Origin of the sequence: Bradyrhizobium sp. TM239 (assembly GCF_036247985.1) — a bacterium.
GTDB classification, from domain to species: Bacteria; Pseudomonadota; Alphaproteobacteria; order Rhizobiales; family Xanthobacteraceae; genus Bradyrhizobium; species Bradyrhizobium ottawaense.
The window spans coordinates 1-54911 of the sequence record NZ_BTIR01000027.1 but is presented as its reverse complement, the minus strand read 5'-3'; the positions used below and the strand labels follow the sequence as shown (position 1 = coordinate 54911).

Sequence of the window (54911 nt, the reverse complement as noted above, 5' to 3'; positions counted from 1 at the left end):
GGCACCACGGGCGTCAAGCTGCGCGAAGCGCTGGAGGCCTTGACGCGCACCAGCAAGTGGCTGCTTGAGCGCGTGACGTCCGCGCCGAACGAGGCGCTTGCCGGCGCGACGCCGTATCTGCAGCAGTTCGGCTCGACGCTCGGCGGCTGCCTGCTCGCCTCCGAGGCGCTCGCCGCCAAGGCCGACGGCAACACGGACGCCGCGCGCTACGTCTCGCTGGCACGCTTCTTCGCCGAGAACATCAGTGTGCAGGCCGGCGCGCTCGAGCGCACCGTGACGGAAAGCGCGGAATCGGTCGCGGCGGCGGATGCGGTGCTGCTGGGGTAAGTGGCCGCTCGTGTCCCGGACGCGCTGCAACGCGTAGAGTTGCTGCGCAGAGCCGGGACCCAACCCAAGAAAGCGATCGCGGTGACATGGGCCCCGGCTCTGCAGCGCACCGCTGAAGGAGCGCTGCGCTGCGTCCGGGGCACGAGAGTGCAAACCTGCGCTGCCTACGAAGCTGCGAGCTTTGCCGTTCTCCCCGGCCGCCACAACACGACGCCGGCCGCCACGAGATCGAGCGCGACACACATCGCAAAAGCCGCCGTGTAGTTGCCGGTGAAGCTGCGCACCAGGCCGACGATGCCGGGACCGAAGGCGCTGACGACGCCGCTGATCGAGGTGCCCAATCCCATTGCGGCGGCGAAGGCGCCGGCGCCGATCTCGCGCTGGATGATCAGGGGCGGAAACGTGATCATGTTGCCGATCGAGAAGCCGTAGACGGCGCAGCACACCAGCAGCACCGTCGGGCTCGTGCTCTGCACGAGAACGAACAGCGCCGCCGCCTGGCTCGTCATCGACGCCGCGCAGGCGAGGCGCGGATCGAGCCGGTCGACGAACAGGCCGAGCGACAGGCGGCCGACCACCGCCATCGCCGCCATGATGGTGACCGCGCCGCCTGCGGCCGAGCGGCCGATCAGCGGCTCGAGAAAACTCACCTGGTGGATGATGAATCCCATCTGCGCCAGCAGCGCGATCGCGATCGGCAGCACCATGGTCCAGAACGCCGCGTTGGCGAGCAGTGCTTTGCGGGAATGGCTTGGCGCGGCCGCGCTCCCGCCGGAAGGGCGTCCGCCCGAAGCCGCCGAGGTCCCGGCAGGCCAGCCGACGAAGGTCACGACCACCGGCAACACCAGCACCATCATCGCGGTGGTGGCCGTCAGCATGGCGGACCGAAAGCCGATGCTGCCGGTCAGCGACAGCAGCAGTGGAACGAGGATGATGCCGCCGCAGGTCGCGCCGTTGAACGCGAGGCTGAGCGCGAGCCCGCGCCGGCGTTCGAACCAGGAGTTCAGCACGGTTGCGATCACCACGGTGCCCATGCCGGTCCAGCCGACCGACATCAGCGCATAGGCGAGATACAGCTGCCAGGGCGTCTGCATCAGCGCCAGCAGCACCGTCGAGGCGCCGAGCGCCGCCAGGCCGCACAGGATCAGCGACCGCAAGCCGATGCGGGCGAGCAGATCGTCGGTGAAGATGACGAGGACGGAGGTCAGGAGAAACGAGAAGGTGCTGGCCGCGGAGACCAGCGTGCCCGGCCAGCCATGGGCGCGCTGCAGCTCGGCGAGATAGACGCCCTGGCCGTACAGGCCGAAGCCGAACATGAAGAAGGCCATCAGGAAGCAGGCCAGCACGACGCGCCAGCCGCGGTAGTGCAACGAGGATTCGTCGACGCGGGTTGCGGCAATCATCAATCGGGCAATCAAGCCAAATGGAACCGCGCGGGATCGTGCACCACAACCACCGGTTTTTCAAATGAAACATTGTAGCCAATTGTTGCGGCGCGGGGCCACGCGCCGGCCTTACCGGAATTCGACGCCGAAAAGGTTGAGCGAGCGCATTGGCACGCCTGCGGGATGATGTAGGCTGATGCTTGCAAGTCTCGCGAGCGGCGAGCGCAGGGGGTTCTCATGCCGAACGGCAACATCGTCCTCACCGAGGAGCGCGGAACGCGCGTGATTACCCTGCGCCGCCCGGGCAAGAAGAACGCGATCACCCAGGACATGTATCGGGAGATGAGCCGCGCGATCGACACCGCGCAGAACAACCCTGATATCCGCTGCATGATCATCACCGGCGGCTCCGGCGTGTTCACCGCCGGCGACGACATCGACGATTTCATGCACGCCGACACCTCGCGCCCCGAGACGCTGTCGGAGGGTGCCAAGTTTCTCTATTCGCTCGCCCTCAACGTCAAGCCGATCATCGCCGCCGTCGACGGCGCCTCGATCGGCATGGGCACCGTGATGCTGTTTCACTGCGACTACGTGCTGGCCTCGAACGCTGCGACCTTTTCCGCGCCCTACATCCATCTCGGGCTGGTGCCGGTCGGCGCCGCCAGCCTCTTGATGCCGAACACGATGGGATATCAGCGCGCCTTCGCGATGCTGGTGATGGGGCGGACTTTTTCCGCCGCGGAGGCGCACGCGGCAGGCTTCGTCAACACCGTGGTATCGCCGGGACATACCGAGGTCGAGGCGCGCAAGGTGGCGCGCGAGATCTGCCGGCTGCCGGCCGAGGCGGTCGCGACCTCCCGCAAATTGCTGCGCGCGCCGGCCGAAGATCTCACCCGCCGCATCGACCAGGAAGGCCATTTGTTCGGCGAGCGGCTCAAGTCGGATGAAGCGGTGGCGGCGTTCGATGCTTTTGCGAACCGGAAGAAGCGGTAGGGTGCGATCAGCTCAATGGTCGTCATTCCGGGGCGCGACAAAGTCGCGAGCCCGGAATCCATTCATCCACCAGCTCTGCCGCACAATGGATTCCGGGCTCGCGCCTCGCGCGCCCCGGAATGACAGCGAGAACTTTCGTGAAATCTTCGCGCGGAACGACTAATCTTGTTCCATGCGATACCGATCCATCTTCGCCGCCCTCACTCTCGCCTCCGCCCTCCCCGCCTCGGCCCAAACCGCCGCGCCGGTCGAGCTGCGCATCCTTGCGATCAACGATTTCCACGGCAATCTGCGCCCGCCGCCCGGCGGCATCCGCATCGCCGATCCCGAGGACGGAGCCAGGAAGGTGATGGTGGCGGCCGGCGGCGCCGAATACATGGCGACGCTGGTGAAGCAGCTGCGCGAAGGGCACAAGAACACGATCTTCGTCGCCGCCGGCGACCTGATCGGCGCGAGCCCGTTCCTGTCGGCGATGTTTCACGACGAGCCTTCGGTGGAGGCGCTTTCGCTGATGGGCCTTGCGATCAGTTCGGTCGGCAATCACGAGTTCGACGAGGGCATGACCGAGCTGCTCAGGATGCAGAACGGCGGCTGCCATCCGGTCGACGGCTGCCAGGGGCCGCATCCGTTCACGGGTGCCAAATTCCGTTATCTCGCCGCGTCCACCATCGATACCGCGACGGGCAACAGCGTGCTGCCTCCCACCGAGATCCGGGAATTCGAGGGCATCCCCGTCGCCTTCATCGGGCTCACCTTGAAGGAGACCGCGGGCATCGTCTCACCGTCCGGCATTGCCGGACTCGAATTCCGCGACGAAGCCGCGACGGTGAACGCGCTGGTGCCGCAGCTGAAGGCGCGCGGCGTCGAGGCGATCGTGGTGCTGATCCACCAGGGCGGCGAGCCCGCCGGCGACTACAATGAATGCCCTGCCATCACGGGGCCGATCGTCGATATCGTCAAAAAATTTGACCGCGCCGTCGACGTCGTCGTCAGCGGCCACACCCACCGCGCCTATGTCTGCGACATCGACGGGCGGCTCGTCACCAGCGGCGACAAATACGGCACGCTGGTCACCGCGATCGATCTCAAGCTCGATCCTGTAACCCGCGACATCGTCAGCGCCAAAGCCGAGAACGTCATCGTCGCCAATGCCTCGCTGGCGAAGGACGCCGAGCAGACCGCGCTGATCGAGGCCTATGACAGGCTCTCGGCGCCGATCGCCAACCGGCCGGCCGGATCGGTGACGCAGACGCTGTCGCGCGTGCCGAACGAGGCCGGCGAAAGCGCGCTCGGCGACGTCATCGCGGACGCGCAGCTCGCCGCGACCCGGGCGGCCCAGGATGGCAGCGCTGTCATCGCGCTCACCAATCCGGGCGGCATCCGGACCGACATCGTCCCGAGGGAGAACGGCGCGATATCCTTCGGCGATGTTTTCGCCAGCCAGCCATTCCGCAACCGCCTCGTTACGATGACGCTGACGGGCAGTCAGCTCAAGGACATGCTCGAGCAGCAATGGCTAGACCCGAAGCGGCCGCGGATTCTCCAGGTGTCGAACGGGTTCAGCTATGCCTGGGATGCGTCGAAGCCATTCGGCGAGCGCGTGATCGCCGACAGGATGACGCTGGGCGGCAGGCCGATCGAGCAGGCCAGCGGCTACCGCGTCACCCTCAACGATTACCTCGCGGTCGGCGGCGATGGTTTTACCGTCGCCAAACAAGGCACGGCGCCGCAATATGGCGGCTACGACGCGGACGCGCTGTTCGCGTTCTTCCGGGCACACGGACCGATCGGCCCGCTGCCGCTGAGCCGCATCCTGCGCGTGAATTGATCCGGATCAAACGGGCCAGAACGGGACAACCCTTTGCCATTCCCGTTCAAGCGCATAGATTGGGTTTTGCATTGCGTTTTGGCGCCGGATGCGCCAAGCGACGTCGAAAGCCCGCATCCATGAGGCCGACCTGATGAGCACGCTTCTCCTTTCCCACAAGGCCTGCCTCGACCATGTCACCCCGCCGGGACATCCTGAAAGGCCGGATCGCCTGCGTGCGGTGGAGGAAGCGCTGTCGCATGAGCGCTTCCAGTTCCTGGTGCGCGGCCAGGCGCCGGAGGGCGATCTCGATCTCGTCACGCTGTGCCACAACGAGCACTACGTCACCGAGCTGCGCCACATCGCACCGAGCAGCGGGCAGGTCTATATCGACGGCGACACCTCGATGTCGCCGGGCACGTGGGAAGCGGTGATGCGCGGCGTCGGCGGCGCGGTGGCGGCGACCGAAGCGGTGATGGCGGGCGAGCATCGCAACGCCTTCGTCGCGGTGCGCCCGCCCGGCCATCACGCCGAGATCGGCAAGCCGATGGGCTTCTGCTTCTTCGACAACGTCGCCATCGCCGCCCGCCACGCCCAGCGCAAATACGGCATCAAGCGCGCTGCCATCGTCGATTTCGACGTGCATCACGGCAACGGCACGCAGGACATCTTCTGGTCGGACCCGACCGTGATGTATTGCTCGACGCACCAGATGCCGCTGTTTCCCGGCACCGGCGCCACGGGCGAGCGCGGCGACCACGACACCATCGTCAACGCGCCGCTCGCCTCCGAGGACGGCGGGCCGGAATTCCGCTCCGCGTTCGAGAATTTGATCCTGCCGCAGCTCGAGAAATTCAGCCCCGAGCTTGTCGTCATCTCCGCCGGCTTCGATGCGCATTATCGCGATCCGCTGGCCTCGCTGAATTTGCGCGCGGAGGATTATGCCTGGGTGACGCGCAAGCTGATGGATCTCGCCGAGAAGTCCGCGGGGGGGCGCGTTGTTTCGGTGCTCGAGGGCGGCTATGACCTGCAAGGACTGAAAGAATCTGTTACGGCGCATGTCGGCGCCCTGATGGGCGCCTGACAAGCCCGCCACATTAAGCCCGCAAAACCCGCCTTCACTGCAAGGAAAGCGAATCGGGCAATCGGAAACGGATATGGCCGAAAATACTCAAGTCGACGTCTCCAGGCTCACCTTCGAGCGCGCGATCGAGGAACTCGAAACGATCGTGAAGCGGCTCGAGGACGGCAAGGTGCCGCTCGAGGAATCCGTGACGATCTACGAGCGTGGCGAGGCGCTGAAGCGCCGCTGCGAGGAATTGCTGCGCCAGGCCGAGGCGCGCGTCGACAAGATCACCACTGATGCCAGCGGCCAGGCCACCGGCACCGCGCCGCTGGACGTGCAGTAAGGAAGGCCGAGCTTCCCCCTCAGTTTCCCCTGATGGCAGGCCCCGCGAAACTCATCACAGGAGCGTGGCCGCCCGCATCGATTTCATGATTGCACGGCGCTGTCCCGCCAGGCAGCGGGGTCCGTGCAGGCGCATCGATGCCATCCGCTCCGGAAATTCGTCCCTCAGGACCAAAAAAGATCTCATTCAGGCGAAAAAAGCCTGCCATGGAACCCGCCAAGGCTGGAACCCCTTGTCCTGAGCCACAGTTAACCACTCTGGCCCGCCGGTTGCATCTGCATACCCCTAATCGGTCCGGCGGGTTGGCTTTGGCCCAAGCTTTGGTGTAAAGCTGCGCGGAGTGTGGCTTTTTGCAAGCCTTGCGTGGGCAGAGAATTCCGACGACAAGCGCTTCAAACTGCTAATGAAATTGGCTGGGACGGACGAAGCCGATCTAAGTGACAGGGATCACAGAGACTGAACCGGAGCGCACTTAAGCTTACCTAAGCTTGAAGACGGGGCTTGGCCCCATGCAGGTGGCTCCGACGGTTTGAGGACTCGCGCTGCGCCGATATTGTGCAAACCCATCGCGCACCGGAATGACCTTCCGGCGCTGACAAATTGGAAATCGCCGTGAACGCATACAGTAAAACGCCGCTTCTCGACACCATCCGGACACCGGACGACCTGCGCAAGCTCAAGATCGAGCAGGTTCGCCAGGTCGCCGACGAGCTGCGGCAGGAGACCATCGATGCCGTCTCGGTGACCGGCGGTCACTTCGGCGCGGGCCTCGGCGTGGTCGAGCTCACCACCGCGATCCATTACGTCTTCGACACGCCGCGCGACCGGCTGATCTGGGACGTCGGCCATCAGGCCTATCCGCACAAGATCCTCACCGGCCGGCGCGACCGCATCCGCACCTTGCGCACCGGCGGCGGCCTGTCCGGCTTCACCAAGCGCAGCGAGAGCGATTACGATCCGTTCGGCGCGGCGCATTCCTCGACCTCGATCTCCGCCGGCCTCGGCATGGCGGTGGCGCGCGACCTCTCCGGCGGCAAGAACAACGTTATCGCGGTGATCGGTGACGGCGCGATGTCGGCCGGCATGGCCTATGAGGCCATGAACAATGCGGGTGCGATGAACTCGCGCCTGATCGTGATCCTCAACGACAACGACATGTCGATCGCGCCGCCGGTCGGCGCCATGAGCGCCTATCTGTCGCGGCTGTACTCCGGCAAGACCTATCGCACGCTGCGCGATGCGGCCAAGCAGATCAACAAGCGCCTGCCCAAGATCATCGCCAACCGCGCCAACCGCGTCGAGGAATATTCCCGCGGCTTCATGATGGACGGCGGCACGCTGTTCGAGGAGCTCGGCTTCTACTATGTCGGCCCGATCGACGGCCACAATCTCGACCACCTCCTGCCCGTGCTGAAGAACGTGCGCGACATGGAGACCGGACCGATCCTGGTCCACGTCGTGACGCAGAAGGGCAAGGGCTACGGCCCGGCGGAAGCGTCCGCCGACAAGTACCACGCCGTCGTCAAGTTCGACGTCGCGACCGGCACCCAGGCCAAGGCCAAGCCGAATGCACCGGCCTACCAGAACGTGTTCGGCCAGAGCCTCGTCAAGGAAGCACAGAAGGACGACAAGATCGTCGCCATCACCGCGGCGATGCCGTCCGGCACCGGTGTCGACATCTTCAACAAGGCCTTCCCCGACCGCACCTTCGACGTCGGCATCGCCGAGCAGCACGCGGTGACCTTCGCCGCCGGTCTTGCCAGCGAAGGCTACAAGCCGTTCTGCGCGATCTACTCGACCTTCCTGCAGCGCGGCTATGACCAGATCGTCCATGACGTCGCGATCCAGAACCTGCCCGTCCGCTTCGCCATCGACCGTGCCGGCCTCGTCGGCGCCGACGGCGCCACGCATGCCGGCTCGTTCGACAACGCCTATCTCGGCTGCCTGCCCAACATGGTGATCATGGCGGCGGCCGACGAAGCCGAGCTCGTGCACATGGTGGCGACCCAGGTCGCGATCGACGACCGTCCGAGTTCGCTGCGCTATCCGCGCGGCGAAGGCCGCGGCATCGAGATGCCCGAGGTCGGCATTCCGCTCGAGGTCGGCAAGGGCCGCGTGATCCGCCAGGGCAGCAAGATCGCCCTGCTCTCCTTCGGCACGCGCCTCGCCGAGTGCGAGAAGGCGGCCGATGAGCTCGCAGCCCATGGCCTGTCGACCACGATCGCCGATGCGCGCTTCATGAAGCCGCTGGATACCGAGCTGGTGCTCAAGCTTGCCCGCGACCACGAGATCCTGATCACGATCGAGGAAGGCTCGGTCGGCGGTTTCGGCTCGCATGTCGCGCAGTACCTGACCGATCAGGGCGTGCTCGACACCGGCATGGTCAAGTTCCGCTCGATGGTGCTGCCCGACGTGTTCCAGGACCACGACACGCCGGCCGCGATGTACGGCCGCGCCGGTCTCGACGCCAAGGGCATCGTCGCCAAGGTGTTCGAGGCGCTCGGCAAGGACGTCAAGGCCGAGACGGTCAAGCTGGCCTAACGGCCGTTGTCTTCACCTCTCCCGCTTGCGGGAGAGGTCGGATCGCCTCGGCGATGCGAAGCATCGTCCGGCGCGATCCGGGTGAGGGTTCTGGCCTCTCGGGGGTTCTCGGTTGCGGACACCCTCGCCCCACCCCCCCGCAGGCGGGGAGGGAGCAGAGCATGCGCTGCAGCTCGCATCTCGGTTCAAATTCTTCGGCTCGGCTCCCATGAAAATCTATCTGGCAGGCCCCGACGTGTTCCTGCCGGATGCGGTTGAGATCGGCCGGCAGAAGGTCGCGATCTGTGGTCGCTACGGGCTCACCGGCCTCTATCCCCTCGACAACGCCATCGACCTCGCCGCGCCCGACGCCGCGCGGCAGATCTTTTGCGGCAACGAGGCGATGATGGACGCGGCTGACGCCATCATCGCCAATCTCACCCCGTTCCGCGGCGCAGGCGCCGATCCCGGCACCGTCTACGAGCTCGGCTACATGGCCGGCCGCCGCAAATTGTGCCTGGCCTATTCCAACGACGGCGCCGCCTATGCCGACCGTGTCGGCCGCTTCATGGAGGTCACCTCCGAGGACGGGCGGCTGGTCGACGCGCAGGGACTGACGGTCGAGGATTTCGGCCTCGTCGACAACCTCATGATGATCCATGCCCTGGAGCTGCACGGCTGTCCGCTGGTGACGCCGGCCGCGATGCCGATCGACGTCTGGCACGATCTGGCTGCGTTCGAGGCTTGCGTCCGGATGGCGGCCGCGCGATTGATCGCTACATAAGCACGTCAGTCGTCCCAAAGAATCGTCGCATGAGAGCGTGATGTCCCCTGCCCGCAAGCGCGCAGATGTATTGCTGGTCGAGCGCGGCCTGTTCGAGAGCCGGGCGCGGGCGCGCGCGGCGATCGAGGCCGGCCTCGTCACGGCCGACGACAAGCCGGTCGCCAAACCGTCGGAGACGATCGCCGAGGATGCGGTGATCCAGGCCGAGCCCGCGCACCCCTACGTCTCCCGCGGCGGCGTCAAGCTCGCCGGCGCACTGGAGCGGTATCCCATCGAGATCGAGGACCATGTCTGCCTCGACGTCGGCGCCTCCACCGGCGGCTTCACCGAGGTACTGCTGACGAACGGCGCGAGCCTGGTGTTCGCCATCGACGTCGGCACCAGCCAGCTGCATGCCTCGCTGCGCGACCATCCCAAGATCGTGTCGATGGAGGAGACCGACATTCGCAGCTATGAGGGCAAACGGCTGCCGGCACGGCCCGATGTCGTCGTCATCGACGTCAGCTTCATCTCGCTCAAGACGGTGCTGCCGGTGGCGCTGTCGCTGGCCGCAGCACCAATGAGCCTGCTGGCGCTGATCAAGCCGCAATTCGAGGCTGACAGGAAGCACAACAAGAAGGGCATCGTCCGCGACGCCGCCGTGCACCGGGAGATCTGCGACGACATTGCCGCCTTTGCCGCTTCGCTCGGCTGCACCGACATCGAAATATTCCCCTCGCCGATCACGGGCGGCGACGGCAATATCGAATTCTTCCTGGGCGCGCGCCGTGGTTGAGCGTCTCACCATCGACCATGTCGGCCATCGCGGCGACGGCGTCTGCCTCGACGCCGGCGGAGCGATCTACGTGCCCTACACGCTGGGCGGTGAGACCGTCGAGGTCGATCACGTCGTGGGCAACCATCCCGACCGTCGCAAGCTGCTCGCGGTCGACGTCGCAAGCCTGGAGCGTATCGACCCGTTCTGTCCGCATTTCGGCGTTTGCGGCGGCTGCGCCATCCAGCACTGGTCGGCCGAGCCGTACCACGCCTGGAAGCGCGGCATCGTGGTGGAGACGCTGGCGCAGGCCGGCATCGATTGCGAAGTCGCGCCGCTGGTCGATGCTCATGGCGCCGGCCGCCGGCGCGTCACGCTGCACGGCCGCTTCGGCACGCATGATATCCTCAAGGTCGGTTTCTCCGCGACGAGCTCACACGACGTCATCCCGATCCATCGCTGCCCGATCCTCGATCCTGCACTCGACGGCGCGCTCGATGCCGCCTGGGCGCTGGCGGAGCCGCTGACGTCCAAAATGCCGGTGACCAAGCCGCTGGACATCCAGGTCACCGCCACCGCCAACGGCCTCGATGTCGACGTGCGCGGCTCCGGCCCGCTGCCGACGCCGCTCGTCACCGCGCTCTCGCGCGTCGCCGAGCAGCACCGCCTGGCGCGGCTGACGCGGCATGGCGAATTGGTGCTGCAACGCCTGGCGCCGACAATAAAGATGGGCCGCGCAGAGGTGACGCTGCCGCCGGGCTCGTTCCTGCAGGCAACCGTCGCGGGCGAAGAGACGCTGGCAGCGCTCGTCGCGGAACGCATTGGCAAGGCCAAGGAGGTTCTCGACCTCTTCTGCGGCGTCGGGCCGTTCGCCTTGCGGCTCGCCGAAAAAGCGCGCGTCACCGCCTATGACAACGACGCCGGCGCTGTCGCAGCGCTGGCAAAAGCCGCGCGCACGCCGGGCCTGAAGCCGATCAAGGCCGAGCCGCGCGATCTGTTTCGCCGCCCCCTGGTGCCGCCGGAGCTGCGCGACTTCGACGCTGTGGTATTCGACCCGCCGCGCCAGGGCGCGCAGGCGCAGGCGCTGAAGCTCGCCGCGAGCAAAGTGCCCGTCGTGGTCGCGGTGTCCTGCAACGTCGCAACCTTTGCCCGCGACGCGCGGCTGCTGATCGACGGCGGCTATCGATTGGAGGCGGTGGTGCCGGTTGATCAGTTCCGGCACACGCCGCATGTCGAGCTGGTGGCGCGGTTCAGCCGGTGACGTTGCACGCGCCCGCTCACCCTCGTCCGGGCCGCTATGCTGACTGCTCGAATTGCGGCTGCCATCGCAACAAATAGGACTGCAGCGAGCGCACCGCGATCGCCAGCAGGATGCCGACGAACATCATGACGAAGATCGCGACCATCATCTCGCTGGCATTGGCGCGCGCCTCCGCTTCGATGATGAGCTTGCCGAGGCCGCGCTCGGCGCCGATGAACTCGCCGACGATGACGCCGATCAGTGCAAAGGAGACCGCCGGCAAAAGCGAAGCGAACACCCAGGCGAGCGCGGACGGGATCACGACGGTCCGCAGCACGGTGAATTCGCTGGCGCCGAGCAGACGGGCGGCAGCGATCTGGTCGCGGTCGACCGCACGCGTTCCCTCGAAGGTGTTGAAGAACACCACGAAGAACACGACGAGCCAGGCGGTCGCGATCTTGGAGAGATCGCCGAGGCCGAAGATCAGGATGACGAGCGGCACCAGCGCAATGCGCGGTATCGAGTTGAGCGCAACGATGTAGGGCCCGAACACGCGGGCGAGGAAGTCCGAACGTCCGAGAATCAGGCCGGCCGCGATGCCGCTCGCTGAGCCGAACAGAAAGCCCCACCAGGTATTCTTCAGCGTGACGAGCGTGGCGAGCCACAGATTGTTGTCGTTGCCCTTGATGCAGGCCGCAAAGCCGCCGGCATCAGCGAAGCAGCCGAGCCGCAGAAAACTTTGCCAGATCAACGACGGCTTGGCGACGAAATAGGGATCGAGGATTTTGGGCACGTAAGCCCTCGGCAGCAGCGCCTTGCTCCATTCGAAGCCCCACTGCCAGATGACGAGAACGGCTGCGAGAATGGCCAATTGCCAGAACAGGATCACGATGCGGCTGTTGGACATGGTCAGTCGGCCCTGGTGCGGCGGAATTCTTCGCCGAGGGAGTGCCAGATGTGAGAATAGAGGCGGCCGAATTCGGCGCTCTCGCGCACGGAAACGGGATCGCGTGGCCGCGGGATGGCGACGTCGAAGTCCTCCTTCAGGCGCCCTGGCCGTGCCGAAAGCAGGATGATACGGCTCGCCAGCGTCAAGGCCTCGCCGAGATCGTGCGTCACGAACAGCACGGTCTGCCGCTCGCGCTCCCAGATCTCCAGCAGCGTCTTGTGCATCTCCAGCTTGGTGTGGGTGTCGAGCGCGCCGAACGGCTCGTCCATCAGCAGGATCTCGGGCTCGAGGATCAGCGTGCGCATCAAGGCGACGCGCTGGCGCATGCCGCCGGACAGCATGCGCGGAAAGCTCTGCCCAAAGCCCGAGAGCCCGGCCTTCTCGACCGCCGAAGCGACGCGGCCGGCGCGCTCGGTCTTCGGCAATCCCGCGATCTCCAGCCCATAGCCGATGTTCTGCTCCACAGTTCGCCAGGGAAACAGAGTATCGCGCTGGAAGACATAACCGACCCTGGGGTTGACCTTGCCGGTCTCGACGGTGTCCTGATCGATCAGGATGCGTCCGCCAGAGCGCGGCAACAGCCCCGCCACCATGTTGAGGATGGTGCTCTTGCCGCAACCGGACGGGCCGAGCAGCGCGACGAACTCGCCCTGCTTGACATCGAAGGAGACGTCATCCACCGCCACGAACTCGCGGCCGGACGCGTTGAAGCGCTTGGCAAGCCCCTGCACGGCGATGCGGGTGCGTGCCGCTGTCGCTTCATCCTCGCCGCGCGCGAGCGCGAAGCCCTGGCCCGGCGCGGCGATCATTTGTACTTCGCCCTGGCCGCCTGGAGGAAGCTCATGTCGACGACATCCTCGTATTTGGTCTCGGGAATATCCGTGCCCTTGCGGTACCAGGGCTTGGCGCCGCGTTCGAACGCGGGCTTGTCGATGGCGCCGTCATAGGCCCAGGTCGACTTGTCGAAGCCGAGCTCGGCACTGACCGCATCGGGGTCGATGCCGGAGAAATATTTCGGCGTGACCAGCGCCTGCACCTCCGCGAGCGGCGTCGCCTTCACGAACGCCATCGCGCGGTAGATCGCATTGACGTAGGCCTGCACCAACGCCTTGTCCTGCTCGACCGTATCCTGGAGCGTGTAGATCACGAGCACGGGCAGCGCGCCGCCGAAATCCTTCTCGAACACGCCCGGCTTGGACGTGTCGTAAATCGTCCTGCCAAAGCCCTTCTTCTCGACCTCGACGATCCAGCTCGGCGGCGCCATGATGGCGTCGAACTGCTTGGTCTGGAGCGAGGGGAACATCGTGTTGGGCCCGCCGCCCGCGACCCAATTCACCTTGTCGCCGAGCCCGCGCGCTTCGAACACATAGGTGCCGAACACCCAGGTGCCGGAGCCGATGGCGGTCGCGGCAACGATCGGCTTGGCGCCGTCCGCCCGCTTGTAGTCGGCAAGCTTCTCGACCGAATTGATGCCGCTGTCGTAGAGGTCCTGCCGGACCATGATGTTGGCGTAGGAGCACACCATCTCGGTCGCGAGCAGGATCTTGCAGGGCTTGCCGCGCGCCCCGAGCTGAAGCGGGTGGCTGGCATCGCCATGTGCGAACAGTGCCTGCCCTGCCGCCAGCGTCTGGCGACCGAATGTGCCGGCATTGCCGGTGATGAGCTTTGAATCGAGCCCCTCGTCCTTGAAGTACCCCTTCAGCTCCGCAATCATGCCGATGGCGTAGACCGGCGATACCGGCCCGAACGCAAGCGAGACCTGCTTGGCTTCCGCGTGCAATCGTCCCGGCAACAGCGATGCTCCCGCCCATGCGGAGCCAGCGATCACCGCCTGGCGCCTGGAAATGCTCATGTGCTCCTCCTCCCTTGTTTCTTGTCCGATACGCCGACCGGTCAGGTCGGCGCGACCTTGATCGTCCCTGCTCGTCGCAGCGTGTCGATCTCGTCCGAAGACATGCCGATCTCGCGCAGGATCTCGCCGCTGTGCTCCCCGATCTCGGGTGGATTGTAGCGGTTGGGCAGACGCCTTCCGTCCATGGAAATCGGCAACAACGGCGTCTTGGCCTCGTTACCGTCGGGCAGCCGAATGGCGGTCAGGCCGCCGGACTGGTTAAGATGCGGATCATCGAAGAGATCGCCGGGCTTGTTGACCGGCGCATAGGGAAGATCGAGCTGCTCGAGGCGCGCGGCAAGATCGGCCTTGTCCCACTGCTTGAAGATCTTCGCGATCTCGGGGATCAGCCAGCCGCGATGATCGACGCGGTCGTTGCTCGTCGCAAAGCGCGGATCAACGAGCCAGGCTTCACGATCGAAGGCGCGGCAGAACGCCTCCCATTGCTCTTCACCGACGATGGTGACGAACAGCTTCGAGCCGTCCCTGGTGTCGAAGAGATCGTAGACCGGCCATGGGCTATCCTTGATCGAATACGGGATCGACGGCTGGCCGCTGACCACCTCGCACATCATGGCCTGCGCCATCAGGAACACGTTGTTCTCGTACAGCGCACTCTGGATGTAGCGCCCCCGGCCGGTCCGCTGCCGCTCGGCCAGCGCAGCCTGGATCGCGATCACGCCGAACATGCCGCCCATGACATCGTTGACCGAGGCCCCGGCACGCATCGGGCGGTCAGGCAGGCCGGTCATGTAGGCAAGGCCCCCCATCATCTGCACCACCTCGTCGAGCGCAAGGCGGTTCTCGTAAGGCCCAGGAAGATAGCCCTTGAGCGAGCAATAGATCAGGCGTGGCGCAAAAGCCGCAACGCTCTCGTAGTCGAGGCCGATCCGCTTCAACAAGCCCGGCCTGAAATTCTCGATCATGACGTCGCTGCTCTCGATCAGTCTCCGCGCGACCTTCTGGCCTTCCGCGGTCGACGTATCGAGCGCGATGCTGCGCTTGTTGCGGCTGTAGGTGGCGAAGAAGCCGGCAGCGGGGCCCTTGAAATAGCGAGTGCGGTCGCCTTTAGGCGGCTCGACCTTGATCACGTCGGCACCGAGATCGGCGAGGATCAAGCCGCAGCTCGGCCCCATCACCATCTGACTGAACTCGATGACACGAATGCCGGCGAGCGGGCGAAGCTCCGATGTGGTCTCGCGCGCCGCCGCCGTCATGCCGCCCTCCGCAGCACCTTGGGGATGCCGGCCTCGTGCAGGTGCCCCGTCAGATGCTGTGCGGGGATATGGCGGGCGAGGATCTCGCGCGTCTGCATCAGACGGTCGAGGTCGATGCCGGTGGAGAGGCCCATGCGCTCCAGCATGAACACGAGGTCCTCGGTGACGATATTGCCGCGCGCGCCGGGAGCAAAGGGACAGCCACCGAGGCCTGACACGGCGGCGTCGAAACGGCGGATGCCGGCTTCAAGACCGGCGACGGCATTGGCAAGGCCGGCGCCGAGCGTATCGTGCAGATGCAGCCGCAACGTCATTTGCGGCCCGACCTCGCGCCGCACGGCCATGACGATCTGGCCGATCAGCTTTGGGGTGGCGTAACCAACGGTGTCGGCAAGCCCGATCTCGTCGGCACGGGCTTCGGCAAAGGCGCGCGCCACACGGCACACGGCTGCTTCGCTGACCTCACCTTCGAGCGAGCAGCCGAAGGAGGTGGAGATCGCGCCCATCAGCTGCGGACGCTGGTCCGCCGGACGGGCGTCGATCGCGGCGCGGACCGCGCGAAATCCCTCGATCTGCTCTTCGATGGAGCGACGCACATTGGCCTGGTTGTGCGTCTCGCTGGCCGAGATGACGAAATAGACGGCGTTGACCCCTGCGGCGATGGCGCGCTCGGCGCCCTTCGGGTTCGGCACCAGCGCGCCGATGGCCGCGGATTTGTGCGTGAGCGCGTGCGCCATCACCGTGTCGACATCGGCGAATTGCGGCACGATCTTTGGCGGCACGAACGATCCGGCATCGATCTCGCGCACGCCGGCAGCGGCGATCGTGTCGATCAGCACGCATTTGGCTTCGGTCGGGACGAAGATGTCCAGGTTCTGGAGACCATCGCGGGGGGCAACCTCGCAAATGTGGACGTCGGGCGCGCGCGCCATCGGGCTCTCTCCCTGGGTCGATTGTATATTGTTGCGTAAAAGAACAATCCATGGGACAGTCTGTCAAGCCCTAAAACTTGCGTGCACTGCAATGAGCGCATCCGACAGTTCCCGACAACGCAGCGACAAGAATGGTTCCGAACGCGCCGAGCACCTCGCCGGACTGATCATGGCGCTCGCCCGGCGCGACGGCATGAAGGCCGGCGACCGCTTGATCGAACAGAGGCTTGCCGATGCGCTGGACCTTTCACGCGCGCCGATCCGGCTCGGCCTCAAGGCTCTGGAAGCTGCGGGTTTGGCGCGCGGCGAGCCACATCGCGGCTTTGTGCTGGCCAAGAATCCCACCAGCAGCGCAGCCCAACCGGCCCTCGCGGCAGTCAGCCGCAGCGAGCAGGTCTATGCGACCATCGCAGGCGACGTGCTTGCAAGCCGGTTGACGGCCGACGTCACCGAGGCGGAGCTGATGCGTCGCTATGGCCTCAGCCGGGCCGAGCTGCAGCGGCTGCTCGACCGGATCGCTGCCGAGGGCTGGATCGCACGCCTGCCGGGCTATGGCTGGCGCTTTGCGGAGACGGTCTCGAGTCCCGAAGCCCAAGCGCAAGCCAAGGCGTTTCGTGCCGTGATCGAGCCGGCGGCGATCGCGCAGCCGGGTTTTGCCCTGCCGCAAGAGGTGATCGTACGGCTGCGCGAGCGCCAGCAGCGCGTGTTCGAAGGCGAGCTCGAGAAGATGACGATCGGCGAGGTCTTTCACTCCGGCTGCGAATTCCATGAGGAGATCATCCGCGGCGCCGGCAACCCCTTCTTCCTCGAAGCCCTCAGGCGCGTGAACTCGATCAGACGCCTGTTCGCCTATCGCAGCTTCGCCGACCGCGACGGCATGCGGCGGCACGTGCGCGAGCATTTGCGCCTGCTCGACGTTCTGGAAACCGGGCGTTACGCCGAAGCGGCGGAGCTGATGGCCAAGCACCTGCAACGGCCGCTGGTGGCGGGCTTGTCATGATGCTCAAGCCAGGATTGCCTGGACCCGCCGTCCGATCTTGATTCCGCTCAATCGTTCTGGCGCCCGTTGGTGCTAGAGGCTTGCTGTGCAAGGGCATGGAGCGGACGTTTGTGGTTGACCGGCGACAGTTCATCGCAACCGCGCTCGGGTTGTCAGCGGCCGCGATCGGCGGCTTCCCCGCCGCAGCAGCAACGATGACCTATGAGGAGGCAGTGACGACGTCTCGGGCTCCGCTGCAGGCCGTGCCGAGGGATCGCGAACTCGTGCGCTTTGCCACCCTCGCCGCCAACAGCCACAACACCCAGCCGTGGATCTTCTCCGCTCGCGGCAACGAGATCGCGATTGCACCGGACTTCACGCGCCGCTGTCCGGCCGTCGACCCGGACGATCATCACCTCTTCGTCAGTCTCGGCTGCGCCGCAGAAAACCTCATCCTCGCCGCAACCAAGCTGGGCTGGCGCGCCGATCCGGTCATCGACGGCGACAGGATCGTGATCGCGCTCGAGCAGGCCCCGCCCGCCGCATCAGCGTTGGCGGCCGCGATTCCGGTCAGGCAATGCACCCGCGCGGCGTTCGACGGCAGGCCGGCCGCAACCGAGACCTTGCGCCAGCTCGAAAGCGCCTGCCGCGAACCTGATGTCGCGGCCATCCTGATGACCGAGCGCACCGCGATCGCCGGGGTCACCGACTATGTGCTCGAAGGCAACTCCGCGCAAATGCGCGACAAGGCCTTCATGCGCGAGCTCGTGAGCTGGATTCGCTTCAACGAGACAGAGGCGCTCGCGACCATGGACGGATTGTTCTCACCCGCCTCGGGGAATCCCTCTTTGCCGTCATGGCTGGCCCGGCCGCTTCTGAAACTCTTCTTCACGGAGAGCGGGGAAAACAAGAAGTACCGCGAACAGCTCGCCAGCTCTGCGGGCATCGTCGTGCTCGCGGCCGAGCGCAGCGATAAATCGCACTGGATTGCGGTCGGCCGCGCCTGCCAGCGCTTCGGTTTGCAGGCGACCGCGCTCGGGCTCAAATATTCCTTCGTCAACCAGCCGGTCGAGGTGGCGGCGCTGAGGCCGCAATTCGCGGCCTCAATCGGACTGGGCGCACGGCGTCCCGATATCGTGATGCGTTTCGGGTACGGCCCGGACCTGCCGAAATCGCTACGGCGTCCGCCGGAGCTGGTGATGCGAACCTAACGCCGAAGGCCGCCCAGGGCCGGCGACTCGCCGGGCAGCATGTTCGATCTGATATCGCTGTCCATGCGACCCGAGTCCTGCTGGATGAAACCGGCGCCGAACGACAGACTGAGGTTGGAGGTCGGTTTGAACTCGACGCCCGCAAACGCGCTGGTGCCGGGAGCCGCGCCCGACGTCAGCGGCGCCACCGAGCTGCCGATGCCATTGCCATATTTCAACGTGTCGAAACCGGCAAAGAACGTCACGGGCAAGCCGCCAGCTGTCTTGGTGGTGTAGCCGAACTGCGTGCTGTCATAGGAGAGCGCGCTGAAATTGCCGGCGAGCCCGGTCTGACTGAGCCCGCTCCAATTGAGGTTGCCGCGCTGGCTGCCGACGAAGAAGCCGTTCGCAAAATTAGTGCGCCCGCCTGCGTCACCGGCATTGAAGCTCGAAAAATTGCCGTAAGGATCGGAGCCCTGGCCATCGCTGCCGCCAAAGCCAAACGGTCCGCCCGGTATGACATATCTCAGCGGTGCAACTTGCGCATCAACGGACGTTCCGCCGAGGCAGAGCACGGCGAAGATAGCTGCAAGACCGCATGAAGCTGCAAGGCGGGACATTCAGGTAACCTTCGAAAACCTCGCAAATTATACCCTCCGGCGCTGAGGAATGCCAGCGAGGCTGCGCCGGCATCGCCTCACCCGGGTTCCGGGATACCCATGCCGAAGGTGAGCTGATTGCCGTCGGCATCAACGATGTCGAAATCGCGCATGCCGTAATCGCGATCCTCCGGCTGGTTGATGGGCCTGGCGCCACGGCCCGACAATTCGGCATAGAGCTGGTCGACGTCGCGTACGAAAATGCAGAGGCCGCCCTGCCCGGGCAATCGTTTCGTCCTGGCCGCTGCCAGCAGATGCAGAGCGACCACGTCGCGGCAGAGGCAGGCATGGGACAAGGGCGCACCATATTCGAAGGTGACCTCGAACCCGAGCACGTCGCGGCAATAGGCGAGGCTCGCGGCGATGTCGGAGACGACGAAAACGGTGGCGGAGCCGGCCATCATGGGATGTTCGTCGGTCATCTGTGCTCTCCAAGTCGCGAGCAATCTCCCGCACGCAGCCTAGCATGCGCGCCCGAGGTCTTGCACGGGCCGCGCCGCAACGTAAGCTGGTCACGAAGCCGCGCTCTTGCCGCTGACGATCCCGCATCTGGCGGAACGGACTGACGATGTCCGGCGGCTGATCGGCGGTGGCGCCCTTGCGGTCGCGTGCGAAGTCTTGCGCAAGGTCGAGCGGCAGTTGAAGGTGCTGTCCGATGACAGCATGGAGAGCTCGGTGACATCTGACGATCCGGTCGTATACGAACGTCTCGACGACATCGCCCGCATCACGCTGCGCCGCCCGCCCGTCAATGCGCTGAGCCTCGAGATGATCCGCGCGGTTGTCGCCGCCTTCCGCCGCGCTGCGGACGACGACGGCGCGCGCGTGGTCGTGCTGGCGAGCGCAATTGCAAAACGTTTTTCGGCAGGCCTCGACCTCGACATCCTGCTTGGCAGGTCCGGCGCCGAGATCCGGGAATTCCTCCAGGCGCTCTATATCGACCTTTACGATGCCCAGTACGGGCTCGGAAAACCTTCGATCGCCGCAGTCGGCGGCGCGGCACGCGGTGGTGGCATGACCATGGCGGTGTCCTGCGACGTGGTGCTGGCATCCGAGAGCGCGACGTTCGGCTATCCCGAGATCGACGTCGGCGTCATTCCCGCGATCCACTACGCGCATCTGCCGCGAATCGTCGGACGCCACCGTGCCTTCGAGCTGCTGTTCACCGGCCGGGTCTTCAGCGCCATGGAAGCACGCGAGCTCGGCGTGGTGAATCGCGTCATCGCGGATGTGGAGCTCGAGGCCGAGGTCGCGAAGCTCGCTGCGCAGTTCACCGGCAAATCAGCCGCGGTGCTGCGCATGGGCCGCGCGGCCTTCATGCGCCAGATCGATCTCGACTATCGCCGCAGCATTGCAAGCGCCGTGGACGATTTCTGCAACGTCGCGACGTCGGATGAGGCGCAGGAGGGCTTGAGGGCGTTCGTGGAGAAGCGGGCGCCGAAATGGTGAGGACGGCAGGCCCCGCGCGTATCTGGGCGCCGCGCGCTCAGGCGGTCCTGTCGACGGAGGACGACGTGTCGGCCGGCGGATATTTCGTCACCGGCACCATGAAGGATTTCGTGCCGACCTGGTAGATGACCTTGCCGTTCTGCCCGTCATCGGTCGCGATCTGCGTCTGCCCGAACATGATGACGTTCTTGTAGACGTAGCCGGTGCCCTGGCGCGTGACGCCGTCGGTGGTGACGCTGACCTGCGCTTCCTTGCCATTGACCGCGAGCACCTTGAAGCTCGCGCTCTTGCCGTTGGCGCTGGAATAGCCGCCCCAGCTTCCCATGAGGCGACTGTCGGAAGCCGGCGGGGCCTGCTTCTCGAGATTCGCGGTCTGCTTGCCGGCGCCCCCGAAGGAGAACAGCATCACCATGTTCTTGCCGTCCTTGGTGCCGACCGTGACCCCGCCAAAAGTGATAAGTGTGCCCTGAACCTCGGCAAAGCCGCGCTCGGTGTGCCCGTTATGGGTGTACTCGACCTGCGCCCGGGCGCCGCGGATGTTCACGACCTTGAAGCCGACGGGCTGGTTGTTGCCCACCCAATTGCCCTTCCAGTCGCCGACCAGAGCACTCTGGTGATACAGCCGCTCGTTGGCGGGCGAAATCTGGTTGGTGCTCGATGTGACGGTGGCCATTGGACTGCTCGGAGACAGGTCTGACAAACCCGCTTTCGTTAGCCCCAGCAATGTCAGGATGCCGGCTGGAAACGGACAGAAACCATGCGATTAGGGACACGCGCCGGTTAACGAGCCGTTAAACTCAACTGCCGGCTGGATGGGCAAAAGGTCTCAGCCGGGGGCTTCAGCGCCCCCAGCGGTCCGACCAGATCTTTTCGCCGATCAGGCAGTTGACGCGCGGCTCCTTGTCGGCGACGCGCATCACGGGGCGCTCCGGCGTGCGGCCGGCGACCTCCATCAGCAGCTTGGTGCGGATCGCCTCTTTGAACTTGTCGCGGTCCTTGATCGTGATGACGAAGGAGCCCGGACCGCCGATGACGCAGTCCTCGTAGTAGAAATCGAGATTGTCGATATCCATGGTCGAATAGGACGGCTCCTTGACCATGATCGGCAGGCCGTTGATGACGACGCCCTTCTCCAGCGCGGCGTCGCGTGCCACCGTGACCGGGCCGCCATTGTTGTTGGGGCCGTCGCCGGAAATGTCGATCACCCGGCGCAGGCCCCGATAGGGATCCTCGTCGAACAGCGGCATCGCGAAAGTTATCGCACCGGAGATCGAGGTGCGCGAGGCGCGCCGGATCGGCGTCTTCATGATCTCGGCGGCGACTGCATCCGCCGTCTCCGGGCCGTCGATCAGCCGCCAGGGAATGATGATCTTCTGGTCGCTCGAGGCGGCCCACTCGAAATAGGTCACCGCAATCCGGCCGTTCGGTCCGAGCTTCAGCGCCTGAAGAAATTCCTTCGACTGGATCGCCTGCGCATAGCCTTCGCGCTGGATCGCGAGCTCGTCCATGTCCATGGAGTAGGATACGTCGACCGCAAGGATCAGCTCGACGTCGACCGTCTGCGCGTCCCTGTCGGCCGCAAACCGCTGCGGCTGGTTCTTTGGCTCAAATTTTGGTCCTGGTGCCGCGATGCCCGCGACGTCGCCTCCGGCAAACATGCCGGCAACCAGCACAGCCCCGATCGAGAACAGCAAACGCATCGCAGTCTCCCGTCGTATGACGCGATGGTGACATGCAATCGCCGAGCCGCAAAGGGCGAAGATCGCTTGCGCTTCACATTCAAGTTAGGAAGCTGCGGGTTGGGACTATGCACGCCCTTGCGCAGAGCTGCCGCCGTGTTGCCGCGCTCGCGCCGCTGGAACGCGCCAGATTGCCCGCATCATCGGGCTCACGATGCGCGAAGCCGGAACGACGAGCCGCGGGACAGAGCGTCCCGCCTACTTGTCCGGCACGATTTCCATGCTAGGTTGGCCACACAGATGGGGATGGAGTCCCCCGATAACCGCCCGCCGGTCGATGACCGTGGTGGGCTGATGACTTCTGCTTGAGGAGGGGCAATCTTTGAGCCTCTGCCTTCGGCGGGAGCATGGACAAACCCGCCGGTGGCGGGTTTTTTGTTGTCTGGCGACGAAAGCCGGGAGAAGGCGAAGACGTGACGACGACGACACCAAGTACTGCACGTAGCGCGCTGCCCAGGGGGATCTGGGTGCTCGGCTTCGTCTCGATGCTGATGGACATCTCCTCCGAGATGATCCACGCGCTGCTGCCGGTCTATCTCGTCACGGTGCTGGGCGCTTCGACGCTGACCGTCGGCTTCATCGAGGGCATGGCGGAAGCGACGGCTTCGATCACCAAGATCTTTTCCGGCGCGCTGTCGGACTGGCTCGGGCGGCGCAAGCTGCTGGCCGCCCTTGGCTATGGCCTTGCCGCCTTCACCAAGCCGCTGTTCCCGCTTGCGCCCAGCGTCGGATGGCTGATTGGCGCGCGCTTCATCGATCGCGTCGGCAAGGGCATTCGCGGCGCGCCGCGCGATGCGCTGATCGCCGATATCGTCCCCGTCGGCCAGCGCGGCGCGAGCTTCGGCCTGCGGCAGTCGCTCGATACCATCGGCGCCTTCGTCGGGCCGCTCGTGGCGATCGGCCTGATGTGGTGGACGGCGGACAATTTCGCCCTCGTCTTCTGGTTCGCCGTGCTGCCGGCATTCCTGTCCTTCGGCCTGATCACGTTCGCGGTGAGCGAGCCGGAGCCGGATCCGAGCCGGGAGCCTGCAGGGAATCCGCTCAATCTCGCCGCGATGCGGCAGCTCGGCGCGGTCTATTGGCGCGTCGTGGCTGTCGGCGTCGTCTTCACCCTCGCGCGCTTCAGCGAGGCCTTTTTGATCCTGCGGGCACAGAATATCGGGCTCAATGCGATGTGGGTGCCGGCGGTGCTGGTGCTGATGAACGTCGTCTACGCGCTGTCGGCCTATCCGGCCGGCGTGCTCTCGGACCGGATCAACCGGACCGGCTTGCTCGCGGTCGGGCTCGTCTTCCTCGCGTGTGCCGATCTCGCGCTGGCGCTGCTGCCGAGCCTCGGCGGCCTCGCGCTCGGCGTCGTACTGTGGGGGCTGCATATGGGACTGACGCAAGGCCTGCTCTCGGCCCTCGTCGCCGACGCCGCGCCACCGAGCCTGCGCGGCACCGCGTTCGGCTATTTCAACCTGTTCACCGGCCTTGCCCTGCTCGCCGCGAGCGTCATCGCCGGCGCGCTGTGGGACGCCTATGGTCCGGCAGGAACGTTCTTTGCGGGGCTCGGCTTCGCGCTGGTCTCGCTCGTGGGACTATTGGCCGTCGGCAACGGTCTGGCAGCGGAAGACAAATGAGGATGAGAGGTCGTTCGTCGTGCTGAGCGGAGCAATCGCGATCATGGTCGGCAGCGTGCTCGGCGGCTGCGCGCGCTATTTCGTTTCCGGCGTGATCGCGCGGCGGCTGGGCGAGACGTTTCCGTGGGGCACCATGACCATCAACGTCACCGGTGCCTTCCTGATCGGCATTTTCGGCGCGCTGGCGACCCATCCCGGCTCGGCCTTCGCCGCGCCCAATCCGTGGCTGTTCGCGGTCACGGGATTTCTCGGCTGCTACACCACGGTGTCCTCGTTCAGCCTGCAGACGCTGACGCTCGTGCGGAGCGGCGAACCGATGCATGCGCTCGGCAATGTCGTGTTCTCGGTCGGGCTCTGCCTTGCCGCCGTCAGCTGCGGTTTCCTCCTTGCGGACGGCTTGGGAGGCTAGAGGCCGATGAACTCCCCTTCCGCCGAGCGCTGGCGCACTGCGATGCTTTACGGCTGGGTTGCCGCCGGCAGCATCGTCGGCGGGCTGACGCGCTATCTCGTCGGGCTCGCGCTCGACACCGGACCGGGCTTTCCCTTGGCGACGCTGTTCATCAACGCCACGGGCTCGCTGATCATCGGCTTCTACGCGACGCTGACCGGCCCCGACGGCCGCATGCTGGCACGGCCCGAGCACCGGCAATTCGTCATGACCGGGTTTTGCGGCGGCTACACCACTTTTTCGACCTTCAGCCTGGAGACCTTCCGCCTGTTCCACGGCGGCATGAAATACACCGCGCTCGCCTATATCGCGGCGTCCGTCATCTGCTGGCTGGTGTCGGTATGGATCGGCCATATGATGGCGAGCCGCTACAACCGCTTGACAAGGAGCTGACCATGCAAATCCCCAATCAGGCAGTTTCACTCCGGATCTTCATCGGCGAGAGCGACCATTTCGACGGCAAGCCACTCTATGAAGCGATCGTGATGACGGCGCGCGAGCGGCATCTCGCCGGCGCCACCGTGCTGCGCGGCCCCATGGGCTTCGGCAAATCGAGCCGGCTGCATACGTCGAAGATATTGCGGCTTTCGGAAGACCTGCCGCTGCTGATTGAGATCGTCGACAGCGAGGACAACATCAACGCATTCCTGCCCATCCTGGACGGCATGATGTCGAGCGGTCTGATCACCTTGGAGAAGGTGCAGGTCCTGCAATATGGTGCGAAGGCCGCAGGCTGATCGCTGCGGCAGGGAACCCGAGCCCGCCGTGTCCGGGAGGCGGAATGAACAACACTGTCACCAAGCCGAAGACGCGGACGAAGACCAAGGTCGAGCGGCCGAAGCTGCACAAGGTCATCCTGATCAACGACGACTACACGCCGCGCGAATTCGTCACCATGATCCTGAAGGCCGAATTCCGCATGACCGAGGATCAGGCCTACAAGGTGATGATCACCGCTCACAAGCTCGGCGCCTGCGTCGTCGCCGTGTTCACCAGGGACGTCGCCGAGACCAAGGCCACCCGCGCCACCGACGCCGGCCGCGCCAAGGGCTATCCGCTGCTGTTCACGACGGAGCCGGAGGAGTAGCGGCGCGATCTGCCCGCTTCGGGTCAATTTTAGCGATCCGCGCTACCGCAGGTTCAATCTCCTGTGTCACCACAACGCGATGACAGTCGCACTGCGCAAACAGCTCGCGCTCGAGCCCGCCCGCCCCGATACCTCGTTCGGTCCGTTCAAGCTCCTGCATGCCCTGCCCTGGCTGATCCTGGCGGCTGCAATGCGCGTGATCGCGTTCGGCGGCGGCGCCGTGGCACTGCCGGCCATCATCGTTTCCGACATTTCGGTGCTGCTGGCGTTCTTTGCGACGGCACGACAATCGATCGAGGCGGCCGGCGGCCAATCCTCGCTCGGCACGCTGACATTGGGCGAGCAGTTCAAGCTCTCCTTCTCGATCCTGTGGCGGATCATGCTCGTGATGATCGCGGCGGCGCTCAGCGCCGCCGCGATCGGCTATGAGGCTTCGTATCATCTGATGGCAGGCCTCGACGGCATGGCATTCGACCAGTTCACCCATCCCGGTCGATTCTGGAGCGCATGGATCGCCGCACTCGTGCTGCTCATGATCGTCCGTGCCGAGCGCGACGACGGCAAGGTCGCCCTGTTTGCCGCCATCGGCGAATTCGCGCGGCACGGACTGTGGCTCGGCGCCGCCGTCATCGTTCTCGGCAGCGTCAACGTCGCCCTCGCCTATGGACAGGAAGCGGTGCGCAGCGCGATCTGGAATTTCTGGCAGACCTCGTCGGCGACCCAGTTCAGCAAGAACCTGATCTATTTCGTATTCATCTTCAGCTTTGCCATGCTGCGGCTGTGGATCACTCTGACGATCCTGACGCTTGGGCTGAGGCAGTCGTATGTGCGCGCTGACTAATTCCGCCGACGGTGCCGTCCACTAGGCCATCACAACTGGTGTCTCCTCGCCGAGCCCATACACGCGCTGCGCCTTGGAAAATCCCGCGATCGGAAATTCGCCGAGCTCGTGCCAGTCGTGGCGACAGACGTTGGCAAAGCCTTCCGAGGCGACGACGGTCCGCCCCAGGCGGCCCGTGATCTTCTCGAGCCTTGCGGCAAGGTTGACGGCAGGACCAATGCAGGTGAAGTCGAGCCGGTTGCCACCGCCGATATTGCCGTAGAGGATGTTGCCGACATGCAACGCGACGCCGAAGCGGAAGCGCTCGACGGCGTCGCCGACCGGAAAGGCCAGCGCCTCGACGCTGGCGCGGGACTCGCGCGCCGCTTCCAGCACCCGCGTGCAGACATGGGCGGCATCGCCAACATATTCGTCGATCGGGAACACCGCGAGCAGGCCGTCGCCCATGAACTTCAGCACCTCGCCGCCATGGCCGCGGATCGCGGCGACTTGGCAGTCGAAATAATGGTTCAGGATCTCGACCACGGTCTCGGCGGGCAGCCGGTCTGAGAGCGCGGTGAAGCCGCGAAGGTCCGAGAGCCAGATCGCGGCCTGCATGGTGTCGTTGTGGCCGCGGCGGATCTGGCCGCCCAGGATGCGCGCGCCAGCGCGGTTGCCGACATAGGTGTCGAGCAGCATCTCGGCGGTGCGGCGCAGGCTGATGATCTCGCTGACGCGCGCCAGCGGCGTCACGATGGAGCGGATCGCCGCGATGTGGTCGTCGGTGAAGCCGCCGGGATGCCGTGTCACCCAGCTCGTCGCGTGGACCGAGCCGTCGAGAAACGGCATCGGCACGGCGACATAGTCGGTCGCCCCTTCGGCGCGCAGGTCGTCGAGGATCGGAAACCTCTTGTTGTCGGGATCTCCAATGCGCCCCCTGACCTCGATCCCCTGCTCGAACACGATGCGGAGCGGGCTCGCGGCGAATTCAGGCGTGTCGAGGATCTCGAAATCGACGGTGCCGATCTCGACCTCCTCACCCTGCCGCCAGATGAAGTTGCGGCCGAAGATCTCCGGATGCAGCGTGCGGATGAAAATGCCGAACCGCCACAGCGGCAGGCCTGCTTCGACCAGATGTTCGCAGACGTCCGAGATCATCTCGGCCGGGGTGCCCGACGACCGCGCGCCGTCGATCAGCCAGTTGGTGATGCGCTGGAGCTCGGAGCTTTCCATGTCCGCATTTGCGGACGAAGTTGTGGGATCGTCAAGCTGCGCGGTGGGCTAGTACCGCGACATCAGCGCCCCACCTGCCCGCGATCGCGCAAAAAGTGGTCGGCGAGCACGCAGGCCATCATAGCTTCGCCGACGGGGACGGCGCGGATGCCGACGCAGGGGTCGTGACGGCCCTTGGTGAAGATCTCGGTCTCGGCCCCCTTGCGATCGACGGTGAGACGCGGCTGCAGGATCGACGAGGTCGGCTTCACCGCGAAACGCACCACCACCGGCTGCCCCGTGGAGATGCCGCCCAGCACGCCGCCGGCATGGTTGGACAAAAAGCGCGTGCCGTCATTGCCGGTGCGCATCTCGTCGGCGTTCTCCTCGCCGGTCAATTCCGCCGCGCCGAAGCCGGCGCCGATCTCGACACCCTTCACCGCATTGATGGTCATCATCGCGCCCGCCAGATCGGAATCGAGCTTGGCGTAGATCGGCGCGCCAAGGCCGGCCGGCACGCCTTCGGCGACCAGCTCGATCACCGCGCCGATCGAGGAGCCGCTCTTGCGGATGCCATCGAGATAGGTCTCGAAGAACGCGGCCTTGTCCTTGTCCGGGCAGAAGAACGGATTTCTTGCGATCTCGTCCCAGTCCCATTTGGCGCGGTCGATCTTGTGCGGCCCGATCTGCACCAGCGCGCCGCGCACCTTGACGTCGGGCAGCACTTTGCGCGCGATGGCGCCGGCGGCAACGCGCGTCGCGGTCTCGCGCGCCGAGGAGCGGCCGCCGCCGCGATAATCGCGCAGGCCGTATTTGGCTTCATAGGTGAAGTCGGCGTGACCCGGGCGAAACTTGTCCTTGATCTCGGAATAGTCCTTGGAGCGTTGGTCGGTGTTCTCGATCAGGAGCCCGATCGGCGTGCCCGTCGTCACCTGCACGCCGGTCTCCGGATGCGCCATCACGCCGGAGAGGATTTTGACCTGGTCCGGCTCCTGGCGCTGGGTGGTGAAGCGCGACTGGCCCGGCCGGCGGCGGTCGAGGTCGCCCTGGATGTCGGCCTCGGTGAGCGGGATCATGGGCGGGCAGCCATCGACCACGCAGCCGATCGCCACCCCATGGCTCTCGCCGAAGGTGGTCACGCGGAACATGTGGCCGAAGGTGTTGAAGGACATCGCTGCTCGCTAAGCTCGGTTCCGGCGTGTGGTAACGCGAGGGGGGCCGGGGGTCAAACCCGCAGCAGGCGCTGGACCGGCTTAGCCATGCTTCTCCAGCCGGCCGTCGTGGAACACGTAGACGGCGCCCTGCTGGATATAGAGCTCGGCGGCGCTGGCCGGCGTTTCCAGGCCGAGCGAAACCATCAGGGCCCGGCAGGTCCCCCCATGGGCGACCGCGACGATGTCGGTCCGGAGCTGGTCGTACCAGGCGCGCACACGGACCTGCACATCGGCGTAGGTCTCCCCGCCGGCGGGGCCCACCGTCCATTTGTCGGCGAGCCGCCTCGCATAGATTTCGGGATCGGTCGCCTCACTCTCGGCCAGCGTCAGCCCCTCCCAGCTGCCGTAGCCGATCTCGCGCAGACGATCATCGAGCGAATAGTCCGCCACCGGCAGTTCGAGCTTGGCGCGCGCGAGTTCCATGGTTTGGCGCGCCCGGCCGAGCGGGCTCGACACATAGGGCAACGTCGCTTTGTCGCGGCCATCGCGCTTGAAGAGATCGGCGAGAATGCTGCCGGCCTGCACGGCCTGACCGCGTCCACGCGCGTTCAGCGGAACGTCCTTGGTGCCCTGAAGCCTCCCGAGCGCATTCCACTCGGTCTCACCATGGCGAAGATAATAGATCGTGGGCACGGGCATTCCGGATTTGAGGCTAGTCCTTGCCGCCGAACGAGATGTCCGGCGCGTCCGGGCGCTTCATGCCGAGCACGTGATAGCCGGAATCGACGTGATGCACCTCGCCGGTGACGCCGCGCGAGAGGTCGGAGAGGAAATACAGCGCACTGCCGCCGACGTCCTCGGTCGACACGTTGCGTCGCATCGGCGCGTTGGCCTCGTTCCACTTCAGGATATAGCGGAAGTCGCCGATGCCGGACGCCGCGAGCGTCTTGATCGGACCTGCCGAGATCGCATTGACGCGGATGTTCTTCTCGCCGAGGTCGGCGGCGAGATAGCGCACGCTGGCCTCCAGCGCCGCCTTGGCGACGCCCATCACGTTGTAATGCGGCATCCACTTCTCGGCACCGTAATAGCTGAGCGTGATCAGCGAGCCGCCGTCGGTCATCAGCTTCTCGGCGCGCTGCGCCACGGCCGTGAACGAGTAGCAGGAGATCAGCATCGACTTGGAGAAATTCTCCTGCGTGGTGTCGACATAGCGGCCGTCGAGCTGCTCGCCATAGGCGATCGCGTGCACCAGGAAGTCGATCTTGCCCCACTTCTCCTTCAGCACAGCGAACGCGGCATCGATGGTCGCGGCATCCGTGACGTCGCAATGGCCGAGCACGAGACCACCGATCTCGGCGGCGAGCGGCTCGACGCGCTTCTTCAGCGCATCGCCCTGGTAAGTGAAGGCGAGCTTGGCGCCGGCGGCGTGGCATGCCTTGGCGATGCCCCAGGCGATCGAGCGGTTGTTGGCAACGCCGAGGACCACTCCGCGCTTTCCTTGCATCAGACCCGAATTCTGCGCCATTTTTGAACGTCCCGTCGAACTCTTGGTGAGGTCTGGAGGTACACCAGCCCTCCCCTGCGGTACAGCCCTATTACGCCGCGTTAACGCTGTTTCGACCGCCGGAATAGCCGTTCCGTTCGGGTGTTATGATCGCTATAGGCGCTCGCGCCTGATACCAGGACGTCAAGACCGCAATGAGTGCGTTTCGCCAGAGTGTGGAAGCCATGATCCCGGCGTTGCGCCGCTACGCCCGCGCGCTCACGCGCGACGCGGACGCGGCCGACGATCTGGTGCAGGACACGCTGGTGCGGGCACTGCGTTCGGAGCGATTGTTTCTCGGAGGCGACGTCAGGAGCTGGCTCTACACGATCCTGACCAATCTCAACAAGAATCGGCGGCGCTCGCTGGCGAGGCGGCCGCAGTTCATGCAGCTGACGGAGAACAACCCGGATGCCAGCGGCACCGAAGCCGAAGGGCGCGACATCGAGAGGGCGCTGGCGACGCTCGTCGAAGAGCAACGCTCGGTGTTGCTCCTGGTCATGCTGGAAGGCATGAGCTACCGCGAGGTCGCCGACATCCAGGGCGTGCCGATCGGCACCGTGATGTCGCGCCTGGCCCGCGCCCGCGCCCACGTCAAGGCCTCGCTGGAGGGCGAGCGCCCGACGCTCAGGCGGGTGAAATGATGGCAGGGTTGATGCATCGCGCGTCGTCCGCCCGCAGCATGCCGACGAGCTGCGCGAAGTCGAGCTTTGAACGACATTTAAGGCCCCAGAGCCAGAGACGATTGATATGAACGACCGCAATATCCCAGTGACCGAGGACGAACTGCACGCCTATGTCGACGGCGAGCTGCCGGCCGAGCGCCGCGCCGACGTCGAGGCCTGGCTCGCCGCTCATCCTGAAGAGGCCGAGCGCGTGCAGTCCTGGCGGGCCATGGCGGAGATGCTGCACGCCCGCTACGACGCCGTCGCCCAGGAGCCGGTGCCGGCACGGCTGGAGCTCGAGCGGCTGGAGCGCCGCCCGCGGCAATGGCTCTATGGCGCCGCCGCGGCCGTGCTGGTTGCTTTCGTCGCCGGCGGCACGGCCGGCTGGGTCGCGCATGGCGCCGCCAGCGCGCCCTCCACCTTCCAGAGCTTTACGGCGGACGCGCTCGACGCCCACCGCCTCTACGTCGTCGAGGTCCGCCACCCCGTCGAGGTCGGCGGCAACGAGCGCGACCACCTCCAGGCCTGGCTGACCCGGCGCTGCGGCTGGACCGTGTTCGCGCCGAATCTGGAGGCGAGCGGGCTGAAGCTCGTCGGCGGCCGGCTCTTGCCGGGTCCGAACGGTCCGGCCTCGTTCCTGATGTATGAGGGCGCCTCGGGCGAACGCTACACGATCTACACCGCCAAGACCGAGAATGGTGCGACGCAAATGCGCTACGCCAGGACGGACAAGGACGGCGCATTGTTCTGGGCCGAGCGCGGCGTCGGCTACGTTGTCAGCGGTGGCGGTGATCGCGACCGGCTGACCCGGGTGGCGCAGGCGGTCTATGATCAGGCCGAGAAAAACGGCACCTAGACAGCCGTTCGAGGGCGGTGCCCAGATTCCGTCATTGAAAATTTGGAATGAAGACATCGGCGCGTCTCATTATCGCACCGGATGATCACGCGAAAATGAGCAGCGTTCGATCCGCCGATCGACGCGGGCGGCCTCGATTGGGGTTTTTGGTACCGCGCTGGTCCCCCTCTCGAGGCCGCACCTTTTTATCGGCTGCCCCGCCGGACAGCCGACACGTCGAGTTCATGAAGCGCTACCACGCCTCAGGCTTATGATGAGCATCATCTCCAGGACGATGCCCTAGACCTTTGAGAGAACCCCTTCAGTTCGAACGCCTAGCCAAGCCCGCTACGTGGATTGTAGGGGTGTTGGTCCCGCCACTTCTCCATCAATGCTTCAAGCTCGGCGTCGTTCCCGTCCGGTAGCATAATCCTGATAGTGACAAAGAGATCCCCGGTTCCGCCAGTTTTCGGCAGGCCCTTGCCCTTGAGGCGGAAGGTCCGGCCGCTGGAAGTGTTTTTTGGAACCGAAAGCTCCACGGCATTGCCCAGGGTGGGCACGCGGACCTTACCGCCGAGCACGGCCTCATAGAGCGTCACTGGCAGATCGATCCGCAAGTCGGCGCCCTCGACCTTGAAGTAGGCGTGCGGCGCGATGCCGATGGTGATCAGGAGATCTCCGGGCGGATGGCCCTGCGCGGACTCGCCCTGCCCCCGAAGCCGGATCTGCTGGCCTTCGGTGACGCCGGCCGGAATCTTGACGTTGAGCTCCTTGCCCGTCGGCAGCCGGACGCGCTTCTCGCCGCCCTTGACCGACTCTTCCAGCGAGACGGACATGGCAACGTTCACGTCGAGATCGAGCCCGACGCCGCCGGTGTCGAATTCGAACTGCCCGGCGCCGCCGGCCCCAGGCCGGGCGCCGCGCATGCCGCCGCCGAACATGCTGTTGAGGATATCCTCGAACGCGCCGCCGCCCTGGCCGGGGCCGCCGCCGGAGCGGAACGAATAGCTTTCGAACCCGCCGGGCCCGGCACGGCCGCGGGGCCCGCCGCCGCCCGGAAAACCCTGGAAGCGCGGCTTGCCGTCGGCGTCGATCTCGCCGCGGTCGAACTGCTTGCGCTTGTCCTCGTCGCCGATGATTTCGTTCGCCGAGTTGATCTCGGAGAAGCGCTCGGCGGCTTTCGGGTCGTCCTTGTTGCTGTCGGGATGATGCTTCTTGGCAAGCTTGCGATAGGCGCTCTTGATCGCGGCAGCGCTGGCGCTCCGCGGCACCCCCAAGACCTCATAGGGGTCGCGCATCCGTCACGTCTCCTTCAAGAAATCGAATTGTTCAAAGGGCTCCCCGCCCCACCTGCGATCCATGTGGGGAGAGAGTGGCATTTTTGCAACTAGGGGCGCGCGCCGAATCCTAGCTCCGCCACGGCTTTAGCGTATGAATCTCCCAACGGCCACGGGTGCTTTGGCAGCCGGCGCCCTGGAGCCAGCTTTCGGTCGCCCCGTTGACGTAGCTCGCCAGGAAATCGCGGCATTTGCGGCCGTCCTCGGCGGCATAGGACTGCGCGATCGGCGTCACCGAACCGCGCGCGCCGGTCTCCGGATTCTCCCAATGCTGGCTGGAATCCCTGTCGCCCTTGCTGAGGACGTCGGAGGCGGCGTTGCGGGCGAAGGCGAGATCGGTCTCGGACGGCGGGGCGTCCTTCGCCGGCCGCGTGATCGAACCGGTGAGATCGCTGTCGTCGGCCTTGGCGTAGGCACTCTTGTCATTGCGGGAAAAGCTGCATCCTCCGGCGCCGAGCCCGATGAGAATGATCGTCATGACAAAGCCGGACGGCCGGATCGCCGATAGGCCAACGCGTCCCCATGCCCTATATAGGGCGGTAGCGGACAACAACGCGTTTTGGGCCGCGGGACGCAACTCGGACTCCAGGCATGACCGACACGACCTCGATGAAACACCAGACACCCTTAACATCCGGTGATTTCACCGCCGCCGACGAGCCATTTGCGCTGTTCGAGGCCTGGCTGAACGAGGCGATCAAGAGCGAGCCGAACGATCCGAACGCCATGGCGCTCGCAACGGTCGACCCCGAGGGCCTGCCTGACGTGCGCATGGTGCTGATGAAAGGCTTCGATACCGAGGGTTTTGTCTTCTACAGCCACATCGCCAGCCAGAAGGGCCGCGAACTCGCCGCAAATCCTAAGGCAGCTTTACTTTTCCACTGGAAGTCGCTGCGCCGTCAGGTCCGCATCCGCGGCAACGTGACGCCGGTGACCGAGGCCGAGGCCGACGCCTATTTCGCCACCCGGCCCAAGCAGGCCCAGATCGGCGCCTGGGCGAGCAAGCAGTCGCAACAGCTGGAGAGCCGCTTCGCCTTCGAACAAGCCATCGCGAAGGTCGCGGCCAGATACGTCATTGGCGAAGTGCCGCGGCCGCCGGGCTGGAGTGGCTGGCGCATCACCCCCTCGCGTATCGAGTTCTGGCACGACCGCCCGTTCCGCTTGCATGACCGCATTGAATTTCGCCGTGACGCGGCCGGCCAACCATGGTCCAAGACGCGGATGTATCCGTAAGATTGGGCCGACCTGAAAGATGTCCATGCCGCATTCGTCCAATGCGCCGCGCCGCACACTGCTCCTGACCGGAGCCAGCCGCGGCATCGGCCACGCCACCGTGATCCGCTTCTCCTCGGCGGGCTGGCGCGTCATCACCTGCTCGCGGCATCCGTTTCCGGAGGACTGCCCGTGGGACGCGGGGCCCGAGGACCACATCCAGGTGGACCTCGCCAACCCCGCGGATACCACGCGCGCGATTTCCGACATCCGCAACCGGCTCGAAGGCGGCACGCTGCATGCGCTGGTCAACAATGCCGCGATCTCGCCGAAGGGCGCGGGCGGCTCCAGGCTCGGCTCGGTCGACACCGATCTCGACACCTGGACGCACGTCTTCCATGTCAACTTCTTCGCGCCGATCATGATTGCCCGCGGGCTGATCGAGGAATTGAAGGCGGCCAAGGGCTCGGTGGTGAACGTCACCTCGATCGCGGGCTCGCGCGTGCACCCCTTCGCGGGCGCCGCCTACGCCACCTCCAAAGCCGCGCTTGCTTCGCTGACACGCGAGATGGCCTCCGACTTCGGCCGCGTCGGCGTCCGCGTCAACGCGATCGCACCGGGCGAGATCGACACCTCGATCCTGTCGCCGGGCACCGAGAAGATCGTCGAACAGCAGATCCCGATGCACCGGCTCGGCACGCCCGACGAAGTGGCAAAAATCATCTACGTGCTGTGCACGGACACCTCGTCCTACGTCAACGGCGCCGAGATCCACATCAACGGCGGTCAGCACGTTTGATCCGTTCGCGTCATCGCGCGGCAGTGACGGAGCAATTGCCACAACGTCTCGCTCGTGTCCCGGACGCGCTGCAACGCGAAGCGTTGCTGCGCAGAGCCGGGACCCAGATTACGACGCGGCGCGCGTGGAGAGATGGGCCCCGGCTCTGCTGCGCACCGTCGAAGTGACGCTGCGCTGCGTCCGGGGCACGAGAGTGGAACGTGGCGCATGATATCGCCACATCGTTATTCGAACGTAGCGAAGCAATCCAGCGCAAAATTGCCAGGCAATTTTGTCGCGAGTTCCTCGCAGTGACTGGGTTGGTAGCCGCTCAAGGGAAGCAAGGCGATCCAGACAACGCCGCCGCAAGACCTGGATCGCCCTCGCCTTCCGTTCCTCAATCGATTCGAATCCGACGTGACCTGTCGCGCGGCCGCGGAGCGGCCGTGCTGAATGCGGTCGAGCAGTCGTCGTCATTCTCACCGTCGAGCAGCGGAGCACCACAGTGCCGGCACATGCGTGCCGACATCGACGACGCCTTACCGCTCGCCAGGACCTGACGATAGTTCGCCAGGTCGATGACGTTGCGGGGCGACGTTATGTGTTTTTCAACCATGGTTGTTCCTCGCGGCTACGCACTACTTATCGCAGACAAGTTTCGCGCAAACGTTCAGCCCACCGCTCAAATTTTACCGGAGGAATTGCGGCACTGCGCACCCATCACCGCGCGGCCTCAATCCCGATCTATTCTGCGACACGATTCACCGGGTCTGTGCGACCGCCGTAAGGTCTCGGTAGCTATTTTCCGAGCGCGACGAGATCAGAGCCACTTCTTCCACTTGAAGAGCCAGTACGGAAGAATCGCGGCGACAAGCATCATCACCAGCGCCATCGGATAGCCGTGCGCCCATTCGAGTTCCGGCATCATCTTGAAGTTCATGCCGTAGATCGAGGCGATCAGCGTCGGCGGCATCAGGACGACGGCCATGACCGAGAACAGCTTGATGATGTTGTTCTGCTCGAGATTGACGACGCCGAGCATGGCGTCGAGCACGAAGGTGATCTTGCTGGAGAGATAGGAGGCGTGGTCGGTCAGCGAGACGACGTCGCGCTGCATGGTCTTGAGCTGCTCACGCATGTCCTTCGACCACTTCACCCCCTCCACCACCGCCGAGAGGAAGGCGACGACGCGGCCGATCGACACCAGGCTCTCGCGAACCTTGGAGGTCAGATCGCCCTTGCGACCGATCGAGATCAGGATCTGGGAATATTGCTTGGCGTGGCCGTGGCGCTCGCTCTCGGGCTCGAAGATGTCGTGGCTGACCTGGTCGATCTCGGCGCCGCAGCGCTCCAGGATGTCGGCGCAGCGGTCGATCACGGCGTCCAGCAGTTCCATCAGCACCATCTCGCCGGTGATGGCGGGCGTGCAGGAGCGGGCGAGCTTGGCCTCGACCAGGGCGAAGGGCTTCGGCAGGTCGTAGCGTACCGTCACCAGGCGGTGGTCGCCGAGGATGAAGGTCACCGCCGTGGTCCGGGGCATGTCGGTATCGGAGTGGCACATCAGCGTCGCGGTCATGTAGCGCGCGCCGTTCTCGATATAGAGGCGGCTGGAGATCTCGATCTCCTGCATGTCTTCCCGGGTCGGGATGGCGATGCCGGCGAGCCGCTCCACTGCCTTATCCTCGGCCGCGCTCGGGTTGACGAGGTCGATCCAGACCGCGCTTTCGGGCAGCGCGGTGAGGTCTTCGATGACAACCTTCTTCAGGACGGATTCGGAGGGAACAAACACCGAAAACATGCGCGACTCCAGAGAACCTGCGACAGAATGACAGCCCTTAGCGCGATTCTGACAAGTTCACGATGACAACCACATTAACGGAGCGTTTGCATTTGTGGCGGTGCCATGGCTCAACTGTGGCACGGAATCGACAGTCCGGCCCCCCGCGGCCCCAAAATCTTCACGGGACCGTAAAACTTGCGGCAGAAAAGCCACAGCTCGGGTCTTGCAGCGCGGGATAATGCCTTCAATGCTGGAATTGTGGCAGATTTCAACGATAATGGGATTAACGGAGTCGAGGAACTTGGGCGGTAAGCTCAGGCCTTCCGCACGGTATTGTTTTGATTGGAACCAAATCATGTCGTCGCTGAAAGTTAAGTTGGGAATTCTGGCCGCCGGCCTGATGCTGTCGGGCTGCATGCAGGCCACGCATTTCGAGGCGACCGACACCAAAGCCTTCAAGCCGAAGGACAAGGAACTGCTCGCCAAGGTTCGGTACGAGAACACCCCGGTTGCGGAGCCGTTCCGGCGCGCCATCGTCGAGTACCACCGCAAGGAATCGCCGGGCTCGATCGTGGTCGATTCGGACAATCACTATCTCTATTACGTGCAGGATGGCGGCAAGGCGATCCGCTACGGCATCACCGTCGGCGAAGAGGCCATGGCCTGGTCGGGCATCGCCAAGGTGGGCAGCAAGACCGAGTGGCCGGCCTGGCACCCCACCCCCGGCGAAATTTCGCGCCTGGGCGTGCCGACCTATGTCGCACCCGGCCCGGACAATCCGATGGGCTCTCGCGCGATTTACCTCTATTCCGGCGGGAAAGACACATTGTTCCGCATCCACGGCACCAACCAGCCGGAATATATCGGCGCCTCCATCTCGTCAGGCTGCATCCGCCTGACCAACGAGGACGCGATTGATCTCTATGATCGCGTCAAGGTCGGCACGATCGTGGTCGTGCTCGAGCCGAAGCACGGCGACTCGCCCTACAATTCGCGGCTGGCGCTCGGCAGCAGCCAGACCGGCCAGGCGGGCAGCTACTGATCGCTTTCCGATCTCTGAAATTCAAAAGCGCCGGTTTTACCGGCGCTTTTTTGTTGCCGGCTTGTGCGGCTGGGACTTGCCGGCACCGGGCCCCGGATTCTCCGCGGGCGCTGGAGACTTCTCCACCGCCTCGTCGTCAGCTCCATCCTTTTCTTCAGGTTTGGCCTCGGGCTTGGCCGCGACCTCGCGCGGCGGCGCCTCCTCGGGGCGTTCCGCCGGCAGCAGCGGGGCGACTTGCGGCAGCGGATCCCAGACGTTCCACTGGCAGATCCGGTAGTCGTTGCGCCGCTGCGCCAGATCAAGATGGATATGGTCCTCATGGTACCAGTCCGAGCCCGGGCCGAGCACGGTGGAAAACCGCGTGCAGACCGAATGCAGCACGCGCTCGCGCACGTCGCGCGACATGCTGCGATCGGTAAGGCCGATCGACTGCCCGTTGGCCAGCTTGATGCCCCGGACATCGAGGGCGTTGGCCTTGCCGTGCTCGGACAGCAGCGCGCCGGCGACGCGGTTGCGTCCCCGGCACTCAAAGCTGTCGAAATTATCGAGTTCGCCAATGGTCGAACCGAGGCTGGTGGCCAGCGGCGCCATGTCCTTGCGCAGCCAATCGGCGATTGCTGAGGCCATGGTGCAGCGAAGGATCGCCGCCGGCTTGACCGCCACCTTGCGCTTGTCCGGCAGCACGACGGCTTCCAGCCGCACCAGATCCTCGCCGCCGCAGGCCCCGGGGCCGCGGATGTCCGGAATTGAGGGCGCGATTGCGATCTCCTCGGTCAGCGCGAGACGGCAGGCGGAGACCGGCTTCTGGGGTGGTGCCGCAGCCTCGGCGGGCTTGTCCGGAGAAGGCTTGTCCGAAGAAGGCTTGCCGTCAGCCTCCGGCGGGGCCTCGTCCGATGCCTTGGGCGCCTCCTCGGGGCGCGGTCTCGGCAGCGGGATCCTGGCGGAATGAACCGCGTGGCGCGGCCGTGGTGCAGCGATACCGAAGATATCCAGCGGGAATGTCGATTTTCGCGCCTCTGCCCTCTCGGCGAGCACGAGCGACAGCCCGAGCGCAGCGGTAACCATTGCCGCGCCAGCGGACATATAGCCGCGACAAGACCATTTGCGGCGAAAGTCCGGCAGGCTAAAACTCATGGCAATCTTTGGCCCAACGCTGAGAGCGACAACGCGCCCAGCGACTTCTCGGAGGAACGTCGGAATGCTTGGTTTGATGCAAGATTGGCCCCTGCTCTGCCACCGGATCATCGAACACGCCGCCAGGATTCATGGCAAGCAGGAGGTGGTCACACGCTCGGTCGAGGGACCGATCCATCGCACCACTTACGCCGAGATCCACAAGCGCGCGCTCAAGGTCTCGCAGATGCTGGAGCGCGACGACATCAAGCTCGGCGACCGTGTCGCGACGATCGCCTGGAACACCTGGCGCCATCTCGAGGTGTGGTACGGCATCATGGGGATCGGCGCCATCTGCCATACCGTCAATCCCCGCCTTTTCCCCGAGCAGATCGCCTGGATCATCAACCATGCGCAGGACCGCATCGTGATGACCGACATCACCTTCGTTCCGGTCCTGGAGAAGATCGCCGACAAGCTGACGAGCGTGGAACGCTACGTCGTGCTGACCGACAAGGCGCACATGCCGCAGACGACGCTGAAGAATGTGGTCGCCTACGAGGACTGGATTGCGGAGGCCGACGGCAAATTCAAATGGAAGGACTTTGACGAGAACACGGCAGCCGCGATGTGCTACACGTCGGGCACGACAGGCGACCCGAAGGGTGTGCTGTATTCGCATCGCTCCAACGTGCTGCACGCGCTGATGGCCAACAATGTCGACGCGCTCGGCACCAGTGCGTCCGAGACGATGCTGCCGGTGGTTCCGCTATTCCATGCCAACAGCTGGGGCATTGCCTTCTCCGCGCCCTCGCAGGGCACCAAGCTGGTCATGCCCGGCGCCAAGCTCGACGGCGCCTCGGTCTACGAGTTGCTCTCGACCGAGAAGGTGACCCACACCGCCGGCGTGCCGACGGTGTGGCTGATGCTGCTCCAGCACATGACCGCCAATAATCTCAGGCTACCGGACCTGAAGATGGTGATCTGCGGCGGCTCGGCGATGCCGCGCTCGATGATCAAGGCCTTCCTCGACATGGGCTCGAACGTGCGTCACGCCTGGGGCATGACCGAGATGAGCCCGATCGGCAGCGTCGCGGCGCTGAAGCCGCCGTTCCAGAACGCCACCGGCGACGAGCGGCTCGACGTGCTGCAGATGCAGGGCTACGCGCCCTTCGCGGTCGAGATGAAGATCACCGACGATGCCGGCAAGGAGCTGCCCTGGGACGGCAAGACCTTCGGCCGCCTCAAGGTCTCCGGCCCTGCCGTCGCCAAGGCCTATTACCGCGTCGACAGCAACATCCTCGACGAGGACGGCTTCTTCGATACCGGCGACGTCTCGACCATCGACGAGGACGGCTACATGCGGATCACCGACCGCTCCAAGGACGTGATCAAGTCCGGCGGCGAGTGGATCTCCTCGATCGACCTCGAAAACCTCGCGGTCGGTCATCCGGCCGTGGCGGAAGCCGCCGTGATCGGCGTGTTCCACCCCAAATGGGACGAGCGACCGCTCCTGATCGTGCAGCTCAAGCAGGGTCAGCAGGCCACCCGCGAGGAGATCCTGAAATACATGGACGGCAAGATCGCCAAATGGTGGATGCCCGACGACATCGCTTTCGTCGACGGTATTCCGCACACCGCCACCGGCAAGATCCTGAAGACGGCGCTGCGCGACCAGTTCAAGGATTATCGCTTCCCGAACGCGGCGGCGTAAGGCCATCGCTCGAACGTCATTCCGGGGCGATGCGAAGCATCGAACTATGGTGCGCACTTGCGCACCTGAGAATCTCGAGATTCCGGGTTCGGCTCTTTGAGCCGCCCCGGAATGACGGGGAGTAGCAGCCCCCACCCTTGAATTTGCCCCCGGGCCGTGGTCTCAACGGCTCATCGTCGCGCCGCGTCGGCCGGCACGTCTCCAAAAGCCCCGGCAGAGCTCACTCGATGGCCCGCAGGTTTTCCGCTCCCTATCAGTCGGAGCCCGTGTCCAGCCTCGCGAGCTGGGCACGCAATCTGGCCGTGTTCGCGGTGGTGGCGGTGGTGGTGTCGATCATCATCGTCCGCTTCGATTTCCTGGAGCCGAAGCCGGCGCTTGCGACCTTCTTCGGCGGGCTCGCGATATCAGGCCTGTCGATCCTGTTCGGGCTCGCCGGCTTTGCCGCGATCTGGCAGAACGGCTCGCGCGGCATGGCGCGCATCCTGCTCGCTTTCCTGATCGACGGAGCGATCCTCGCCTATCCCGCCTATCTGGCCTTGCAATATCGCAAGCTGCCGGCGATCTACGACATCACCACCGATCCGATCGATCCGCCGCGTTTCGAGGCGCTGGCGCGCCTGCGCACCGGCGAGGGCACCAACACCGCAGTGTATGCCGGCCTCTATTCAGCGGAGCAGCAGCGCCACTTCTACCCTGATATCGAGCCCGTCGAGCTCGAGATTTCCGTCGACCGCGCCTATGCGATCGCGCTGCAGCTCGTCAACAAGCGCAAATGGATCGTCATCGACGAGCGCGCACCGCAGCCGCCGCGCCGCATCGGCCGCATCGAGGCGGTGGCGCGCACGCCGATCATGGGTTTCCGTGAGGACATTTCGATGAGGTTCGTGGCGGACGGCGACGATTCCCGCGTCGACATCCGCTCGGCCTCGCGCAATTTCGACAGCGATCTCGGCAGCAACGCCGCGCGCGTCAAGAAATTCATCGACGACCTCAACACCGCCGCCGATGCCGACGCACTCAAGCCGGTGAAGAAGACCCCGGTGGCGCCGCCGAAGGCGCCGGCAAAGACGGTGAAGAAGTAGCCCCGCAGTCATTCGGGGGCGCTGCGAAGCATCGAGCCCGGAATCCATCGGGCCGCAGCGTTGGTGGATGAATGGATTCCGGGTTCGCGCTGACGCGCGCCCCGGAATGACGAGCTAGGCTACCCGATACGTCCCGCCAATCACGGGATCGCCCTCGGTCGCGACCACGCCGCGGGCGACCAGGTCTTCCAGATGCGCCAGCACGGAATAGCCGGCGGCGGTCGTAAGCCTGGGATCGATGCCGATATAGATCGCGCGGACCATGGTCGGGATGTCGGTCTCGCCCTTGGCGAGGCGATGCAGGATCGAGGCCTCGCGCGCCTTGCGGTGACGGATCAGGAAGCGCACGAAGCGCTGGCCGTCGGGGATCTCGGGGCCATGGCCGGAGAAATAGAGATCCTCCTCGCGTGCGGCGAGCCGGTCGAGCGAGTCCATGTAGTCGATCATCGAGCCGTCGGGCGGCGCCACGATCGAGGTGGACCAGCCCATCACGTGATCGCCGACGAAGTTGAACTTTCGCTCCGGCCAGGCGAATGCCAGATGATTGGCGGTGTGGCCCGGCGTCGCCACGGCCTCGAGCCGCCAGCCGTCACCTTCGACGACGTCGCCATGGGCGACGCTGACGTCCGGTGCAAAATCGCGGTCGGCGCCGGATTCCGGATTATGCTTCTCACTCTCGAAACGCGGGCGCGAGGCCCGGTGCGGACCTTCGGCGTAGACCGGTGCACCGGTCGCCTGCTTGATCCGCGCGGTGTTCGGCGAATGGTCGCGATGGGTGTGGGTGACGAAGATATGGCTCACCGTCTCGCCGCGCACGGCATCGAGCAGCGCAGCCGCATGCGCCGCATCGTCCGGACCGGGATCGATGATCGCGACATTGCCGCGGCCTACGATGTAGCTGACCGTGCCGGTGAAGGTGAACGGGCTCGGATTGTTACAGAGCACGCGGCGCACGCCGGGTCGGACTTCCTCGACGACGCCCGGCTTCAGCGGAAAGTTGCGGTTGAACGGGACGTCGTCGTTGTCGGACATGGCTTGCTCATACCTTGCTGACTTCGTCATGCCCGGCCTTGTGCCGGGCATCCCCGTTCTTCGCGCGCCTAAGACGTGGATGGCCGGGTCATCTGGCGCGAAGACGCGCTTCGCGCTTTTTGCCCGGCCATGACGTCGAAGAGTTTCCCGCCGCGTAACCTTGCGAGCTCAGAAGAACGCCTGGATGCCCGTGATCGCGCGGCCGAGGATCAGGGCGTGGACGTCGTGGGTGCCCTCGTAGGTGTTGACCGTCTCGAGGTTATGGACGTGGCGCATCACATGATACTCGATCGAGATGCCGTTGCCGCCGTGCATGTCGCGCGCGACACGGGCGATGTCGAGGGCCTTGCCGCAATTGTTGCGCTTCATGATCGAAATCATCTCGGGCGCGAACTTGCCCTCGTCCATCAGGCGGCCGACGCGAAGCGAGCCCTGAAGGCCGAGCGCGATCTCGGTCTCCATGTCGGCGAGCTTTTTCTGCACGAGCTGGGTCGCGGCGAGCGGCTTGCCGAACTGCTTGCGGTCGAGCGTGTACTGGCGCGCGCGATGCATGCAGTCCTCGGCCGCGCCGAGCGCGCCCCAGGAGATGCCGTAGCGGGCGCGGTTGAGGCAGCCGAACGGCCCCTTGAGGCCGGAGACGTTGGGCAGCAGCGCGTCTTCCGGAACCACGACACCGTCCATCACGACCTCGCCGGTGATGGAGGCGCGAAGCGACAGCTTGCCGCCGATCTTCGGCGCGGACAGGCCCTTCATGCCCTTTTCCAGCACGAAGCCGCGGATCTGGTTGTCGTGAGCGGCCGACTTGGCCCAGACCACGAACACGTCGGCGATCGGCGCGTTCGAGATCCACATCTTGCTGCCGGTGAGGCGATAGCCGTCCGCGACCTTCTCGGCGCGGGTCTTCATGCCGGCCGGATCCGAGCCGGCATCAGGCTCGGTCAGGCCGAAGCAGCCGACCCACTCGCCGCTGGCGAGCTTCGGCAGGTACTTCTTGCGCTGGTTCTCGTCGCCATAGGCGTAGATCGGGTACATCACCAGCGAGGACTGCACCGAGTTCATCGAGCGATAGCCGGAATCGACCCGCTCGATCTCGCGCGCGACGAGGCCATAGGCGACGTAGCTCGCATTGGCGCAGCCATATTCCTCCGGCAGCGTGATGCCGATCAGGCCGAGCTCGCCCATTTCGTTGAAGATCTCGCGATCGGTCGTCTCTTCGAGATAGGCTTTGGAGACGCGCGGCAGCAGCTTGTCCTGAGCGTAGGCGCGAGCGGTGTCGCGCACCATGCGCTCGTCTTCGGTCAGCTGCTCGTCGAGCAGGAACGGATCGTCCCATTGGAAAGAAGCCGCAGCCGGCTTGTCCTTGGCCTGAGGGCGCACGCTCATGAAACGTCCTTTCGTCTGGTTCCGTCAGAAATTGCCCGACAAACTAAAGCGCCGCGGCAACAAGTGCAATTGCATCCTGGTTCGGTCATTCCGGGTCGCGCAACGGCGCGAACCCAGCAACGGCGTCGTCAGCTCTCGAGCTGTTCGTTGGCGACGATCTCGATGCCGAAGCCCGACAGGCCCTTGTAGTCGTGCACCGAGGAGGTGAGATGCCGGATCGAGGTGACGCCGAGGTCGCGCAAGATCTGCGCGCCGACGCCGACCTCGCGCCACTGGCGGTTGCGGTCGGCCTCCGTCGCCGACTCGTCCGGCAGCGCCGCCACGGGGACACCGGCCGCGCCGTCGCGCAAGTAAACCAGCACCCCTCGGCCGGATTTCTTGAAATGCTCGAGCACGGCGGCCATGCGCTTGTGCCCGGTGAAGATGTCCTTGACGATGTTCGGCTTGTGAAAGCGCGTCAGCACGTTCTTGCCGTCGCCGACGCCGTTATAGACGAAAGCGACGTGGGCGATGGAATCGAACGGCGAACGGTAGGCATAGCCTTGCAAGGGTCCGATCGGGCTTTCGGTGACGAAGGTCGAGACCCGCTCGATCAGCTTCTCGCGCGCCTGGCGGTAGGCAATCATGTCCGCGATGGTGACATGCTTGAGCTTGTGCTGGGCGGCGAAGCGGGCGACCTGCTCGCCCTTCATCACGCTGCCGTCGTCGTTCATCAACTCGCTGATGACGCCGACCGGCGGCAGGCCGGAGAGCTTGCAGAGATCGACGGCGGCCTCGGTATGGCCCGAGCGCAGCAGCACGCCGCCATCCTTGGCGATCAGCGGGAAGATGTGGCCGGGCCGGGCGAAATCATTGGCGCCGACATTGGGATTGGACAGCGCGCGGCAGCAGGAGGCGCGCTCCTCGGCGGAGATGCCGGTGCCGCCATCGGGCTTGTAGTCGATCGACACCGTGAAGGCGGTGGTGTGCGCGGAATCGTTGTGGGCCACCATCGGATCGAGCCGCAGGCGGCGCGCGTCCTCGGTGGTCACCGGCGCGCAGACGATGCCTGACGTATGGCGGATGATGAACGCCATCTTCTCGGCGGTGCAGAGCGAGGCGGCGACGATCAGATCGCCCTCGCCCTCACGGTCCTCGTCGTCGGTGACGACCACGAGCTCACCCCGGGCAAAGGCCTGCAAGACTTCCTGGACGCTATCGGGCATGTCCCAATCTCTATCGGTTACGAGCGGGAGGCTTAGCCGGACTTGGGCCGGGGCGCTAGTGTCCTGGACGCAACCGCATATTCCGGGCAGCGGGCCATCGGAGGCCAGCCTTGCACCGAAGATACCAGAGATATAGGCGCAGACGGCCGGAGCGGAAGGCGGCCGGACGCCCTCAGGGCAGCACTTCGCGGCGCTCGCCGAGCCGCTGATCGAGCTCGGCGCGCTTGTCGGAGAGCAGGCCGGCCTGCGCGGCCTCGATCACGGTAAACAGCTCATGAGCGTCGCTGAGCCGGGTTACGGTGACGTAGCTGGCGCCGGCCGCATAGAGCTCCTCCACGTCCGACAGGAGATCGGCGGTGGCAACGATCATGGCGGTCGGATTCAGGGTGCGGACGTGGCGGACCAGCTTCTCGTTGCTGGCGCCCTTCAGTAGCGCATCCGGCACGCTGAGGATGATCATCTCGGACTTGCCGACGCCGGCATGGAGCAGCGTATCCGCGCTGCTGATGTCGCCATAGATCACGTGCAGGCCGCGCGACAGCAACGTCTGGTACACATTGGGGTTGAAATCGACCACGGTGATCTGCTCCAGCAGCACCGGCGCCTGCCGTTCGATCTCGGCCAGCAGCGCGCTCGCCGCACGGAAAAAGCCGAGGATGACGATACGGCGGGCCTCGCCATGGCCGCCCTCGTGCCCCTCCTCCGCATGGCCGTTGCCGTGGTCGAGATCGCGCAGGCCGATCCGCTTCAGGGGGCCGATCGCCCAGCGGGTGATCTCGTCGCTGCGGCTCATCGCGAAGGTCGAGAGCACCGCGAGCACCACGAAGGCGAAGGAGGCGGCATTCGCCGTCTCGGCTGCGATGTGGTGGTCGGCGACGCCGGTCTGGATCACCACCAGCGAGAACTCGGAGATCTGTGCGAGGTTCAGCGCCGGCAACAGGCTGGCGCGCAGGCCCTGCTTCATCAGATAGAGCGGCGTGAAGGTGGTGACGAGGCGGCTCACGACCGTGAAAGCCGCGATCATCAGCGCCAGCCCGATCACGGAGAGGCCGGGCACGGGAATGGTCATGCCGAGCGCGACGAAGAACAGGGTGATGAAGAAGTCACGGAGCGTGGTGACCTTGGCGGTGACGTCGAGCGCGTAGGGAAAGGTCGAGAGCGAGACGCCGGCGATCAGGGCGCCCATCTCGCGCGACAGCGACAGCCGCTCGGCGGTCTCGGCGACGAGAAAGCACCAGGCCAGCGCGCCGAGCAGGATCAGCTCGGGTCGCCGGGCGATCTGGTGGAACAGCCGCGGCAGCACGTAGCGGCTGACCAGCAGAGCTGCGGCGACCAGCACCGCGACACGGCCGATCGAGAGCAGGATGACGCTGGCCTGCAGATTGGCAAGGCTCGGCTGCACCGCCAGGAACAGGATGGCGAAGATGTCCTGAAGCACCAGCACGCCGAGCGTGATGCGCCCAGGCAGCGTGTCGAGCTCGCGTTTCTCGTAGAGCACCTTGACGATGATTACGGTGCTCGACAGCGCGCAGGCGACGCAGAGATAGACGGCATCGAAGTGCCCGCCCCCGAGTGACAGGCCGATGCCGACGAAGAACAGGACCCCGAGCAGGCAGCCGCCAAGGAGCTGGCCGCCCGCCGCGAACAGGATCACCTTTCCCGCCCGCACGATCTTCTTCAGGTCGATCTCGAGGCCAATCATGAACAGCATGAAGATCAGGCCGAGCTCGGAGATGACGCTGATCGATTCCTGCGAGTGGACCCAGCCGGCGCCGAATGGACCTATGCAAAAGCCGGCGATAAGATAGGCCAGAATGAGCGGCTGCCGGGAGAAATGGGCGAGCAGGCCCAGCATCCAGGCAAACAGAATACAGAGAGTGATGTCGCGAATGAGCTCGTGCATGCCAAATTGGTCCGTTTTGCCGCACCCTAGAGACGGGTTGCGGCGCGGCAAGCGAGCAATTCGTCACATGCGAAAAGGGCTGTTCGCAGCAATGCTGCTATGCCCCCTCGCCTTTGCCGTGCCCGCCGCTGCACAATCCAAGGTCAATATTGAACAGAACTTTGCCGATTCCCTCACCGCGCTGCCGAAGGAGGAGCTCGCAATCTCCGGTGGATTCTACGTGCCTGCCTATTCCAGCGTCGCAATGAGCCAGGGCAAGCTGCGCGTCGACTTCTCGGTGACCTTGAGTGTTCACAACGCCTCCGAGACCCAGCCGCTGGTGATCAAACGCATCGCCTATTTCGACACCGCAGGCAAGCAGGTCGAGAGTTATCTGAAGGCGCCGGTGGCCGTGAGGCCGCTGGCCACCGTCTCGATCTTCATTCCGACCGACGACGTGCGCGGCGGGACCGGGGCCAATTTCCTGGTCGACTGGGCCGCGACAGGCGAGATCGCCGAGCCCGTGGTCGAGGCCCTGATGGTTGGCGGCGTCGCCAATGCGCATTACGCTTTCATCAGCCAGGGCCGTCCGACTAGGACGGCCACAAAGAAGTGAGTCCGTCCGACCCGGACGGCTGGCAAGAAGTAAGGCCGTCCGACCCGGACGGCCGGCAAGACACAAGGCTGGCCGGCGCAACGCCGGCTGGCTCAACAAGAACAAAACGAGGAACACCCATGACGTCCAGCTTCGATTTCGCACCCCTGTTTCCGGCAGGGCTGCCGGCCCCTTCTGCGCGCTGGACCGGCCTTGCCAAATACAGTTTTGTGGGCGGCAACAACGATTCCGAACAGGTGCCGCTCGACGAGTTGATCGAAGCGACCAACACGGTGCTGTGGCGAGAGGGCCGGTCGCTCGCCACTTACGGGCTGGCGCATGGGCCGCAGGGCTACCTGCCCTTGCGCGAATTCCTGGTGACCAAACTCAAGCGCGATGCCGGCATCAACTGCACCGTCGACGATCTCCTGATCGTCTCCGGCTCGCTGCAGGCGCTCGACCTCGTCAACGCGACGCTGCTGACGCGCGGCGACACCGTCATCTTCGAGCAGGACAGCTATCAGGGCTCGCTGACCCGCCTGGCGCGGCTCGGCGTCAATGTGGTCGGCATCCCCCTCGACAAGGACGGCATGCGCATGGACGTGCTGGCCGCAACGCTGGCTGACCTGAAGAGCCGTGGCATCCGGCCCAAATACATCTACACCATCCCGACCGTGCAGAATCCGACCGGCAGCATCATGCCCGAGAGCCGCCGCACCGAACTGGTGCGGCTCGCGACCGAATATGGCGTGCCCATTTTCGAGGACGATTGCTATGCCGACCTCGTGTGGTCGGGCCAGCGGCCGCCGGCGATCCATGCGGTGAGCCCGAACGGCGGCGTGATCCATATTGGCTCGTTCTCCAAGTCGATCGCTCCGGCGCTGCGCGTCGGCTTCATCGTGGCGCCCTGGGAGGTGATGTCGCGGATGCTGGCGCTGAAGACGGATGCCGGCTCCGGTGCGCTCGAGCAGATGGTGCTCGCCGCCTATTGCAAGCCGCATTTCGCAAGCCACGTGCCGGCGCTGACCAAGGCGCTGCGCACCAAGCTCGACACGCTGATGGAGGCGCTGAACGAGCAGTTCGGGACGGCCGCCGAGTTCGAGGAGCCCAAGGGCGGCATCTTCCTCTGGGTCAAGCTGCCCGACCAGGTCGATACGCTTAAACTGTATCAGGCCGCACTCGCCGCGGGCGTCTCGATCAATCCGGGACCGGAATGGTCGACCAACAAGAGCCATTCCAGCTCGCGCTTACGGCTGTGTTTTGCGAGTCCGACGCATCAGCAAATCCGCGAGGGCGTCGCCGTGCTGGCCGAGGTGTGCCGCAGGGAGTTCGGCGTGCCGGCCCGCAGTGCGAATGTGGAGAAGCGGGCCTGAGGCCGCGACCTCACGCCTCGACGTGAAACTCCACGTTGACCTGGCCAGAGCCGGACGACGGAAAATAGTCGCAGAGCTGCTCGGCGGCGCCGCAATAGTCATACCAGCCGAGCGCGGCGAACAGCATGATCGTGTCGGCCATGCCGCCTTCGCCGTTGCACTTGGTGGCGTAGTCCGGAAGCATGTCGAGGAATTCGCGATAGCGGCGGCTCTGCCATAGCTCGAGCACGCGCAGGTCGACCTGGCGGTTGAACTCGCTGGCCACCGACGTCCACGCCTCCGGGCCCAGCTTCTTGTTCGGCCAGAGCCGATGCGAGAGCGAGCCGCTGGCGAGGACGGCGACCCGTTCACCGGACTCGTCGATCGCGCGGCGGGTCGCTTCACCGAGGATCCGGCTCTCCTCGAATGAGGTGAAGAGCGGCGACGCGACCGAGACGACCTTCGCGAAGCCGTCCGGGTTCAGGTAGTGCATTGGCACGACGGTGCCGTATTCGAGCCCGAGGCTGGCCACCTGATGGGCGATCACGTTCAGGCCGGCGTCCCCGGCCCTATCAGCGATGGCTTCGGCCAGGCGCGTGTCACCCGGCAGGTCGTAGCGCAGATCCTGGATCATCTGCGGCGCCTCGTGGCTCGTGAACGAGCCGCGATGCCGCGCATTGGCATTGATGTGGTAGCCGAAATTGGAGAGCCAGTGGGTGTCGAACACCACGAAGCAGGTGACGCCGCGCTCTTTCGCCCGTCGACCGAGCTCGCGCAAAGACCTGACCGCCGGCTCGCGCGCGGCGCGCAGCAAGCTGCCGGGCGCCTCCGACAGCATCAACGATGGAACGTGGGTGACCTTGGCCGCGAGTACGAGCTGCCCCATGGCGGTCACCTCGAAGCGTCAGGCCGCCTGTGGCTGGCTGCCGTGGATCGCGGAGGCCAGCCGCAGCAAGAGGACGATCGAGACGTTGCCCTTGCCGGCCTCGATCTGGGCGATATAGCGCTCGGAAATCCCGGAACGGCGGGCCAGTTCGCGGCGCGACAGGTCGCAGCGCATGCGCGAGGACCTCAAGCGATCGCCCAGCTCCGTCAGAAACGCGGTCTCCGAATATGGCGGCACGGCACAGCTCCCCGGCAGCACTTCGCCCGCAAAATCCATGACTTGATTCAGCATTGGTCTATCCAGGTTCGCCTTCGGGAAAGGCCATCCTACCCCGGAAAAGACCGGCCTCATTGACGCGGATCAAATTCGCGAGCGATCGGCGGCGGCCATGGACGGACGCCGGCGGGATGCTACACTTTGGAATTCTTCGAGGCGGGGTTTCTTCAGGACATGACGCGTTGTTTGAGCCGCGGAATCGCGGCTGCGATGCTGTGGGTGGCGATCACCTCCACGGCAGGTGCCGAGACGTTGACCGCGACGGTCGAGCAATACGGCCTGCTCGGCTCGTGGGCGGTCGATTGCGCGGTCCGGCCCGACCGCGACAAGGGCGCGCTCCTGACTTACGAAATCCGGAAGGACGGCCGGGTGATGTACCGGCGCAATTTCGGCGAGGCCAAGGACGAGAACGAGGTGGTGTCGGCCAGGGTCGGCGCCGAGGGCCTGCTCAATGTGATGGTGTACTTCCCATCGCTGCACCAGACGCGTGAGTTCGGCCTGCTGCTGGCCAAGGACGGCAGCCTGCGCGCGATCTACAATCGCAGCGAGCGCGGCGCGTACACGATCAGGGACGGCAAGTACGTCGCCACCGGCGCGCCGACGCCGGCGCAGCAACGCTGCGATTAGTCACCTGAACAGCTGTTCAGAATTCTCCCGCGCTTCCACCGGAACGTTCGCGCGAATGCGCGGTTTAATTGTGCATTCGATTGGAGGAGGACATCATGAAGAAGCTTGGTTATGTGGTTGCGGCTCTGGGTGCGCTCGTGATCGCGGCGCCGACGCTGGCGAGCGCGGAGACGGTGGTGATCAAGCGCGGTCATCATCACGGCCCGTACGGCGCTCGCGCGGAATTCCGCGAGCATCGCGACCACGGCTGGCATCGCGGCTGGCACCATCGCGGCGACAGGATCGTGGTGATCAAGCGCAACCATCGCCACCACCACTGGGACTAATGCAGAGCGCAACATGGAAATGGCCCCTCACGGGGCCATTTCTCTTGCGCATCGAAAGCCCTTCCGAAGCTAATCCCATGCCGGCGCGAAGCCGGGATTGACGCAGCGCCTGTCCTTCGGCAGCGCGGCGATCTTCTGGCGGTCGGCATCGTCGAGCGTGATCTTCAGCGCGTCGAGATTGGCTTGCTGGCTCTCCCGGCGCGAGGCCTTCGGAATCGCGGCGACGCCGTCCTGGTCGAGCAGCCATTTCAGCGCCACTTGCGCGGCGGTTGCGTTGTGCCTGGCGCCGATCTCGGCCAGCACCGGCTCCGAGGCAACGCGCCCCTGCGCCAGCGGGCAATAAGCCACCAGCGGGATCGACTTCGCGGCGAGATAGCCAGCACCTTCGATTGATCGAGCATCGCGTGACATTCGATCTGGTTGCAGGCGATCGGAGCCCTGATGTCCTCGACCACGGTCTTGAGCAGCGCCGTGGTGAAATTGGCAACGCCAATCGCCCGCGTGCGGCCCTCCTGCTTCAGCCTCATCAGGGTCTCGAACACCGCACCCCAGTTCGCAGCCTTCGACGGCCAGTGCACCAGATAGAGATCGACATGATCGAGCCTGAGCTTGTTCAGGCTGGCATCGAAGGCACGGCGGATCGCGTCGGGGCTGAGGTTCTCATGCCAGACCTTGGTCGTGACGTGCAACTCGCCGCGCGGCAGGCGAGCCGCCGCAAGGGCAGCGCCGATGGATTCTTCGTTGGCGTACATCTCGGCGGTGTCGATGTGGCGATAGCCGATCGACAGCGCGCTCTCGACCGCGGCGCGGCAGGCATCGCCCTGCATGCGAAAGGTGCCGAGGCCGAGCTTGGGCATGCTGATGCCCTGTGTCTTCAGATTGTCCATGAAACAGGCTCCTGACGTCGTTCAACCCGCTGGATGCACGCGGCTTGCCGCGTGAGCAGACTCCTCGGTGATGGAAAAGAGGTGGCGGGAGCGGTGAGTTTAGCGAGAGCGGCGGGAGGCGGCCAATCAAGATCGGGTTAGGTGGGATCAGGCTTGACTGTCGCCTCGGGCGAGGTCGCCCCCCCTCTCCCGCTTGCGGGAGAGGGGGAGAGGGTGCATCCGCAGCGGGACAATCCCCTAGAGGAGAAAGCCCTCACCCGGCGCTTCGCGCCGACCTCTCCCGCAAGCGAGAGGTTAAAGGAGCAGCCCCTCACGAATGCTGCGCGACCACGGCAGGTCGTGCCTGCGGCTGCGGCACGATGTCGACCGACCAGAGGTCGCGATTGTCGACGTCTTTCAAAGTCACGGTCATCACGCCGCTGGCACCGTCGATGTCGACGCGGCCGAAGAATTGCAGCCCGAAACACGGCGCCAGATTCTCGCCCTGCGCCGCGCTACAGCCGTTCTGGTACATCGCGACCGGACCGAAGGTGTTGTCGAGCTCGGCCGGGCCCCAGGTGCCGGCGTGCAGCGGGCCGGAGACGAACTCCCAGAACGGCTCGAAGTCTTGAAACTGCGCCTTGCCGGGATCGTAGTAATGCGCGGCGGTGTAATGCATGTCGGCGGTGAGCCAGACGATATTGCGCACGCCGGCGCGCTTGATGGACGCCAGAAGGTCGGCGATCTCGTGCTCGCGCCGGTCGGGCGGCCCATCGCCGAGCGCGACGGCGTCCAGGCTGACCAGGCCGATCGGCAGGTCGGCCGCGATCACCTTCCAGGTCGCGCGCGAGGCGGCGAGCTCCCGCTTCAGCCAGGCGAGCTGCTCGGCACCCAAAATCCAGCCGCGGTGATCGCCGCCCTTGTTCCAGCTGTCGTCGCGATAGCTGCGCATGTCGATCATGAAGACGTCGAGAAGCGGGCCATAAGCGATCTTGCGATAGACCCGGCCCTGCGCGCCGATGTCGCGGATCGGCATGAAGTCGAAGAAGGCGCGACGGGCGCGTGCAACCAGGCGCGGGGTGCCATCGTCCTCATAACCGGCCTCGTCATGGCTGCCGGCCGGCGACCAGTCGTTGGTGACCTCGTGGTCGTCCCATTGCGCGAACATCGGCACCTCGGCGTGGAAGGCGCGAAAATTCTCGTCGAGATGGTTGTATCTGTAATTGCCGCGAAACTGCGCCAGCGTGTGCGCGACCTCGGACTTTTCCTCGGTCACGAGGTTGCGCCACATCTCGCCGTTCGGCAGCTTCTGCTCGGAAGGGACCGTACAGTCGGCGTAGATGTGATCGCCGGAGTGGATGAAGAAATCCGGGTGGTTGTCGAGCATGGTGCGATAGCTGCGATAGCCGCCGCGCGAAATGTCGATGCCCCAGCCCTGCCCCGCGACATCGCCGGACCACACGAACGAGATCGAGCGGCCAGCGGCCGGCGCGGTGCGGAAATGGCCGACGCGGCTTTCGCCGGCAATGCCGGCCGCGATGTCGTCGAAGCGCACGCGGTAGAAGATATCCTGGCCGGGCGGCAGATCGTTGAGCAGCAGCTTCGAGGTGAAATCCGTGTCGGGCAGAGCGTCGCGCGAAGCTGACGCAATGATGGTCTTGAAACTCTCGACGGTCGAGCATTCCACCTGCATCCGCGCGGGCCGGTCGGCGCGCGCCCAGATCACGGCGGAGTCGCCAGAGACATCGCCGGATTGAATACCGCCCGCGATCTGGGGCCGGTCGGCGGCGCGGCTGAGGTGTGGCGCGGCGAGCGTGCCGAGCGAGGCGAGGGCGAGGCTGGAGGTCGAGCGGACCAGGAATTGCCGCCGGGTCCATGCGCGCGAAGCGCGGAGCGATACCATTCAGGAAACCTTCGTCGAATCGCGACGGAAGGTGCCTGCGCTCCTTGACTCCTACCCTTACGGTTTCTTGACTCCGCGCCTACGGTTTTGCGACGCGCCGATGACGCGCTCAGACCGGGTTAACGCTGCCAGTTGCAGATGCCGCCGGAGCGGCACGGCCAGGTCTGGATGCGGGTATCCCTCGCCTGCGCATCCAGCGGATTGCCGTGGCGATGCGCGAGTTTGGTCCGGGCTGCGCCGCGCGGCTGGGCGGGCCTGGCGTGCGCAACCTTCGGCTCGGTCGCACGGACGCGTTCGGCCGCAACCTTCTTCGGCGCGTCGACGGGTGCGGCGCGGGCCTGCGCCTCATTGCCGCCGCGCGCTTCCAGCGCAACCGGAGCGAAGTGCGTCTCGGGCCCGAGACGTTTCGGCGACAGCACGGCCTTGGAGAGATCGAGGCCGAGATATTCGTCTGGCTTGTAGTCGTCAGCGCGCGCGAAGCCGCCCCATGCGATCACGAGGGCAACGGCAACTGCTAAAGGAACGCTTTTCAGGACCACGGACGCCTCCTGAAATTGATTTTGAAAGGGGTATTTTATCCTTATTTAGGAGGCGTCGCGGCCAATTCCAGCGGCCATTTGCCGCCGTGGTTAAGAAGTTTGGCGGTCTCAGGCGACCTTTCGCGTCGCCCCTGTCCCCTCCAGGAACCCCATCAGACGGCTGCGGATGATCTGTTCCGCCTCGGCCATGATCCGATCGACGAGTTCCTTGCAGGAGGGGATGTCATGGATCAACCCGGCGACCATGCCGCAGCTCCAGGCGCCGGCGTCCATCTGGCCCTCCAGCATGATCTTGGGATAGACGCCCGCGACCTGGTCGTGGATGTCGTCGATCTTCAGCTTGTCGCCCTTCTCGCGCTCGATCT

56 protein-coding genes, 2 pseudogenes and 1 riboswitch (1 of these 59 running past the window's edge) are annotated in these 54911 nt (G+C 65.2%); of the genes and pseudogenes, 29 read left to right on the top strand and 29 right to left on the bottom strand.

What is annotated here, in order from left to right; translation table 11 throughout:
- Positions 1–327, top strand: the final stretch of a protein-coding gene (locus AABA84_RS33060) for an acyl-CoA dehydrogenase (RefSeq protein WP_212247738.1). 1452 nt of this gene lie to the left of the window's left edge; 327 of the gene's 1779 nt are visible here — the last part of the coding sequence; the start codon falls outside the window, past its left edge; it ends in the stop codon at positions 325–327.
- A gap of 164 nt (positions 328–491) precedes the next feature.
- Here AABA84_RS33060 and AABA84_RS33055 read toward each other — a convergent pair whose 3' ends face one another.
- A complete protein-coding gene (locus AABA84_RS33055) occupies positions 492–1730 on the bottom strand; it encodes an MFS transporter (RefSeq protein WP_338314212.1) in 1239 nt (412 codons plus the stop codon).
- A 219-nt stretch (positions 1731–1949) separates the two neighbouring features.
- On the opposite strand from AABA84_RS33055, the gene AABA84_RS33050 reads away from it, so the two are divergent.
- From AABA84_RS33050 to AABA84_RS33015, 8 genes are all read left to right on the top strand, one after another.
- Entirely contained in the window at positions 1950–2708 is a 759-nt protein-coding gene (locus AABA84_RS33050) for an enoyl-CoA hydratase-related protein (RefSeq protein ID WP_212247733.1), read from the top strand.
- Positions 2709–2880: 172 nt separating this feature from the next.
- Positions 2881–4536: a bifunctional metallophosphatase/5'-nucleotidase gene (locus AABA84_RS33045; RefSeq protein WP_338314211.1), complete on the top strand. Its 1656-nt coding sequence runs from the start codon at positions 2881–2883 to the stop codon at positions 4534–4536.
- 133 nt (positions 4537–4669) lie between these two features.
- Positions 4670–5599, top strand: a complete 930-nt coding sequence (locus AABA84_RS33040) for a histone deacetylase family protein (protein ID WP_338314210.1) — start codon at positions 4670–4672, stop codon at positions 5597–5599.
- A 73-nt stretch (positions 5600–5672) separates the two neighbouring features.
- Positions 5673–5924 (top strand): exodeoxyribonuclease VII small subunit, encoded by a 252-nt coding sequence (locus AABA84_RS33035; RefSeq protein WP_008132970.1) that lies wholly within the window; start codon positions 5673–5675, stop codon positions 5922–5924.
- A gap of 612 nt (positions 5925–6536) precedes the next feature.
- Positions 6537–8465, top strand: a complete 1929-nt coding sequence (gene dxs / locus AABA84_RS33030) for a 1-deoxy-D-xylulose-5-phosphate synthase (protein WP_028144212.1) — start codon at positions 6537–6539, stop codon at positions 8463–8465.
- Positions 8466–8673: 208 nt separating this feature from the next.
- Complete coding sequence (locus AABA84_RS33025; protein WP_338314209.1) at positions 8674–9228, top strand: nucleoside 2-deoxyribosyltransferase; 555 nt, start codon at positions 8674–8676, stop codon at positions 9226–9228.
- A gap of 40 nt (positions 9229–9268) precedes the next feature.
- Entirely contained in the window at positions 9269–10003 is a 735-nt protein-coding gene (locus AABA84_RS33020) for a TlyA family RNA methyltransferase (RefSeq protein ID WP_338314208.1), read from the top strand.
- Positions 9996–11243 (top strand): class I SAM-dependent RNA methyltransferase, encoded by a 1248-nt coding sequence (locus AABA84_RS33015; RefSeq protein WP_338314207.1) that lies wholly within the window; start codon positions 9996–9998, stop codon positions 11241–11243. The genes AABA84_RS33020 and AABA84_RS33015 overlap by 8 nt, the downstream gene beginning before the upstream one ends.
- A 34-nt stretch (positions 11244–11277) precedes the next feature.
- Here the strand turns inward: AABA84_RS33015 and AABA84_RS33010 are convergent, their stop codons facing one another.
- From AABA84_RS33010 to AABA84_RS32990, 5 genes are read right to left on the bottom strand one after another with little or no spacing between them, the layout of a single operon-like run.
- On the bottom strand, positions 11278–12129 hold the full coding sequence (locus AABA84_RS33010; protein WP_338314206.1) for an ABC transporter permease: 852 nt from the start codon (positions 12127–12129) through the stop codon (positions 11278–11280).
- 2 nt (positions 12130–12131) lie between these two features.
- Positions 12132–12980: an ABC transporter ATP-binding protein gene (locus AABA84_RS33005; RefSeq protein ID WP_212247721.1), complete on the bottom strand. Its 849-nt coding sequence runs from the start codon at positions 12978–12980 to the stop codon at positions 12132–12134.
- The gene (locus AABA84_RS33000) at positions 12977–14023 is read right to left on the bottom strand and encodes an ABC transporter substrate-binding protein (RefSeq protein WP_212247719.1); all 1047 of its coding nucleotides are present in this window, start codon (positions 14021–14023) and stop codon (positions 12977–12979) included. Before AABA84_RS33000 ends, AABA84_RS33005 begins: the two co-directional genes overlap by 4 nt.
- A 41-nt stretch (positions 14024–14064) precedes the next feature.
- Entirely contained in the window at positions 14065–15279 is a 1215-nt protein-coding gene (locus tag AABA84_RS32995; RefSeq protein ID WP_338314205.1) for a CaiB/BaiF CoA transferase family protein, read from the bottom strand.
- Positions 15276–16211 (bottom strand): hydroxymethylglutaryl-CoA lyase, encoded by a 936-nt coding sequence (locus AABA84_RS32990; RefSeq protein WP_212247715.1) that lies wholly within the window; start codon positions 16209–16211, stop codon positions 15276–15278. Before AABA84_RS32990 ends, AABA84_RS32995 begins: the two co-directional genes overlap by 4 nt.
- A 91-nt stretch (positions 16212–16302) precedes the next feature.
- Between AABA84_RS32990 and AABA84_RS32985 the strand changes: the two genes are divergently transcribed.
- Both AABA84_RS32985 and AABA84_RS32980 read left to right on the top strand, forming a co-directional pair.
- Positions 16303–17211, top strand: coding sequence for a GntR family transcriptional regulator (locus AABA84_RS32985; protein ID WP_246550167.1), 909 nt, complete (start codon positions 16303–16305; stop codon positions 17209–17211).
- A 95-nt stretch (positions 17212–17306) separates the two neighbouring features.
- Positions 17307–18401, top strand: a complete 1095-nt coding sequence (locus AABA84_RS32980; RefSeq protein WP_212247714.1) for an Acg family FMN-binding oxidoreductase — start codon at positions 17307–17309, stop codon at positions 18399–18401.
- On the opposite strand, the gene AABA84_RS32975 is transcribed toward AABA84_RS32980, so the two are convergent.
- The gene (locus AABA84_RS32975) at positions 18398–19000 is read right to left on the bottom strand and encodes a hypothetical protein (protein WP_212247711.1); all 603 of its coding nucleotides are present in this window, start codon (positions 18998–19000) and stop codon (positions 18398–18400) included. The two genes, AABA84_RS32980 and AABA84_RS32975, sit on opposite strands and share 4 nt — an antisense overlap.
- Before the next feature lie 77 nt (positions 19001–19077).
- Positions 19078–19461 (bottom strand): VOC family protein, encoded by a 384-nt coding sequence (locus tag AABA84_RS32970; protein WP_338314204.1) that lies wholly within the window; start codon positions 19459–19461, stop codon positions 19078–19080.
- Positions 19462–19567: 106 nt separating this feature from the next.
- Here AABA84_RS32970 and AABA84_RS32965 point away from each other — a divergent pair, with 106 nt between their 5' ends.
- On the top strand, positions 19568–20488 hold the full coding sequence (locus tag AABA84_RS32965) for an enoyl-CoA hydratase/isomerase family protein (protein ID WP_338314203.1): 921 nt from the start codon (positions 19568–19570) through the stop codon (positions 20486–20488).
- Between the two features lie 37 nt (positions 20489–20525).
- Here the strand turns inward: AABA84_RS32965 and AABA84_RS32960 are convergent, their stop codons facing one another.
- Together AABA84_RS32960 and AABA84_RS32955 are read right to left on the bottom strand one after the other, a co-directional pair.
- A complete protein-coding gene (locus tag AABA84_RS32960) occupies positions 20526–21161 on the bottom strand; it encodes a hypothetical protein (RefSeq protein WP_028144198.1) in 636 nt (211 codons plus the stop codon).
- A gap of 166 nt (positions 21162–21327) precedes the next feature.
- The gene (locus AABA84_RS32955; RefSeq protein ID WP_338308444.1) at positions 21328–22188 is read right to left on the bottom strand and encodes a DUF1194 domain-containing protein; all 861 of its coding nucleotides are present in this window, start codon (positions 22186–22188) and stop codon (positions 21328–21330) included.
- A gap of 272 nt (positions 22189–22460) precedes the next feature.
- Positions 22461–22538: riboswitch (Fluoride riboswitch) on the top strand.
- Positions 22539–22640: 102 nt separating this feature from the next.
- Between AABA84_RS32955 and AABA84_RS32950 the strand changes: the two genes are divergently transcribed.
- The 6 genes from AABA84_RS32950 to AABA84_RS32925 all read left to right on the top strand — a co-directional run bounded on the left by AABA84_RS32950 (position 22641) and on the right by AABA84_RS32925 (position 26225).
- Positions 22641–23849, top strand: a complete 1209-nt coding sequence (locus tag AABA84_RS32950; RefSeq protein ID WP_338314202.1) for an MFS transporter — start codon at positions 22641–22643, stop codon at positions 23847–23849.
- 19 nt (positions 23850–23868) lie between these two features.
- Positions 23869–24258, top strand: coding sequence for a fluoride efflux transporter CrcB (gene crcB, locus AABA84_RS32945; protein ID WP_028144194.1), 390 nt, complete (start codon positions 23869–23871; stop codon positions 24256–24258).
- A gap of 6 nt (positions 24259–24264) precedes the next feature.
- Positions 24265–24690, top strand: coding sequence for a fluoride efflux transporter CrcB (gene crcB, locus AABA84_RS32940; RefSeq protein WP_338308446.1), 426 nt, complete (start codon positions 24265–24267; stop codon positions 24688–24690).
- Between the two features lie 2 nt (positions 24691–24692).
- Complete coding sequence (locus AABA84_RS32935) at positions 24693–25034, top strand: DUF190 domain-containing protein (RefSeq protein WP_028144192.1); 342 nt, start codon at positions 24693–24695, stop codon at positions 25032–25034.
- 44 nt (positions 25035–25078) lie between these two features.
- Positions 25079–25384, top strand: coding sequence for an ATP-dependent Clp protease adapter ClpS (clpS, locus tag AABA84_RS32930; RefSeq protein ID WP_018322577.1), 306 nt, complete (start codon positions 25079–25081; stop codon positions 25382–25384).
- Between the two features lie 79 nt (positions 25385–25463).
- Positions 25464–26225: a hypothetical protein gene (locus AABA84_RS32925; protein ID WP_338314201.1), complete on the top strand. Its 762-nt coding sequence runs from the start codon at positions 25464–25466 to the stop codon at positions 26223–26225.
- A 21-nt stretch (positions 26226–26246) separates the two neighbouring features.
- On the opposite strand, the gene AABA84_RS32920 is transcribed toward AABA84_RS32925, so the two are convergent.
- The 4 genes from AABA84_RS32920 to fabI all read right to left on the bottom strand — a co-directional run bounded on the left by AABA84_RS32920 (position 26247) and on the right by fabI (position 30098).
- Positions 26247–27437 (bottom strand): adenylate/guanylate cyclase domain-containing protein, encoded by a 1191-nt coding sequence (locus AABA84_RS32920; RefSeq protein ID WP_338314200.1) that lies wholly within the window; start codon positions 27435–27437, stop codon positions 26247–26249.
- A 62-nt stretch (positions 27438–27499) separates the two neighbouring features.
- Complete coding sequence (aroC, locus tag AABA84_RS32915) at positions 27500–28588, bottom strand: chorismate synthase (protein ID WP_338314199.1); 1089 nt, start codon at positions 28586–28588, stop codon at positions 27500–27502.
- A gap of 81 nt (positions 28589–28669) precedes the next feature.
- A complete protein-coding gene (locus AABA84_RS32910; RefSeq protein ID WP_338314198.1) occupies positions 28670–29269 on the bottom strand; it encodes a histidine phosphatase family protein in 600 nt (199 codons plus the stop codon).
- A 13-nt stretch (positions 29270–29282) separates the two neighbouring features.
- Positions 29283–30098, bottom strand: coding sequence for an enoyl-ACP reductase FabI (gene fabI / locus AABA84_RS32905; protein ID WP_338314197.1), 816 nt, complete (start codon positions 30096–30098; stop codon positions 29283–29285).
- A gap of 173 nt (positions 30099–30271) precedes the next feature.
- Here fabI and AABA84_RS32900 point away from each other — a divergent pair, with 173 nt between their 5' ends.
- Both AABA84_RS32900 and AABA84_RS32895 read left to right on the top strand, forming a co-directional pair.
- A complete protein-coding gene (locus tag AABA84_RS32900) occupies positions 30272–30760 on the top strand; it encodes an RNA polymerase sigma factor (protein ID WP_028144186.1) in 489 nt (162 codons plus the stop codon).
- 106 nt (positions 30761–30866) lie between these two features.
- Positions 30867–31637: an anti-sigma factor family protein gene (locus tag AABA84_RS32895; protein ID WP_212247697.1), complete on the top strand. Its 771-nt coding sequence runs from the start codon at positions 30867–30869 to the stop codon at positions 31635–31637.
- Positions 31638–31951: 314 nt separating this feature from the next.
- Here AABA84_RS32895 and AABA84_RS32890 read toward each other — a convergent pair whose 3' ends face one another.
- Entirely contained in the window at positions 31952–32914 is a 963-nt protein-coding gene (locus AABA84_RS32890; protein WP_212247696.1) for a DnaJ C-terminal domain-containing protein, read from the bottom strand.
- 109 nt (positions 32915–33023) lie between these two features.
- The gene (locus tag AABA84_RS32885) at positions 33024–33431 is read right to left on the bottom strand and encodes an RT0821/Lpp0805 family surface protein (RefSeq protein ID WP_338314196.1); all 408 of its coding nucleotides are present in this window, start codon (positions 33429–33431) and stop codon (positions 33024–33026) included.
- A 113-nt stretch (positions 33432–33544) separates the two neighbouring features.
- Here AABA84_RS32885 and pdxH point away from each other — a divergent pair, with 113 nt between their 5' ends.
- Entirely contained in the window at positions 33545–34186 is a 642-nt protein-coding gene (gene pdxH, locus AABA84_RS32880; protein ID WP_338314195.1) for a pyridoxamine 5'-phosphate oxidase, read from the top strand.
- Positions 34187–34211: 25 nt separating this feature from the next.
- Entirely contained in the window at positions 34212–34964 is a 753-nt protein-coding gene (locus AABA84_RS32875) for an SDR family NAD(P)-dependent oxidoreductase (protein ID WP_212247691.1), read from the top strand.
- Positions 34965–35340: 376 nt separating this feature from the next.
- Here AABA84_RS32875 and AABA84_RS32870 read toward each other — a convergent pair whose 3' ends face one another.
- Positions 35341–35559, bottom strand: coding sequence for a hypothetical protein (locus AABA84_RS32870; protein WP_038972668.1), 219 nt, complete (start codon positions 35557–35559; stop codon positions 35341–35343).
- Between the two features lie 204 nt (positions 35560–35763).
- Positions 35764–36741 carry a magnesium transporter CorA family protein gene (locus AABA84_RS32865; protein WP_212247690.1) on the bottom strand — a complete coding sequence of 326 codons (978 nt, stop codon included), beginning with the start codon at positions 36739–36741 and terminating at the stop codon, positions 35764–35766.
- A 337-nt stretch (positions 36742–37078) separates the two neighbouring features.
- Here AABA84_RS32865 and AABA84_RS32860 point away from each other — a divergent pair, with 337 nt between their 5' ends.
- The gene (locus AABA84_RS32860; protein WP_212247689.1) at positions 37079–37765 is read left to right on the top strand and encodes a L,D-transpeptidase; all 687 of its coding nucleotides are present in this window, start codon (positions 37079–37081) and stop codon (positions 37763–37765) included.
- A gap of 36 nt (positions 37766–37801) precedes the next feature.
- Here the strand turns inward: AABA84_RS32860 and AABA84_RS32855 are convergent, their stop codons facing one another.
- Complete coding sequence (locus AABA84_RS32855) at positions 37802–38899, bottom strand: extensin family protein (RefSeq protein WP_338308452.1); 1098 nt, start codon at positions 38897–38899, stop codon at positions 37802–37804.
- Between the two features lie 64 nt (positions 38900–38963).
- On the opposite strand from AABA84_RS32855, the gene AABA84_RS32850 reads away from it, so the two are divergent.
- A complete protein-coding gene (locus AABA84_RS32850; RefSeq protein WP_338308453.1) occupies positions 38964–40592 on the top strand; it encodes a fatty-acid--CoA ligase in 1629 nt (542 codons plus the stop codon).
- 227 nt (positions 40593–40819) lie between these two features.
- Positions 40820–41674, top strand: a complete 855-nt coding sequence (locus AABA84_RS32845) for a DUF1499 domain-containing protein (protein ID WP_338314194.1) — start codon at positions 40820–40822, stop codon at positions 41672–41674.
- A 114-nt stretch (positions 41675–41788) separates the two neighbouring features.
- Here AABA84_RS32845 and AABA84_RS32840 read toward each other — a convergent pair whose 3' ends face one another.
- The 4 genes from AABA84_RS32840 to AABA84_RS32825 form a co-directional block, all read right to left on the bottom strand.
- A complete protein-coding gene (locus AABA84_RS32840) occupies positions 41789–42706 on the bottom strand; it encodes an MBL fold metallo-hydrolase (protein WP_338314193.1) in 918 nt (305 codons plus the stop codon).
- Between the two features lie 168 nt (positions 42707–42874).
- Positions 42875–44089, bottom strand: a complete 1215-nt coding sequence (locus tag AABA84_RS32835) for an acyl-CoA dehydrogenase (RefSeq protein WP_028144024.1) — start codon at positions 44087–44089, stop codon at positions 42875–42877.
- Between the two features lie 128 nt (positions 44090–44217).
- Entirely contained in the window at positions 44218–45294 is a 1077-nt protein-coding gene (ribB, locus tag AABA84_RS32830; protein ID WP_212476646.1) for a 3,4-dihydroxy-2-butanone-4-phosphate synthase, read from the bottom strand.
- 172 nt (positions 45295–45466) lie between these two features.
- The gene (locus tag AABA84_RS32825; protein ID WP_212247678.1) at positions 45467–47197 is read right to left on the bottom strand and encodes a cation:proton antiporter; all 1731 of its coding nucleotides are present in this window, start codon (positions 47195–47197) and stop codon (positions 45467–45469) included.
- Positions 47198–47264: 67 nt separating this feature from the next.
- Between AABA84_RS32825 and AABA84_RS32820 the strand changes: the two genes are divergently transcribed.
- Both AABA84_RS32820 and AABA84_RS32815 read left to right on the top strand, forming a co-directional pair.
- Positions 47265–47792: a DUF3124 domain-containing protein gene (locus tag AABA84_RS32820; RefSeq protein ID WP_212247673.1), complete on the top strand. Its 528-nt coding sequence runs from the start codon at positions 47265–47267 to the stop codon at positions 47790–47792.
- Between the two features lie 119 nt (positions 47793–47911).
- Complete coding sequence (locus AABA84_RS32815) at positions 47912–49144, top strand: aminotransferase-like domain-containing protein (protein ID WP_338314192.1); 1233 nt, start codon at positions 47912–47914, stop codon at positions 49142–49144.
- A 10-nt stretch (positions 49145–49154) separates the two neighbouring features.
- Here the strand turns inward: AABA84_RS32815 and hpaD are convergent, their stop codons facing one another.
- On the bottom strand, positions 49155–50009 hold the full coding sequence (gene hpaD / locus AABA84_RS32810; RefSeq protein WP_338314191.1) for a 3,4-dihydroxyphenylacetate 2,3-dioxygenase: 855 nt from the start codon (positions 50007–50009) through the stop codon (positions 49155–49157).
- Between the two features lie 18 nt (positions 50010–50027).
- The gene (locus tag AABA84_RS32805; RefSeq protein ID WP_026202606.1) at positions 50028–50300 is read right to left on the bottom strand and encodes a helix-turn-helix domain-containing protein; all 273 of its coding nucleotides are present in this window, start codon (positions 50298–50300) and stop codon (positions 50028–50030) included.
- A gap of 159 nt (positions 50301–50459) precedes the next feature.
- Between AABA84_RS32805 and AABA84_RS32800 the strand changes: the two genes are divergently transcribed.
- Both AABA84_RS32800 and AABA84_RS32795 read left to right on the top strand, forming a co-directional pair.
- Complete coding sequence (locus tag AABA84_RS32800) at positions 50460–50912, top strand: hypothetical protein (RefSeq protein ID WP_212247670.1); 453 nt, start codon at positions 50460–50462, stop codon at positions 50910–50912.
- Positions 50913–51007: 95 nt separating this feature from the next.
- The gene (locus AABA84_RS32795; protein ID WP_338314190.1) at positions 51008–51238 is read left to right on the top strand and encodes a hypothetical protein; all 231 of its coding nucleotides are present in this window, start codon (positions 51008–51010) and stop codon (positions 51236–51238) included.
- 69 nt (positions 51239–51307) lie between these two features.
- Here the strand turns inward: AABA84_RS32795 and AABA84_RS32790 are convergent.
- The 4 genes and pseudogenes from AABA84_RS32790 to AABA84_RS32775 all read right to left on the bottom strand — a co-directional run.
- A pseudogene (locus AABA84_RS32790) lies at positions 51308–52125 on the bottom strand (aldo/keto reductase).
- A gap of 310 nt (positions 52126–52435) precedes the next feature.
- Complete coding sequence (locus tag AABA84_RS32785) at positions 52436–54007, bottom strand: alkaline phosphatase D family protein (protein WP_212247665.1); 1572 nt, start codon at positions 54005–54007, stop codon at positions 52436–52438.
- A gap of 119 nt (positions 54008–54126) precedes the next feature.
- Positions 54127–54546, bottom strand: coding sequence for a hypothetical protein (locus tag AABA84_RS32780; RefSeq protein ID WP_212247662.1), 420 nt, complete (start codon positions 54544–54546; stop codon positions 54127–54129).
- Between the two features lie 108 nt (positions 54547–54654).
- Positions 54655–54911: pseudogene (locus AABA84_RS32775) on the bottom strand (nitronate monooxygenase); the annotation flags it as partial.

What these genes read in the sequence shown, in the direction of transcription:
- aroC (WP_338314199.1), bottom strand. Translation starts at nt 28,588, where the DNA reads ATGTCCTTCAACACCTTCGGCCACATGTTCCGCGTGACCACCTTCGGC.
- AABA84_RS33020 (WP_338314208.1), top strand. Translation starts at nt 9,269, where the DNA reads ATGTCCCCTGCCCGCAAGCGCGCAGATGTATTGCTGGTCGAGCGCGGC.
- AABA84_RS33040 (WP_338314210.1), top strand. Translation starts at nt 4,670, where the DNA reads ATGAGCACGCTTCTCCTTTCCCACAAGGCCTGCCTCGACCATGTCACC.
- pdxH (WP_338314195.1), top strand. Translation starts at nt 33,545, where the DNA reads ATGACCGACACGACCTCGATGAAACACCAGACACCCTTAACATCCGGT.
- AABA84_RS32895 (WP_212247697.1), top strand. Translation starts at nt 30,867, where the DNA reads ATGAACGACCGCAATATCCCAGTGACCGAGGACGAACTGCACGCCTAT.
- AABA84_RS32815 (WP_338314192.1), top strand. Translation starts at nt 47,912, where the DNA reads ATGACGTCCAGCTTCGATTTCGCACCCCTGTTTCCGGCAGGGCTGCCG.
- AABA84_RS32885 (WP_338314196.1), bottom strand. Translation starts at nt 33,431, where the DNA reads ATGACGATCATTCTCATCGGGCTCGGCGCCGGAGGATGCAGCTTTTCC.
- AABA84_RS33045 (WP_338314211.1), top strand. Translation starts at nt 2,881, where the DNA reads ATGCGATACCGATCCATCTTCGCCGCCCTCACTCTCGCCTCCGCCCTC.
- AABA84_RS32935 (WP_028144192.1), top strand. Translation starts at nt 24,693, where the DNA reads ATGCAAATCCCCAATCAGGCAGTTTCACTCCGGATCTTCATCGGCGAG.
- AABA84_RS32975 (WP_212247711.1), bottom strand. Translation starts at nt 19,000, where the DNA reads ATGTCCCGCCTTGCAGCTTCATGCGGTCTTGCAGCTATCTTCGCCGTG.
- AABA84_RS32985 (WP_246550167.1), top strand. Translation starts at nt 16,303, where the DNA reads ATGAGCGCATCCGACAGTTCCCGACAACGCAGCGACAAGAATGGTTCC.
- AABA84_RS32800 (WP_212247670.1), top strand. Translation starts at nt 50,460, where the DNA reads ATGACGCGTTGTTTGAGCCGCGGAATCGCGGCTGCGATGCTGTGGGTG.
- AABA84_RS32920 (WP_338314200.1), bottom strand. Translation starts at nt 27,437, where the DNA reads ATGGAAAGCTCCGAGCTCCAGCGCATCACCAACTGGCTGATCGACGGC.
- AABA84_RS32925 (WP_338314201.1), top strand. Translation starts at nt 25,464, where the DNA reads ATGACAGTCGCACTGCGCAAACAGCTCGCGCTCGAGCCCGCCCGCCCC.
- AABA84_RS32995 (WP_338314205.1), bottom strand. Translation starts at nt 15,279, where the DNA reads ATGACGGCGGCGGCGCGCGAGACCACATCGGAGCTTCGCCCGCTCGCC.
- AABA84_RS33025 (WP_338314209.1), top strand. Translation starts at nt 8,674, where the DNA reads ATGAAAATCTATCTGGCAGGCCCCGACGTGTTCCTGCCGGATGCGGTT.
- AABA84_RS32850 (WP_338308453.1), top strand. Translation starts at nt 38,964, where the DNA reads ATGCTTGGTTTGATGCAAGATTGGCCCCTGCTCTGCCACCGGATCATC.
- AABA84_RS32835 (WP_028144024.1), bottom strand. Translation starts at nt 44,089, where the DNA reads ATGAGCGTGCGCCCTCAGGCCAAGGACAAGCCGGCTGCGGCTTCTTTC.
- AABA84_RS32855 (WP_338308452.1), bottom strand. Translation starts at nt 38,899, where the DNA reads ATGAGTTTTAGCCTGCCGGACTTTCGCCGCAAATGGTCTTGTCGCGGC.
- ribB (WP_212476646.1), bottom strand. Translation starts at nt 45,294, where the DNA reads ATGCCCGATAGCGTCCAGGAAGTCTTGCAGGCCTTTGCCCGGGGTGAG.
- clpS (WP_018322577.1), top strand. Translation starts at nt 25,079, where the DNA reads ATGAACAACACTGTCACCAAGCCGAAGACGCGGACGAAGACCAAGGTC.
- AABA84_RS33050 (WP_212247733.1), top strand. Translation starts at nt 1,950, where the DNA reads ATGCCGAACGGCAACATCGTCCTCACCGAGGAGCGCGGAACGCGCGTG.
- AABA84_RS32955 (WP_338308444.1), bottom strand. Translation starts at nt 22,188, where the DNA reads ATGCGTTTGCTGTTCTCGATCGGGGCTGTGCTGGTTGCCGGCATGTTT.
- AABA84_RS32960 (WP_028144198.1), bottom strand. Translation starts at nt 21,161, where the DNA reads ATGGCCACCGTCACATCGAGCACCAACCAGATTTCGCCCGCCAACGAG.
- AABA84_RS32980 (WP_212247714.1), top strand. Translation starts at nt 17,307, where the DNA reads ATGGAGCGGACGTTTGTGGTTGACCGGCGACAGTTCATCGCAACCGCG.
- AABA84_RS32970 (WP_338314204.1), bottom strand. Translation starts at nt 19,461, where the DNA reads ATGACCGACGAACATCCCATGATGGCCGGCTCCGCCACCGTTTTCGTC.
- AABA84_RS32820 (WP_212247673.1), top strand. Translation starts at nt 47,265, where the DNA reads ATGCGAAAAGGGCTGTTCGCAGCAATGCTGCTATGCCCCCTCGCCTTT.
- AABA84_RS33035 (WP_008132970.1), top strand. Translation starts at nt 5,673, where the DNA reads ATGGCCGAAAATACTCAAGTCGACGTCTCCAGGCTCACCTTCGAGCGC.
- AABA84_RS33005 (WP_212247721.1), bottom strand. Translation starts at nt 12,980, where the DNA reads ATGATCGCCGCGCCGGGCCAGGGCTTCGCGCTCGCGCGCGGCGAGGAT.
- AABA84_RS33055 (WP_338314212.1), bottom strand. Translation starts at nt 1,730, where the DNA reads ATGATTGCCGCAACCCGCGTCGACGAATCCTCGTTGCACTACCGCGGC.
- AABA84_RS32795 (WP_338314190.1), top strand. Translation starts at nt 51,008, where the DNA reads ATGAAGAAGCTTGGTTATGTGGTTGCGGCTCTGGGTGCGCTCGTGATC.
- AABA84_RS32845 (WP_338314194.1), top strand. Translation starts at nt 40,820, where the DNA reads ATGGCCCGCAGGTTTTCCGCTCCCTATCAGTCGGAGCCCGTGTCCAGC.
- AABA84_RS32785 (WP_212247665.1), bottom strand. Translation starts at nt 54,007, where the DNA reads ATGGTATCGCTCCGCGCTTCGCGCGCATGGACCCGGCGGCAATTCCTG.
- AABA84_RS32860 (WP_212247689.1), top strand. Translation starts at nt 37,079, where the DNA reads ATGTCGTCGCTGAAAGTTAAGTTGGGAATTCTGGCCGCCGGCCTGATG.
- AABA84_RS32990 (WP_212247715.1), bottom strand. Translation starts at nt 16,211, where the DNA reads ATGGCGCGCGCGCCCGACGTCCACATTTGCGAGGTTGCCCCCCGCGAT.
- AABA84_RS32805 (WP_026202606.1), bottom strand. Translation starts at nt 50,300, where the DNA reads ATGCTGAATCAAGTCATGGATTTTGCGGGCGAAGTGCTGCCGGGGAGC.
- AABA84_RS32870 (WP_038972668.1), bottom strand. Translation starts at nt 35,559, where the DNA reads ATGGTTGAAAAACACATAACGTCGCCCCGCAACGTCATCGACCTGGCG.
- fabI (WP_338314197.1), bottom strand. Translation starts at nt 30,098, where the DNA reads ATGGCGCAGAATTCGGGTCTGATGCAAGGAAAGCGCGGAGTGGTCCTC.
- AABA84_RS32875 (WP_212247691.1), top strand. Translation starts at nt 34,212, where the DNA reads ATGCCGCATTCGTCCAATGCGCCGCGCCGCACACTGCTCCTGACCGGA.
- AABA84_RS32825 (WP_212247678.1), bottom strand. Translation starts at nt 47,197, where the DNA reads ATGCACGAGCTCATTCGCGACATCACTCTCTGTATTCTGTTTGCCTGG.
- AABA84_RS33000 (WP_212247719.1), bottom strand. Translation starts at nt 14,023, where the DNA reads ATGAGCATTTCCAGGCGCCAGGCGGTGATCGCTGGCTCCGCATGGGCG.
- hpaD (WP_338314191.1), bottom strand. Translation starts at nt 50,009, where the DNA reads ATGGGGCAGCTCGTACTCGCGGCCAAGGTCACCCACGTTCCATCGTTG.
- AABA84_RS32865 (WP_212247690.1), bottom strand. Translation starts at nt 36,741, where the DNA reads ATGTTTTCGGTGTTTGTTCCCTCCGAATCCGTCCTGAAGAAGGTTGTC.
- AABA84_RS33010 (WP_338314206.1), bottom strand. Translation starts at nt 12,129, where the DNA reads ATGTCCAACAGCCGCATCGTGATCCTGTTCTGGCAATTGGCCATTCTC.
- crcB (WP_338308446.1), top strand. Translation starts at nt 24,265, where the DNA reads ATGAACTCCCCTTCCGCCGAGCGCTGGCGCACTGCGATGCTTTACGGC.
- AABA84_RS32900 (WP_028144186.1), top strand. Translation starts at nt 30,272, where the DNA reads ATGAGTGCGTTTCGCCAGAGTGTGGAAGCCATGATCCCGGCGTTGCGC.
- AABA84_RS32910 (WP_338314198.1), bottom strand. Translation starts at nt 29,269, where the DNA reads ATGCCCGTGCCCACGATCTATTATCTTCGCCATGGTGAGACCGAGTGG.
- AABA84_RS32840 (WP_338314193.1), bottom strand. Translation starts at nt 42,706, where the DNA reads ATGTCCGACAACGACGACGTCCCGTTCAACCGCAACTTTCCGCTGAAG.
- AABA84_RS32890 (WP_212247696.1), bottom strand. Translation starts at nt 32,914, where the DNA reads ATGCGCGACCCCTATGAGGTCTTGGGGGTGCCGCGGAGCGCCAGCGCT.